Annotated in this window: 50 protein-coding genes and 1 tRNA gene (1 of these 51 running past the window's edge); 16 read left to right on the top strand and 35 right to left on the bottom strand. The window is 72.0% G+C overall.

What is annotated here, in order from left to right; all coding sequences use genetic code 11:
- From ACWENQ_RS39740 to ACWENQ_RS39710, 7 genes are all read right to left on the bottom strand, one after another.
- A protein-coding gene (locus tag ACWENQ_RS39740) for an RNA polymerase subunit sigma-70 (RefSeq protein ID WP_452418874.1) crosses the window boundary here: on the bottom strand, positions 1-65 show its beginning. The gene continues 151 nt to the left of window position 1, outside the view; 65 of the gene's 216 nt are visible here — the first part of the coding sequence; the start codon lies at positions 63-65; its stop codon lies beyond the left edge, outside the window.
- Positions 66-127: 62 nt separating this feature from the next.
- A complete protein-coding gene (locus ACWENQ_RS39735; protein ID WP_452418873.1) occupies positions 128-1303 on the bottom strand; it encodes an amidohydrolase in 1176 nt (391 codons plus the stop codon).
- Positions 1304-1453: 150 nt separating this feature from the next.
- A complete protein-coding gene (locus ACWENQ_RS39730) occupies positions 1454-2290 on the bottom strand; it encodes a metal-dependent hydrolase (RefSeq protein WP_452418872.1) in 837 nt (278 codons plus the stop codon).
- A complete protein-coding gene (locus ACWENQ_RS39725; RefSeq protein WP_452418871.1) occupies positions 2287-3546 on the bottom strand; it encodes a CynX/NimT family MFS transporter in 1260 nt (419 codons plus the stop codon). Before ACWENQ_RS39725 ends, ACWENQ_RS39730 begins: the two co-directional genes overlap by 4 nt.
- 281 nt (positions 3547-3827) lie before the next feature.
- On the bottom strand, positions 3828-4457 hold the full coding sequence (locus ACWENQ_RS39720; protein ID WP_452418869.1) for an SRPBCC family protein: 630 nt from the start codon (positions 4455-4457) through the stop codon (positions 3828-3830).
- A gap of 31 nt (positions 4458-4488) precedes the next feature.
- Positions 4489-4872: a hypothetical protein gene (locus tag ACWENQ_RS39715; protein WP_354916465.1), complete on the bottom strand. Its 384-nt coding sequence runs from the start codon at positions 4870-4872 to the stop codon at positions 4489-4491.
- A gap of 61 nt (positions 4873-4933) precedes the next feature.
- On the bottom strand, positions 4934-5296 hold the full coding sequence (locus ACWENQ_RS39710) for a hypothetical protein (protein ID WP_452418868.1): 363 nt from the start codon (positions 5294-5296) through the stop codon (positions 4934-4936).
- Between the two features lie 120 nt (positions 5297-5416).
- On the opposite strand from ACWENQ_RS39710, the gene ACWENQ_RS39705 reads away from it, so the two are divergent.
- A complete protein-coding gene (locus ACWENQ_RS39705) occupies positions 5417-5578 on the top strand; it encodes a DUF6069 family protein (protein ID WP_449931205.1) in 162 nt (53 codons plus the stop codon).
- A 4-nt stretch (positions 5579-5582) separates the two neighbouring features.
- Positions 5583-6077: a DUF523 domain-containing protein gene (locus ACWENQ_RS39700; protein WP_452418867.1), complete on the top strand. Its 495-nt coding sequence runs from the start codon at positions 5583-5585 to the stop codon at positions 6075-6077.
- Here ACWENQ_RS39700 and ACWENQ_RS39695 read toward each other — a convergent pair.
- Entirely contained in the window at positions 6053-6433 is a 381-nt protein-coding gene (locus tag ACWENQ_RS39695) for a hypothetical protein (RefSeq protein WP_452418866.1), read from the bottom strand. The two genes, ACWENQ_RS39700 and ACWENQ_RS39695, sit on opposite strands and share 25 nt — an antisense overlap.
- A 185-nt stretch (positions 6434-6618) precedes the next feature.
- Here ACWENQ_RS39695 and ACWENQ_RS39690 point away from each other — a divergent pair, with 185 nt between their 5' ends.
- The 6 genes from ACWENQ_RS39690 (at position 6619) to ACWENQ_RS39665 (ending at position 13094) form a co-directional block, all read left to right on the top strand.
- Positions 6619-7608: a serine hydrolase domain-containing protein gene (locus tag ACWENQ_RS39690; protein ID WP_452418865.1), complete on the top strand. Its 990-nt coding sequence runs from the start codon at positions 6619-6621 to the stop codon at positions 7606-7608.
- A 56-nt stretch (positions 7609-7664) separates the two neighbouring features.
- Entirely contained in the window at positions 7665-8900 is a 1236-nt protein-coding gene (locus ACWENQ_RS39685; RefSeq protein ID WP_354916445.1) for an alpha/beta family hydrolase, read from the top strand.
- Between the two features lie 106 nt (positions 8901-9006).
- Positions 9007-10377, top strand: coding sequence for a Dyp-type peroxidase (locus tag ACWENQ_RS39680; protein WP_452418864.1), 1371 nt, complete (start codon positions 9007-9009; stop codon positions 10375-10377).
- Between the two features lie 155 nt (positions 10378-10532).
- Entirely contained in the window at positions 10533-10928 is a 396-nt protein-coding gene (locus ACWENQ_RS39675; RefSeq protein ID WP_452418862.1) for a hypothetical protein, read from the top strand.
- 565 nt (positions 10929-11493) lie between these two features.
- Positions 11494-11664: a hypothetical protein gene (locus ACWENQ_RS39670; protein ID WP_354916437.1), complete on the top strand. Its 171-nt coding sequence runs from the start codon at positions 11494-11496 to the stop codon at positions 11662-11664.
- 137 nt (positions 11665-11801) lie between these two features.
- Positions 11802-13094 carry a nucleobase:cation symporter-2 family protein gene (locus ACWENQ_RS39665; RefSeq protein ID WP_449931218.1) on the top strand — a complete coding sequence of 431 codons (1293 nt, stop codon included), beginning with the start codon at positions 11802-11804 and terminating at the stop codon, positions 13092-13094.
- Here ACWENQ_RS39665 and ACWENQ_RS39660 read toward each other — a convergent pair.
- The gene (locus ACWENQ_RS39660) at positions 13085-13534 is read right to left on the bottom strand and encodes a MarR family winged helix-turn-helix transcriptional regulator (RefSeq protein WP_452418860.1); all 450 of its coding nucleotides are present in this window, start codon (positions 13532-13534) and stop codon (positions 13085-13087) included. The genes ACWENQ_RS39665 and ACWENQ_RS39660 overlap by 10 nt on opposite strands.
- Positions 13535-13606: 72 nt before the next feature.
- Here ACWENQ_RS39660 and ACWENQ_RS39655 point away from each other — a divergent pair, with 72 nt between their 5' ends.
- From ACWENQ_RS39655 to ACWENQ_RS39640, 4 genes are all read left to right on the top strand, one after another.
- Positions 13607-13981, top strand: a complete 375-nt coding sequence (locus ACWENQ_RS39655; protein WP_452418859.1) for a cupin domain-containing protein — start codon at positions 13607-13609, stop codon at positions 13979-13981.
- A complete protein-coding gene (locus ACWENQ_RS39650; protein WP_452418857.1) occupies positions 13981-14358 on the top strand; it encodes a cupin domain-containing protein in 378 nt (125 codons plus the stop codon). Before ACWENQ_RS39655 ends, ACWENQ_RS39650 begins: the two co-directional genes overlap by 1 nt.
- A gap of 333 nt (positions 14359-14691) precedes the next feature.
- Positions 14692-19515: an amino acid adenylation domain-containing protein gene (locus ACWENQ_RS39645; protein ID WP_452418855.1), complete on the top strand. Its 4824-nt coding sequence runs from the start codon at positions 14692-14694 to the stop codon at positions 19513-19515.
- Positions 19512-24770, top strand: coding sequence for a non-ribosomal peptide synthetase/MFS transporter (locus ACWENQ_RS39640; protein ID WP_452418854.1), 5259 nt, complete (start codon positions 19512-19514; stop codon positions 24768-24770). The genes ACWENQ_RS39645 and ACWENQ_RS39640 overlap by 4 nt, the downstream gene beginning before the upstream one ends.
- 144 nt (positions 24771-24914) lie before the next feature.
- Here ACWENQ_RS39640 and ACWENQ_RS39635 read toward each other — a convergent pair whose 3' ends face one another.
- Entirely contained in the window at positions 24915-25442 is a 528-nt protein-coding gene (locus ACWENQ_RS39635) for an anthrone oxygenase family protein (RefSeq protein WP_452418853.1), read from the bottom strand.
- The gene (locus tag ACWENQ_RS39630; protein WP_452418852.1) at positions 25439-26245 is read right to left on the bottom strand and encodes a hypothetical protein; all 807 of its coding nucleotides are present in this window, start codon (positions 26243-26245) and stop codon (positions 25439-25441) included. Before ACWENQ_RS39630 ends, ACWENQ_RS39635 begins: the two co-directional genes overlap by 4 nt.
- A gap of 179 nt (positions 26246-26424) precedes the next feature.
- Between ACWENQ_RS39630 and ACWENQ_RS39625 the strand changes: the two genes are divergently transcribed.
- Complete coding sequence (locus tag ACWENQ_RS39625; RefSeq protein WP_452418850.1) at positions 26425-27570, top strand: sensor histidine kinase; 1146 nt, start codon at positions 26425-26427, stop codon at positions 27568-27570.
- A complete protein-coding gene (locus ACWENQ_RS39620) occupies positions 27545-28195 on the top strand; it encodes a response regulator (RefSeq protein ID WP_452418848.1) in 651 nt (216 codons plus the stop codon). The genes ACWENQ_RS39625 and ACWENQ_RS39620 overlap by 26 nt, the downstream gene beginning before the upstream one ends.
- A gap of 127 nt (positions 28196-28322) precedes the next feature.
- On the opposite strand, the gene ACWENQ_RS39615 is transcribed toward ACWENQ_RS39620, so the two are convergent.
- The 5 genes from ACWENQ_RS39615 to nadD form a co-directional block, all read right to left on the bottom strand.
- The gene (locus tag ACWENQ_RS39615; protein WP_452418847.1) at positions 28323-28988 is read right to left on the bottom strand and encodes a hypothetical protein; all 666 of its coding nucleotides are present in this window, start codon (positions 28986-28988) and stop codon (positions 28323-28325) included.
- 93 nt (positions 28989-29081) lie between these two features.
- Positions 29082-29154 (bottom strand) — tRNA-Ala (locus tag ACWENQ_RS39610).
- Between the two features lie 128 nt (positions 29155-29282).
- Positions 29283-29912, bottom strand: a complete 630-nt coding sequence (locus ACWENQ_RS39605; protein ID WP_354916405.1) for a histidine phosphatase family protein — start codon at positions 29910-29912, stop codon at positions 29283-29285.
- A complete protein-coding gene (rsfS, locus tag ACWENQ_RS39600) occupies positions 29909-30304 on the bottom strand; it encodes a ribosome silencing factor (protein ID WP_449931236.1) in 396 nt (131 codons plus the stop codon). The genes ACWENQ_RS39605 and rsfS overlap by 4 nt, the downstream gene beginning before the upstream one ends.
- A 198-nt stretch (positions 30305-30502) precedes the next feature.
- Positions 30503-31117 carry a nicotinate-nucleotide adenylyltransferase gene (nadD, locus tag ACWENQ_RS39595; protein WP_449931238.1) on the bottom strand — a complete coding sequence of 205 codons (615 nt, stop codon included), beginning with the start codon at positions 31115-31117 and terminating at the stop codon, positions 30503-30505.
- 86 nt (positions 31118-31203) lie between these two features.
- Between nadD and ACWENQ_RS39590 the strand changes: the two genes are divergently transcribed.
- Positions 31204-32226, top strand: a complete 1023-nt coding sequence (locus ACWENQ_RS39590) for a M48 family metallopeptidase (protein WP_449931240.1) — start codon at positions 31204-31206, stop codon at positions 32224-32226.
- 137 nt (positions 32227-32363) lie between these two features.
- Here the strand turns inward: ACWENQ_RS39590 and ACWENQ_RS39585 are convergent, their stop codons facing one another.
- The 19 genes from ACWENQ_RS39585 to ACWENQ_RS39495 form a co-directional block, all read right to left on the bottom strand.
- Positions 32364-34430 (bottom strand): protein kinase domain-containing protein, encoded by a 2067-nt coding sequence (locus tag ACWENQ_RS39585; RefSeq protein ID WP_452418846.1) that lies wholly within the window; start codon positions 34428-34430, stop codon positions 32364-32366.
- Between the two features lie 78 nt (positions 34431-34508).
- Positions 34509-34685, bottom strand: coding sequence for a hypothetical protein (locus ACWENQ_RS39580; RefSeq protein ID WP_354916391.1), 177 nt, complete (start codon positions 34683-34685; stop codon positions 34509-34511).
- Between the two features lie 51 nt (positions 34686-34736).
- The gene (locus tag ACWENQ_RS39575) at positions 34737-36017 is read right to left on the bottom strand and encodes a glutamate-5-semialdehyde dehydrogenase (RefSeq protein WP_449931244.1); all 1281 of its coding nucleotides are present in this window, start codon (positions 36015-36017) and stop codon (positions 34737-34739) included.
- Positions 36018-36035: 18 nt separating this feature from the next.
- Positions 36036-37154: a glutamate 5-kinase gene (gene proB, locus ACWENQ_RS39570; protein WP_449931246.1), complete on the bottom strand. Its 1119-nt coding sequence runs from the start codon at positions 37152-37154 to the stop codon at positions 36036-36038.
- 86 nt (positions 37155-37240) lie between these two features.
- Positions 37241-38593 carry a GTPase ObgE gene (obgE, locus tag ACWENQ_RS39565; protein WP_452418844.1) on the bottom strand — a complete coding sequence of 451 codons (1353 nt, stop codon included), beginning with the start codon at positions 38591-38593 and terminating at the stop codon, positions 37241-37243.
- A gap of 244 nt (positions 38594-38837) precedes the next feature.
- Positions 38838-39095 (bottom strand): 50S ribosomal protein L27, encoded by a 258-nt coding sequence (gene rpmA, locus ACWENQ_RS39560; protein ID WP_012893687.1) that lies wholly within the window; start codon positions 39093-39095, stop codon positions 38838-38840.
- Between the two features lie 15 nt (positions 39096-39110).
- A complete protein-coding gene (gene rplU, locus ACWENQ_RS39555; RefSeq protein ID WP_184973140.1) occupies positions 39111-39413 on the bottom strand; it encodes a 50S ribosomal protein L21 in 303 nt (100 codons plus the stop codon).
- A gap of 274 nt (positions 39414-39687) precedes the next feature.
- On the bottom strand, positions 39688-42564 hold the full coding sequence (locus ACWENQ_RS39550; protein ID WP_452418842.1) for an Rne/Rng family ribonuclease: 2877 nt from the start codon (positions 42562-42564) through the stop codon (positions 39688-39690).
- Between the two features lie 221 nt (positions 42565-42785).
- Positions 42786-43529: a TIGR03936 family radical SAM-associated protein gene (locus ACWENQ_RS39545; RefSeq protein ID WP_449931252.1), complete on the bottom strand. Its 744-nt coding sequence runs from the start codon at positions 43527-43529 to the stop codon at positions 42786-42788.
- A 108-nt stretch (positions 43530-43637) separates the two neighbouring features.
- Positions 43638-45548, bottom strand: a complete 1911-nt coding sequence (locus tag ACWENQ_RS39540) for a TIGR03960 family B12-binding radical SAM protein (protein ID WP_452418841.1) — start codon at positions 45546-45548, stop codon at positions 43638-43640.
- Between the two features lie 45 nt (positions 45549-45593).
- Entirely contained in the window at positions 45594-46757 is a 1164-nt protein-coding gene (gene rodA / locus ACWENQ_RS39535) for a rod shape-determining protein RodA (RefSeq protein WP_449931256.1), read from the bottom strand.
- Positions 46754-48877, bottom strand: a complete 2124-nt coding sequence (gene mrdA, locus ACWENQ_RS39530; protein WP_452418839.1) for a penicillin-binding protein 2 — start codon at positions 48875-48877, stop codon at positions 46754-46756. The genes rodA and mrdA overlap by 4 nt, the downstream gene beginning before the upstream one ends.
- Positions 48874-49338 carry a rod shape-determining protein MreD gene (gene mreD / locus ACWENQ_RS39525; RefSeq protein WP_449931260.1) on the bottom strand — a complete coding sequence of 155 codons (465 nt, stop codon included), beginning with the start codon at positions 49336-49338 and terminating at the stop codon, positions 48874-48876. The genes mrdA and mreD overlap by 4 nt, the downstream gene beginning before the upstream one ends.
- The gene (gene mreC / locus ACWENQ_RS39520) at positions 49335-50213 is read right to left on the bottom strand and encodes a rod shape-determining protein MreC (RefSeq protein ID WP_354916361.1); all 879 of its coding nucleotides are present in this window, start codon (positions 50211-50213) and stop codon (positions 49335-49337) included. Before mreC ends, mreD begins: the two co-directional genes overlap by 4 nt.
- Before the next feature lies 1 nt (position 50214).
- Positions 50215-51246, bottom strand: coding sequence for a rod shape-determining protein (locus ACWENQ_RS39515; RefSeq protein ID WP_354916358.1), 1032 nt, complete (start codon positions 51244-51246; stop codon positions 50215-50217).
- A gap of 789 nt (positions 51247-52035) precedes the next feature.
- A complete protein-coding gene (gene ndk / locus ACWENQ_RS39510) occupies positions 52036-52446 on the bottom strand; it encodes a nucleoside-diphosphate kinase (RefSeq protein WP_354916355.1) in 411 nt (136 codons plus the stop codon).
- A gap of 100 nt (positions 52447-52546) precedes the next feature.
- Complete coding sequence (locus ACWENQ_RS39505; RefSeq protein ID WP_452418838.1) at positions 52547-54934, bottom strand: hypothetical protein; 2388 nt, start codon at positions 54932-54934, stop codon at positions 52547-52549.
- Between the two features lie 11 nt (positions 54935-54945).
- Complete coding sequence (locus ACWENQ_RS39500) at positions 54946-55287, bottom strand: DUF4233 domain-containing protein (protein ID WP_452418836.1); 342 nt, start codon at positions 55285-55287, stop codon at positions 54946-54948.
- Positions 55284-56573 carry a bifunctional folylpolyglutamate synthase/dihydrofolate synthase gene (locus ACWENQ_RS39495; protein ID WP_452418949.1) on the bottom strand — a complete coding sequence of 430 codons (1290 nt, stop codon included), beginning with the start codon at positions 56571-56573 and terminating at the stop codon, positions 55284-55286. Before ACWENQ_RS39495 ends, ACWENQ_RS39500 begins: the two co-directional genes overlap by 4 nt.
- Before the next feature lie 131 nt (positions 56574-56704).
- On the opposite strand from ACWENQ_RS39495, the gene ACWENQ_RS39490 reads away from it, so the two are divergent.
- Positions 56705-57460, top strand: coding sequence for a dioxygenase family protein (locus ACWENQ_RS39490; RefSeq protein WP_449931266.1), 756 nt, complete (start codon positions 56705-56707; stop codon positions 57458-57460).
- The last annotated feature ends 211 nt before the right edge of the window (positions 57461-57671 follow it).

The following is a 57671-nucleotide window of genomic DNA, read 5'->3' as shown; positions in this document are numbered from 1 at the left end:
ACTGCGGCGAGCCCCACGCCGGGGTCCCTGTCGGCGGCCGCCTCGGCGAGCTCGATGACGTTCATGAGTGTCAGCATGTGCTGACAAGCACCCGCTTGTCAACCCAAGCTGACAGAGCGGCCTCGTGTCAGACGAGAGCGCCGTCGCGGGCGACGACCCGGCCCGCCTTCAGCACCAGCGACCTGGCGGGCCGGACGCAGACCGCCTCGGCGGCGTTGCGGGCCTCGATCACGACCAGGTCGGCCACGTCGCCCACGCCGAGGCCGTAGCCGTCCAGCCCGGTGACGCGCGCACCGCCGTAGGTGGCCGCGTCGAGGGCCAGCTCGACGTCCTCGTCGAGCGGACCGGTCTGCTGGGCCTGCAGCAGCGCACGGTCGAGCATGCACCCGGTGCCGAATGGGCTCCACAGGTCGCGCACGCCGTCGTTGCCCAGGGTCATCGGCACGCCCGCCGCCGCCAGCTCCTTCAGCGGCATCGCCCGGCCCGGCGGGGCGATGGAGGCGATGGCGACGCCCGCCTCGGCCAGCCCGTCGAGCAGTTCGGCCCGTACGGCGGGCGAAGCGTCGGAGAGCGCGAACCCGTGACTGACGGTGACCTTGCCGCGCAGGCCGAGAACCTTCGCGCGCTCGATGATGAGGCGGTACTGCCATTCGCCGAGCGAGCCGCGGTCGTGCAGGTGGATGTCGACGCCGACGCCGTGCTTGTCGGCCAGGCCGAACACGATGTCGAGGTGCTTGACCGCGTCACTGTCGAGACCGGCAGGGTCGAGGCCGCCGATGAGGTCGACGCCCTGCTCGAGCGCCTGCTCCAGCAGGCGGTCGGTGCCCGGCGCGATGAGCAGGCCGGCCTGCGGGAAGGCGACGAGCTGGGCGGTGATGCGGCCCTCGTGGCGGGCGAGCGCCTCGCGGACGGCGTGGACGGCGTCCAGGCCCATGAGGGTGTCGACGTCCACGTGCGTGCGGACGTGGGTGGTGCCCAGCGTGATCATGTTGGCCAGGAGGGCGGAGATGTAGTCGGCGCTGGGGATGCCGAGTTCGGGGCGGCGCTCCTGGCCGCCGCGGATCTTGCCCATGAGGCCGGGCGCGGAGCTGTGGGGCGTCCACGGGCCGCCCCACAGCGTCTTGTCGATGTGGGCGTGGCCGTCGATGAGGCCGGGGATGACCAGCTTGCCGCCGAGGTCCTCGACGGCGGCCGCGCCCTGAAGCCCGGGCCCGATCTCGGCGATGCGGCCGTCCCTGATCAGCACGTCGGCGGGGCCCGCGCCCCAGAGGTTGGCGTTGCGCAGCAGCAGCTCGGTCGTCATGGGAGTTAATGGTATACCGCTATGCCCCGCACAGGACGCGGGCAGCGGCCTCGGACCTCAGCCCGCGGGCGCGACTCTCGTGCGCATCCGAGCGTCCGGCACCTCAGCCCGCGGGTGCAGACCGTGGTGCGCATCATGAGAGCCCGGGACTCAGCCCGCGGGCGCGACCGTCGTGCGCATCGTGAGCGCGCTGCCGTCCGGCGACAGCGTGAGCGCCACGCTCACCGCGCCCAGCAGCGAGGTGCGCTTCACGTGCGTGCCGCCGCACGGGATGGAGACCTCCCCCTCGGGCAGCGCGCAGTGCCAGGTACGGCGGGCGGTGAGCCCCTGGTCCGGCACGTCGATCCAGACCGGCGCGTCGGCGCCGATCCACTCCTTGAGCGTGTCGTCGGCCCGCCGGGCGACCTCGTCGAGGTCGAGCCCCTCGGCGGAGAAGCCCTTCTTGCGCAGCGACTTGCCCAGCCGGTACTCGTCCACGCTGCCGTTGGGGATGATCCGCGACGAGGTGATCGCGCTCTGGTCGAAGTCGGGGTGGCCGAGGGCGTCGAGCCTGGCCTCCTTGCGCCAGTGGCCCGCCAGCGCGGCGTTGAGGGCCAGCGCGGCCAGGTGGCAGCCGGTGTGCCCGGCCGACAGCGCCCGGCGGTGGGCGGCGTCGACCTCGAGGTGGACCTCGGTCCCGACCTCGATCGGCGCCTCGGTGACGTGCACGACGAGCCACTGCCAGCCGTCGGTGCCCCGCCGTACGGGGATGTCCTCGCCGAGGAAGACCTCGCCCTCGGCCGACACCGCGCCGGTCACGCAGTCGACGACGGGCAGCCCGCCGATCGTGCCGCGATCGGCGGGCTGGTCCGGCCAGGTGTGGTCGAGCGGGTGGAAGGGAGTGGAAGCGGTGACGAGGCCGTGCCGTACCCCCGCCGGCACGGACCCCACGATCTCCGAGCGGCCGCTGACCTGGCCTTGCGGGAAAGTGACAACAGTGGATCTCACACCGCTATGGTCTCAGCCTTCTCCTTCTCGGCCGGCACGGGGCGGCGGGCGCCCTCGTCCTCGAGGAAGCGGTTGCCCCCGGCGTACCAGCCGGTGAAGAGCTGGACGCCGACGACGGCGAGCATCATCAGGTACGGCACCTGCCACCCGCCGGTGACCTCGTACAGCACGCCGACCAGGAGCGGGCCCGCCCCGGCGATGAGGTAGCCGACGCTCTGCCCGAAGGCAGACAGCGCGGCGGTGGCCTCGGCGGTGCGGGTGCGCAGCGCGAGCATGGTCAGCGCCAGCGGGAACGAGCCCATCCCGATGCCCACGAACAGCACCCACACCCACGCGGTCGACGACGGGGCGAACCACAGGCCGAGGAAGCCGACCACGTAGAAGCCCACGAGCCCCGCCACGACCGGCCGCTGGTCGCGGAAGCGGGTGGCCAGCGACGGCAGCACCAGGGAGACGGGAATGCTCAGCGCGGTGAAGACGCCGAGGATCATCCCGGCCTGGCCGGTGGTGTAGCCGCTGTCGGTGAGGATCTTGGCCAGCCAGCCGAACATGATGTAGGCGATCATCGACTGGGTGCCGAAGTAGACGGCCACCGCCCACGCCAGCTTGCTGCGCACCAGACGACCGCGGCTCGCCTGCGACCTGGTGGTGTCCCGCTCCGGCTCACTGCGCAACAGCGCAAGCCACGGAATGGCGGCGACGACCGCCAGTGCCGCCCACACGCCGAGCGCGACGTGCCAGTTGCCGTCGGCGGCACGCTCGATCGGGACGGTGGCGGAGGCGGCGAGCATGGTGCCCACCGCCAGGGCGGTGGTGTAGACGGTGGTCATGGCCCCCGCGCGGGCGGGGAAGTGGCGCTTGATCAGGGTGGGGATGAGCACGTTGCCGATCGCGCCGCCGGACAGCGCGACCGCGCTGCTCAGCAGGAAGACCGGGGCCGAGTCGACCGACGCCCTGACCACCAGCCCGACGCCGAGCGTGACCAGCGCCAGCAGGAGCAGGCGGTGCTCGCCGATCCTGCGGGCGAGGGACGGCGTGATCGCGCCGACCGTGGCGAAGGCGAGCACGGGCAGGGTGGTGAGGAGTCCCGTTCCGACGCTCGACATGCCGAGGCCTGCGGCCAGCCGGTCGAGCAGGGGGCCGACGCTGGTGACGGCGGTGCGCAGGTTCAGCGCCGCGAGGACGATTCCCAGTACGAGCAGCCAGGCCAACGAGCCGGTTCTGCCGCCTCTGGACTCTTGGGTGAGCACGCTCATGCTGGACCGATTCCTCCAGTCGTTGAATCATGGGATGACTTGATGAGTCACCAGCCTAACAGGACTGAAACAAACGTTTATTCCTGACCCATGAGACGGCGCGGCACGGCGGAGGCCGCGCGCGCACGAAAAAGCCCCCATCCCGGAGGGCGGGATGGGGGCGGGGGATGCGCTTCTCGCCAGGTCACGTACCGGCGGGCTCACGCGGCGACGTCCCGGGGGCCCTTGTGCGACGACGCCCCACGCGCCCGCGTGGTCACGCGACCCCGTACGACAAGCGACTAGAGGATCGGGCCGGGAGCCGGCGGCGGCTCCTCGCCGGGACGGCGACCGGCGGGCGGGACCGGTCCAGGGCCGGGCGGGGGCAGCTGGGGCTCACGGGGGTAGTCGTCACCGCCGACGACGTTCGGCGGTGACGGCTCGCCGTAGCCCGTGCCCGCGCTGGAGCCGCGCTGATGCCTGCCCGGCACGTCACCGCGCCACGCGCCGGTCTCGCCGCCGCGCGACTCGATGAAGTCCTTGAACCGCTCGAGGTCGCCGCGCACGCGGGCGCGCACGATCTGCAGCCAGTCGCCGACGGTCTCGACGAAGCCCTCGGGGTCGTACTCCATCTGGAGCGTGACCCTGGTGGTCGTGTCGTCGAGCCGGTGGAAGGTCACCACACCGGCCTGGTGCGGCTTGTCGACCGAGCGCCATGCGATCCGCTCGTCCGGGTGCTGTTCGGTGATCTCGGCGTCGAACTCCCTGGTGACCCCGGCGATGTCGACCAGCCAGTGCGTACGCGTGTCGGTCACCTGTTTGACCGACTCCACGCCCTCCATGAATTCGGGGAAGCTCTCGAACTGCGTCCACTGGTTGTAGGCGACGGAGACCGGAACCTTGACGTCAACTGAATGTTCGATGGTGCTCATGGCATCCCGAACTGCCCAGAAGGGCGGCCGGCTAACGCCTGCGCAGCAACCAGTAGAGGCCGACGAGCGGCAGCACGAGCGGAATGAACAGGTAGCCCCTGCCGTAGGCGGACCAGACCGTGTCGTGCGGGAAGGCCGACGGCGCCAGCAGGCTGGCCGTCCCGATGACCAGGACGCCCGCCAGCTCGATGCCGAGCGCCCACAGGGCCAGGCGGCGCGCGCCGCGGGCGAGGGCGACGGTCAGCAGAACGTAGACGGCGGCGGCGAAGGCCGACAGCGAGTACGCCAGGGGCGCCTCGCCGAACTTGGTCAGGATCTGCACGGCCGCCCGCGACCCGGCGGCCAGCGCGAACAGTCCGTAGAGGGCCAGCAGCGCCCGCCCCGGGCCGGTGCCGATGCCGGTGGGCCCGCTCACGCGCCGCCCCGCCCCGCCGTGCCCGCCCGGCGGCCCGGGCGGGAGCGCGGTCCGCTCGCCGTCATGCCACGCCCTGCCAGATCTGCAGCAGCCGTCCGGTCATCACCGCGATCGCGAACCCGGTGACGACCAGGATCACCGACCCCCACCTGCTCCGCTCGGCCAACGCCAGGAACACGCCCGCGGGCGGGATGAGCACGGTGCCGGCCAGGTAGCCGAACAGTGTGGCCTTGTCCTGCGGGCCCTGCCCGGCGGCGACGGCGGCGATCGCCACGCCCGCCTGGGCCAGCACGGCCACTTCCAGGACGGCGAAACCGATCAGCAGGACCATGCCCATCGCGCGGTTGCGGATCGCGACGATGAGGCTCGTCAGGGCCAGCAGCAGGGAGCCGACGATGACGCAGGTCGCCAGGGTGGTGTTCATCGCGGGACAGGCTACCGCGCGCCCCTGCCGGTCTCGATACCGTCCGGCACCCGGCGCACGCGTGCGCGGAGTGCCGGCCGCGACGCCCGCCGCCCGAGCCGGTCAGCGCTGCGCGGGCTGGTGTCCTTCCTGCCGATCGTCGCGGCGGAGGCGTCGGGCGGCACCAAGGGCGCGCTCGCGCTCATGCACCTGGCCGTGGCCGCCGTCCTCATCCCCGGGCTGCGGAGCGCGGGGGTCGCGAGGGCCGCCGGGCGATCCCCTGAGCGCGGCGCCTACGATTGATGGAGTGGAACGAATCCTGGTCAGCGCCTGCCTGATGGGCCGCCGTGTGCGCTACGACGGAGGCGCCAAGACCAGCACCGACGCCCTGCTCGCCGAGTGGCGCGAGCAGGGCAGGCTGGTGCCCTTCTGCCCCGAGGTCGAGGGCGGGCTGCCGACGCCCCGGCCGGCTGCCGAGATCGAGGGCGGCGCGGGGGGCGCGGCCGTGCTGGCGGGCGCCGCCCGCGTGCTCGACACCGAGGGCAGCGACGTCACCGGCGCCTTCCTGGCCGGCGCCCAGGGCGCTCTCGCAGCCGCGAGCTCCTTCGGCATCAAGATGGCCGTCCTGAAGGAGGGCAGCCCGTCCTGCGGCGCGCTGACCATCTACGACGGCACCTTCCGCGGCCGCAGGACCCCTGGCCAGGGGGTCACCACCAGCCTGCTGGAGCTGCACGGCATCAAGGTGTTCACCGAGGACCACATCGCCGAGGCGGGCGACTACCTGCGCGCCCTCGAGGCGTAGAGGGATCCCGCCAGACCCAGCACGAGCAGGGTGGCGATGATCCGGTGGTACCAGTCGTTGAGCGGCGTCGACTGGCCCGCGCCGAGGGTGCGGGCGACGACGCCGAGCAGGACGCCGCCCAGCGCGACGGCGTGGCCGAGCCGCAGGCCCGTCCAGGCCCATGGCCTGGCCGCGAGCGCGCCGTACGCGCCGGTGACCAGCGCGGTGCCGCAGAGGGTCTCGACGATGACGGCGGGCACGATGACCGGCTCGGCGACCGGGCCGATGGCCACGCCGGCGTGCAGCAGCGCGCCGAGGTAGAAGCTGAGGGCGTAGCCGGCGGCGAGCGCGCCGAGGATCTTCCTGAGGCTGTTCACGCTTCCACGCTCGCAAGCACGGCCGCCGCCGCAATCCGCCCGTCGTGGGCATCGCCGCTACGCCCGGGGGCGTACCAGCACTCCCAGGCGCCGGTGCGGTCCGGCGCCGACCCCACCCTTCCCTTCTCCGCGCGGGCTTGACCCTGACACCATGTCAGCCCATAGGTCCTGGCACCATGAAGCCGATGAAACACATCAGCCCCGGCGAGGCGGGGTTCGCACCGGACCTGGAGGAGCGGCTCGCGGCCAGGTTCGGCGAGTTGCACGGGCTCGTGGTGCTCAAGGACGGCGCGCTGCTGTTCGAGCGGTACGGCGAGGGCGAGGACCACTCGTGGAACGTCTCCCTCGGCGTGGTGACCTTCGGCCCCGACACGCTGCACGACATCAGATCGGTCACCAAGAGCGTCGTCGGCCTCCTGTACGGCATCGCGCTGGCCGACGGCCTGGTGCCCGATCCTGAGCAGCCGCTGCTCGCGCACTTCCCCGAGTACTCCGACCTGGCCGCCGACCCGCGAAGGGCGGCGCTGAAGGTCGAGCACGCGCTGACCATGACGCTGGGCCTGGAATGGCGGGAGGACCTGCCGTACACGACGCCGGAGAACAGCGAGATCGCGATGGAGCTCGCGCCCGACCGGCACCGCTTCGTCCTGGAGCGGCCGATCGTCGAGGAGCCGGGACGGCGCTGGCACTACTGCGGCGGCGCGTCGGCGCTCCTGGCCCGGCTCATCGTCAAGGGCTCCGGCCTGCCGCTGCCCGAGTTCGCGCGCAGGCGGCTGTTCGAGCCGCTCGGCATCGGGGCCTTCGAGTGGCTGGCGGGCGACGACGGGGTGCACTCGGCCGCCTCGGGCCTGCGGCTGGCGCCACGCGACCTGGCTCGGATCGGTCAGGCCGTGCTGGACGACGGCGCGGGCGTCGTGCCCGCCTCGTGGCTCGGCAGGGCGCTGCGCCCGAAGGTGGAGGTCGACGAGGGCACCGCCTACGGCTACCAGTGGTGGCTGGGCACGGGCAGCCCGCCGTTCGTGGCGGGTAACGGCAACGGCGGCCAGCGCCTGGTCGTCCACCGCGATCTCGGCCTGGTCGTGGTCACCACCGCGGGCGGTTACGACTCTCCCGAGGTGTGGGAGACGACCCAGGCCGTCCTGGACGGGCTGCTGGCGGCGCGCGTCACGAGTTGACCCCGCTTCACCAGGGCGTCCGGTGTCAAACCCGGACGGCGGGGAAGCTCCATGGCATGTTCATCGATCGGGCGGACGCTGGGCGGCGGCTCGCCGCCCAGCTGCGGCATCTGGCGAAGGAGGATCCCGTCGTCCTGGGGCTGCCGCGCGGCGGGGTGGCCGTCGCCTTCGAGATCGCCAGGGCGCTCGACGCGCCGCTGGACGTGGCGCTGGTGCGCAAGCTGGGTGTGCCGGGCCGGCCGGAACTGGGGTTCGGCGCCCTCGGCGAGGACGGCGTGCGCGTCGAGAACGAGTCGCTGATGCGGGCGGCGGGCGTGACACCCGAGGACGCCGCGCGGGTGGCCGAGCGGGAGCGCGCTGTCATCGAGCAGCGGGCCGAGCGGCTGCGGGCGGGACGGGCGAGGGTCCCGCTGGCGGGCCGTACCGTGATCGTGGTCGACGACGGCATCGCGACGGGTGCGACGGCGCGGGCGGCGTGCGCGGTGGCCAGGGCGCACAGGGCGGCGAAGGTGGTCGTGGCCGTGCCGGTGCGGGCGCCCGGCACGGTGCTGCCCGAGGCCGACGAGGTGGTGTGCCTGAGCGAGCCGCAGGGGCTGCGGGCGATCTCGCAGTGGTACGAGAACTTCGACCAGGTCAGCGAGGACGAGGTGATCGAGCTGCTCGACCGGGCGTCCTCGGGCGTGCCGCACGAGACGCTGTCGGACGCCGACGTCTTCGTGGGCGAGGTCGAGCTGACCGTGCCGCAGGGGGCGGGCGGGATCGTGGTGTTCGCGCACGGCAGCGGCAGCGGCCGGCACAGCCCCCGCAACCAGCAGGTCGCCGCCACGCTCAACCACGCGCGGCTGGGCACCCTGCTGTTCGACCTGACCCGTCAGGACGAGGACGTCTTCGACATCCCGCTGCTGGCCGAGCGGCTGCTCAGGGCCACGGCCTGGGTGCGCCGGCGGATGCCCGCGGCGCGGATCGGCTTCTTCGGCGCCAGCACGGGCGCGGCGGCGGCGCTGTGGGCGGCTGCCGAGCTGCGCGACGAGATCGCCGCCGTCGTCTCCCGCGGCGGCCGCCCCGACCTGGCGGGCGCCCGGCTGCGCGAGGTGACCGCGCCGACGCTGCTCGTCGTGGGCGAGCGTGACCACACGGTGCTGTCGCTGAACCGCGCGGCGCAGCAGCAGCTCCACTGCCCCAACAAGCTGGAGATCGTGCCCGGCGCGACGCACCTGTTCGAGGAGCCGGGAACGCTCCAGGTGGTGGCCGAGCTGGCGAGCGCGTGGTTCGCGCGGCATCTCAACCGTTGAGCACCTCGGCAGGATGATCTAAACCTTTTGCCGATTTCCCGAGTCAAACAGTGACACCGGACATGGGGGCCCGGCGACACATCGCTACGGGGAAGGAAATCGGCACATGCCTGTCGACCTCACCAACGCACGACCTCTGGCCTGGGATTCGGCCACGCTCGACGCGGACACCAAGGAGATGCTCGACAATCTCCAGCCGAACATTCTGCGCGCTCATGTTCGCGAGCACCTTTCTCTCCTTTTCATCAGATTCAACGACATTTCAGATGGCAAGCGCTTTTTACGGACAATTGCCAGGCATCTCAAGTCCGCCCGCAAGCACCTTGAAGAGGTGCGGGCCTTCGGCAAGGACGGGCGGCCCGGCACGCCGTACGTCGGGATCGGCATCAGCAAGGCCGGCTACCGCGACCTCGGCCACAGCGTCGAGGACCTGCGCAGGTTCGGCGACCGCGCCTTCCGCGACGGCATGAAGCGCAGGATCACCGAGGTCAACGACCCTGCCGTGACCGAGTGGGAGGCGGCCTACCAGCGCGAGATCCACATCGTCGTGCTCATCGGCGACGCCCGGCCCGAGCCCGTCGCCAAGGTCAGGAAGGAGATCCTCGGCCAGCTGCCCGGCACCGCCCGGGTGCTCGGCGAGGAGACCGGCGCCGGCATGCGCAACCCGGCGGGCGACGGCATCGAGCACTTCGGCTACGTCGACGGCCGCAGCCAGCCGCTGTTCGTCGCCGACGAGGTCGCCAAGGAGCCGCGCAAGCACTGGAACCCGGCCTTCCCGCTGGGCAACGTGCTGGTCGCCGACCCGTTCGCGCCCGACGCGAACCGGCACTTCGGCAGCTACTTCGTCTTCCGCAAGCTGGAGCAGGACGTCAGGGCCTTCAAGGAGATCGAGCGGGACCTGGCCGACGCCCTCGGCCTGACCGGCGCCGACCGCGACCGGGCCGGCGCGATGCTGGTCGGCCGCTTCAAGGACGGCACCCCGATCACGGAGAAGGCCAGAGCGGGCGGCGGCCCGGTCGGCAACGACTTCACCTTCGACGCCGACACCGGCGACAAGTGCCCGTTCAGCGGCCACATCCGCAAGACCAACCCCCGGTTCGACAGCATCAGGAACGTGCTGATGGCCCGGCGCGGCCAGACCTACGGCGAGCGCGCCGACCGGCCGTGTGACGACGCCCCGCCGGAGACCAGGCCGAGCGGCGGCGTGGGGCTGCTGTTCATGGCGTTCAACTCGAGCCTGGAGAACCAGTTCGAGTTCACCCAGCGCGACTGGGCCGACAACGCCGACTTCCTCAACCCGGGCACCGGGCACGACCCGGTGATCGGGCAGGGCGTCCGCGACATCAAGGTCGCCTTCCCCAAGGTCTGGGGCAGGCCGGAGCAGTCGGCGCCGCAGGCACAGGTCGCTCAGACGGTCACGATGCGGGGCGGGGAGTACTTCTTCATGCCCTCCCTGGCCTACCTGCGCGCCCTCTGACCCTCCCGGCTCGGGGTACGGCCGGCCGTACCCCGGGCTATCCCCCGCTCGTCCGTCCGCGGGTCGTCCCTCGCCCGGCTGCCCCGGGCGGTACGGGATCCACGGCCTGCGGGGGCCTGTGCGGATCATGCCTGATGCCGTAGCATCCACGGCTTATGAGCATCGGCAACGCCTTCATGGGGCTCCTGTTCATCATCCCGTCGCTGATCCTCTCCGTCGTCGGCATCGTGCTGACCGCCCGCGCCAGGGGCGAGCACGGCAGGGCGGCCACGTTCGGCCTGACCGGCTGCGTCTTGCTGCTGCTGGGCGCCATCCTGCAAGGGGTATGGCAGGTCCTGCTCCCCGCGGTCGTCGAGTCGGCCGGCTACGAGATGTTCGCGCTGGTGAACGCCGTGGCCGGGTTCGTGTTCATGTTGGTCGGCGTGATCGGCACCGGTCTGCTGATCGCCGGCGTGGTCGCCCGCCGCACCCCGCCGCAGCGCGAGCCGTACCAGCAGCAGGCGCCGGGCTGGCAGCAGCCGCCCCCGCCCGGTCAGTGGCCCACCCGCTAGTCCCCTCCCCCGCACGGCCGGGTCCGCCGTGCCCGCCCTCCGCTCCTGTCACGAGAATTCGTGGCATGCGAGCAATGCCGGATCGGTATCGCGATGTGGGACCGCTGGCTATATTCAGCGGGAGAGATCGTCGAGGTTCGCGGGGGGATGCATGACGTCAGAGGGCGATCCCGACCACACGGTCCGCATCCGGCGTCCGCAGCCGGGTCAGCCGAGCCAGCCGCTGCCGGTCCAGCCTCCGGCGAGACCGCCCGCCCCGCCACCCACAGGACCACACGCCGGGCCACCCACGGGACCGCACGCCGGCCCGCATCCCGGGCCCTATGCCGCGCCGCCGTCCACCGGCCCTCATGTCGGCCCGCCCACGGGGCCGCACGCCGGGCCTCATACCGGGCCTCATACCGGGCCTCATGCCGGGCCCCATGCCGGGCCGCCGTCCACCGGGCCTCATCCCGGGCCGCCCGCGGGGCCGCGTCCGGGCTCGCCTGCCGGGCCGCCGGGGCAGTCGGCCTTCGAGGGGCCGGGGACGGTCCGCCTGCCGTACACGCCGGACGAGCTCCCGCCGGTGGTCTACGGCCCGCCGCCGAAACCGCGCCGGCACCTGGTGGTGATCGGGGTGATCCTGTTCCTGCTCCTCGTCGGCGCTTTGGTGTTCGGGGCGCTCCGGCTGACCGCGGCGGCCGCCGACACCGGCCGCCCGCACGGCACCGCCCAGGGCCTGGCCGGTCCCCGGTAGGAACGCGCTGGAGGATCCTCCAAAACCGCCACGGTTCACGGGCCCGAGTTTCGTGAGCGGGGGACGCGCGCGGGAGACACGCGGTTGATGTACTGGCCGCATCCCCCCGACCTCCGGAGCGCCACATGACACACCCGGTGGACCAACGCTTACCCCTCCCCCAGACCGCCGCCCTCGGCCTGCAGCACGTGCTCGCGATGTACGCGGGAGCGGTCGCGGTGCCCCTCATCGTCGGCGGCGCGATGAAGCTCCCGCCCGCGGACCTCGCCTACCTCATCAACGCCGACCTGCTCGTCTCCGGCATCGCCACGCTGATCCAGTGCGTGGGTGTGTGGCGCTTCGGCGTCCGCCTGCCGATCATGCAGGGCTGCACCTTCGCCGCCGTCACGCCCATGGTGCTCATCGGCACGACCGGCGGCGGGCTGCCCGCGATCTACGGAGCCGTGATCGTCTCAGGACTGCTGGTGGTGGCGATCGCGCCGTTCTTCAGCAGGCTGCTGCGCTTCTTCCCGCCGCTGGTGACCGGCACGGTCATCACGATCATCGGGATCTCGCTGCTGCCGGTGGCCGCCACGTGGGCGGCGGGAGGCGCGGGCGCTCCGACGTACGGCGAGCCGCGCAACATCGCGCTCGCCGCGGGCGTCCTGGCGCTCGTCATCGCCCTCCACCGGTTCGCCCCGCCCGCGCTGGCGCGCATCGCCGTGCTGCTGGGGATCGTGATCGGCACGCTGGCCGCCATCCCGTTCGGGTTCACCGACTTCTCCCATGTCGGGCAGGCCGGCCTGCTCGGCGTCAGCACGCCGTTCCACTTCGGGATGCCCACCTTCGAGGCGGCCGCCATCGTCTCGATGACCATCGTGATGCTGGTGTCGATGACGGAGACGACGGGCGACTTTATCGCGGTGGCCGAGATCACCGAGTCGGAGCTGCGGCCGGGACGGCTGGCCGACGGCCTGCGCGCCGACGGCCTGTCGACGGCGCTCGGCGGCGTCTTCAACACCTTCCCCTACACCGCCTTCGCGCAGAACGTCGGCCTGGTCGGCCTGACGGGCGTCCGTAGCCGCTGGGTGGTCGCGGCGGCCGGCGGCATCCTGGTGCTGCTCGGGTTGTTCCCGATGCTCGGCGCCATCGTGGCCGCGGTGCCGTCCGCGGTGCTCGGCGGGGCGGGGCTGGCGATGTTCGGCACGGTCGCCGCCACGGGCATCCGCACGCTGTCGAGGGTGAGCTTCGCCGGCAACTCCAACCTGCTCGTCGTGGCGGTGTCGATCGGCATCGCGCTGGTGCCGCTGGGCGCCGAGGGGATCTACGACAGGTTCCCCCACTGGTTCCAGATCATCATGCACAGCGGCATCAGCGCCGGTTGTGTCGCGGTCATCCTGCTCAACCTGCTCTTCAACCACACCGGCAGGAAGGTGGCCCCTCAGAGCTGACGCAGCGTGCGGGCCAGGCCGTCGGGTGAGTCGCTGCGCGCCACCACCGCGCCGAGCACCTCGCGCAGCGTCGCCACCTCGGCCTCGCCCAGCTCGGCGGCCATCCGCCGCTCGAAGTTCACGTGGAAGTCGTGCGCGGTCGCCATCAGCGCGCGGGCGGCGCCGGTGAGGTGCAGCATCTTCACCCGCCCGTCGGCGGGGTCGGCGACCCGTTCGACGTATCCGGCGGCCACCATCTCCTCGACCGTCTTGGCGGCGCCCTGCGGGGTGATCTGCAGCTTGGCGGCGAGCCCGCTGGTCGTGGTGGGCTCCACCGCCAGCACCTTGAACGCGTAACCGAACGTGGGCCGCAGGTCGGTGAACCCGTGTTCGGCCAGGTGCTCGTGGAGCTCGGCGACGAACTGGTTGAAGGCGAGCCCGAGCAGCACACCGAAATCCATTGACAACCCCTCCTCGGATATACAACCATGGTTGAACACCTTGGTTGTAGATCTGCGGAAAGGATACCACCCATGCCTATCGTGAGCGGAGCGGACGCTCCCGTTTACACCATCGGCACCACCCGCTTCACCGGCCTGGCGGCGCCGAGCCGGGGCGCGTCAGAGACCTGCGTCTGGCGCACCACGGTCGCGCCGGGCACCGAACCGAACGAGCACTCCTTCGACCGCGAGGAAGTCCTGGTCGTCATCGCGGGCAGCGGCGTGGCGCACCTCGACGGGACCGAGCACACCATCACCTCGGGCGACGCGATCGCGGTGCCGGCGGGCGTCCGGTTCGGCCTGGGCAACCCGCACGCCGAACCGATGGAGCTGATCGTCGCACTGCCCGTCGGCGCCCTGGCCACGCTGGCCGACGGCACCACCCTCGTCCCGCCGGCGGCGGTGTGATGACCGTCGTCCGCGGCGCAGACGCGCCCACCTTCACCGTCCCCCACGTCACCGCCACCGGCCTGGCGGCGCCCAGCAGGGGCGCGCGAGAGACCTGCGCCTGGCGCTTCACGATCGCCTCGGGCGCACCCGACGACAACGTCCACATGGTCGACAGGGAGGAGATCTTCGTCGTGCTGTCCGGCGGCGTGCGCGCGACCGTGGCGGATGAGGCGCATGCGCTCACCGCCGGCGATGCGCTGATCGTGCCGCCGCACACGCCGTTCGCCCTGGGCAACCCGTACGGCGAGCCCGCCGAACTCGTCGCAGTGCTGCCCGTCGGCGGCCGGGCCATCATGCCGGGAATGGAGCCTTTCATCCCACCATGGGCGCAGTGAATAGCCCCTGACTCTCGGAAACCGAGCCCGTACGGTTCGGCGTCGAGAACGGACGAGCCATGACCGGAACTCACCCCGGGGCCACAAAACGGCCTCCGACATCGGCGAACACGCCGCCACACCGCCGCCCCGGCCGGTCGCGAATACAGCGCGACATGGAGGGATGACCATCCGTAGGTAAAGTTTTTACCTCACCCAGTCAGAGGAAACTTTCTTAACTTCTGACAAGATCATCGTTCTGGTAACGAAACGTGTCATATAGCCCGAACCCTCCCGCACGGTGCAAATGTGTGCCCCGGAAAAACAGGCACTCTTGCTGGGGGAGATCCCTTGGTGATCGAACGAGTTCACGAGGCATTCGCCGCGCAGGTGCGACGCACTCCTGAGCGCACCGCGGTGGTGGCGGGCACCACCCGCCTCACCTATGCCGAACTGGACGAACGGGCCGAACTGGTCGCTGCCGAACTGCGCCGACGGGGAACGGGGCGCGGAGATTCGGTGGGCGTGTGCCTCGACAGGGACGAAGGACTGCTCGCCGCCGTCCTCGGGGTGTGGAAGGCGGGGGCGATCTATGTCCCGCTCGACCCCGCCTACCCCGCCGACCGGCTGGAGTTCATCGCCGCCGACGCAGAGATGGCACAGCTGATCACCTCGACACCCGTCGCCCGCAGGCAGGAGGCGGTGCTGCGCTCGTCGGGCGCCGCCCCGCTCCTGCTCGACACGCTCACCGCCGTCGAGGGCGCGGCCGTCGAGGGCACGACCGGTGAGGGCGCGGCCTTACCCGGCCCGGCGGAGACCGGCGACGGCTCGGACGTCGCCTACGTGATCTACACCTCGGGCTCGACCGGCCGGCCCAAGGGCGTGGTCATCGAGCACCGCAACGCGATGGCCCTGCTCACGTGGGAGACCGGCGTCTACGCCGACGAACTCCACGGCATGCTCTTCGCCACCTCCGTCTGCTTCGACCCGAGCATCACCCAGATGTTCATGCCGCTCATCGCCGGCGGCACGGTGATCGTCGCCGACACCGTGCTGTCGCTGCCGTCGCTGCCGGCCCGTGACGAGGTGCGCGCCCTGTACGGCGCGCCGTCCGCCCTCACCGCCCTGCTCAACGAGCCGCTCCCGCCGAACGTCCGCACGGTCATCGCCGGTGGCGAGGCGCTCACCAGGGCGCTGGTCGACCGCTTCTACGCCAACCCCGGCGTGCGCCGCGTCGTCAACGTGTACGGCCCGACGGAGTGCACCGTCACCTGCACCTCGGCCGAGATCACCCGCGACGACACGGCCGAGCCGACCATCGGCGGCCCCTACGCGGGCTCGATCCTGTCGGTCCGCGACGAGCGGGGCGAGCCGCTGGGCGACGGCGAGCCCGGCGAGCTGTGGGTGGCCGGGCCGCTGGTCGGGCGGGGATACCTGAACCGCCCCGACCTGACCGCCGAACGCTTCGTCGTGGACGCCGAGGGCGTGCGCCACTACCGGACCGGCGACCTCGTCCGGCGCGAGCCCGGTCGAAGCAGCCAGGACGAGCAGGCCGGGCCGGACGGGCAGGGTGCGCGCTACGTGTACCTGGGACGCAACGACGACCAGGTGAAGGTGGCCGGCTTCAGGATCGAGCTCGGCGAGGTACAGGCGGCGCTGGTCCGCCACCCGTCGGTCAACCACGCGGCCGTCCTCACCCAGACCGACCGCAACGACGTCCGCCGCCTGGTCGCCTACGTCGAGCCGGCGCCCGGCGCGGCACCAGGATCTCTCACCGAGGTCGAGCTCCGGCAGTGGCTGCGCGACCGCCTGCCCGACTACATGGTGCCCACCCGTATCACGGTCATGGACCGTCTCCCCCTCGGCCCCACCGGCAAGATCGACAGGGCCGCGCTCCCGGCCGCCGACCTCACCGCCGCCCGCGGTGAGTACACCGCCCCCTCCACCGAAACCGAGCGCCGCCTGGCCGACATCATCGGCACGGTCCTCGGCGTCGAGCGGGTGGGCGTCCACGACCACTTCACCGACCTGGGCGGCCACTCCCTCGCCGCCGCCCGCGTCTGCGCGATGATCGAGCGCGACCTCGGCGCCCGCGTGGTCCTGACCGCCTTCCTCGGCCGTCCCACGATCGCCGAACTGGCCCCGCTCGTCGAGGTGGCCGAGCGGTCGACCGGCGCGGCCGCCCTGGTGCGCCACCACGGCGCGACCCGCTACCCGCTGACCGCGGCCCAGCACGGCATGTGGCTCCTGCGCGAGGTGAGCCACACCCGCAACGCCACCACGCTCGCCTTCCGGCTGCGCCTGGCCGGGCTCACCGACGCCGCGCCCGTGAGGGCGGCCCTCGACGGGCTGGTGCGCGATCACGAGGTCCTGCGCAGCGTGATCGTCATGGGTGAGGACGGCGAGCCGGTCGCCGAGGTCCGCCCGCCGGCGCCCGTCCCGTTCGAGGAGGACGGCGAGCCCGACATCACCCACGGCTTCGACCTGTCGGCCGAGGTCCCGCTGCTGCGCGCCTGGCTGCAGTGGCAGGACGACTCCACGGCCGAGCTCGTCGTCGTCACCGACCACATCGCCTACGACGGCTGGTCGAACGCCACGCTCCTGGCCGCCCTCACCGGCGCGGCCGGGCAGCCGCCCGTCCAGGTGGGTGATGTGGCCCTCATGGAGAAGGAGGTCGACCTCGAGCCGCTGCGCGCGTTCTGGGCCGAGGAGCTGGCGGGGGCGGCGCCGCCGTACGAGCTGGCCGGGCGCGCCGGCGGCGGGCCGAGCAGGTTCCGCGGCACGCGGCTGACCCGTCCCGTCGCCGCGCGGACCGTGGCGGCCGTGCACGACCTGGCCGCCGCGACGGGCACCACGCCGTTCGCGGTGTACTTCACCGCGCTCGGCCTGCTCGTCGCCGCCCAGACCGACCGGCCCGACGTGCTGCTCGGCGCGGCCGTCGCCGACCGCGCCCATCCCGACCTGGAGTCGCTGGTCGGCCCCCTGGTGGACGTGCTGCCCGTGCGCGTCAGGCTCGACCCCGACCTCCCCGTACGGCAGGCCGTCGCGCGCACCGCCGCCGCGACCGCCCGCTCGCTGGACCACCTGGGCCTGTCCCCGCAGGAGCGCCTGGCCGTCTCCGGCATCGAGCGCCCGCGCGGCTCCCTGCTCACCCCTGTCGTCCTGTCGCTCCAGCCGCCGAACGTGCCGGTCACCGCCACCGGCGGCGGCCTGACCGTCGAGCTGCTCGGCGAGTTGAGCGGCGGCGGCGCGCAGGCGCCGCTCACCGTGTTCGTCAACACCACGGTGGACGGCGTGGAGGTGCAGCTCGAGTACGACCTCGACCTGGTCGGGCGGGCGGCAGCCGAGGCGTTCGCCGACCGGCTGATGCGGCTGCTCGACACCCTCCTGGACGGCCCCGACCTGCCGCTGTCGGCTTTCGAGCTGGTCACCGCCGAGGAGCGACAGCTGCTGAGGCAGTGGGGCACGGGGGCGCCGCTGCCCGAGGACGTGCCGCCGACCGTGGCGCATGCCGTCCTCGAGCAGGCCGCCCGGCAGCCCCACGCCGCCGCCGTGGTGGACGACGAGGGGACGCTCACCTACGGCGAGCTGGCCGCGCTGTCCGGCCGGATCGCCGGCGCGCTGGGCGAGGCGGCGGGCGCCACCGTGGGCGTGTGCCTGCCGCGCGACCGCTTCCTGCCCGCCGCGCTGCTCGGCGTGGCCCGCGCGGGCGCCGCCTACGTGCCCGTCGAACCCGACCAGCCCGCCGAGCGGCTGCGCTACCAGCTGGACGACGCGGGTGTCACGACGATCGTGTCGGCGGGCGAGGCGCTGGCCGTGGCCCGCGAGGTGGCGGGTGAGGCGCGCGTGCTCGACCTGGCCGGCCTTGCCGAGGACGCCGGCCACGCGGGCCTGCCGGGCCCCGACGACCTGGCCTACGTCCTCTACACCTCGGGCTCGACCGGCCGGCCCAAGGGCGTGGAGGTCACGCACGCGAACCTGGCCGCGTTCGTCGCGGCCATGCGGGTCACCCCCGGCGTCCGGCCGGACGACGTCATGCTCGGCCTGACACCGTTCTCCTTCGACGTCTTCGGCTTCGACCTGTGGGCCGGGCTGGCCTGCGGCCTGCGGATCGAGCTGCTCGGCAGGGACGACGCCGTCGACGGCCACGCGATCGCCCGCAGGATCGACGAGTCGGGGGTCACGCTGTTCACCGCGACGCCGACCACGCTGCGCATGCTGGTGGCCGCGGGCTGGAAGGGCGGGCCGCGCGTCCGCGCGATCAGCATCGGCGAGGTGCTCGACCCGGTGCTCGCCGGTGACCTGCTGGCCAGGGTCGGCGAGATGTGGAACTCCTACGGCCCCACCGAGACCACGATCTACTCCACGATGACGCTGCTGACCGCGCCGGTCGGCGACAGCGTGTCCATCGGCGGCCCGCTGCCCGGCGAGGACGTCCAGGTCCTCGACCAGGCCGGCCGCCTGGTGCCGCCGGGCATGCAGGGCGAGCTGTGGATCGGCGGCGCCGGCGTGGCGCGCGGCTACCGCGGCCTGCGCTCCCCCGCCTTCACCGGCGGCCGCTACCGCACCGGCGACCTGGTGCGCTGGCGGCCGGACGGCACGCTCGACTTCCTCGGCCGCCGCGACCAGCAGGTGAAGGTCCGCGGCCACCGCATCGAGCTGGGCGAGATCGAGACGGCGCTGCGCGAGCTCGTGCCCGACGCGGCCGTGACGGTCCACGACGACCGGCTCGTCGGCTACCTCGTCGACGGCGGCGACATACCCACCGACGCCGAGCTGCGGGAGTCGTTGCGGGCGCGCCTGCCGGACTACATGGTGCCCCGCCAGTGGATCCGCGTGGCGGCCCTGCCCACCACCTCCTCCGGCAAGCTCGACCGGGCGGCGCTGCCCAAACCCGATCACGACGCCGGAAGGGAGTACGTCGCGCCGGCCTCGCAGGCGGAGCTCCTGGTCGCCGACGTCTGGCAGGCGGTGCTGAACCTCGGCGCCGTCAGCGCCGACGACGACTTCTTCGCCCTCGGCGGTCACTCGGTGGCCGCGACGCTGGTCACCGGCAGGCTCATGGAGGCTCTCGCGCTCCAGGTGCCCGTCCGGCTGCTGTTCGAGCACCCGACGCTGGCCGGCTTCGCCGCCGCCGTGGAGGAGTTGCTCATCGCGGACATGGAGGCGGGACAGTGACCGAGCTCCAGGACCGCCTCGCGGAGCGCCTGGCCGCCGCCCGCCGTACGGTGGCGCGGGCCGAGCCGGGGATCCCCGCCAGGACCGGCGAGGGGCCCGCCCCGCTGTCGCCCGCCCAGGCGCGGCTGTGGTTCCTGTCGCAGCTGGACGAGCGGGCCGCCTACAACGTGCCCACCGCGGTACGGCTGCGCGGCCCGCTCGACACGAGCGCCCTGCTCGACGCGGTCAGGGACCTGGTGGAACGGCACGAGGTGCTGCGCACCCTGGTCGGCAAGGACGGCACCACGGTCGTCCCCGCCGACCGGGTGCCCATCGTGCTCGCCGGCGAGCACGCCGACCTGGAGACGGCATTGGACACGGCATTGGAGACGGAGGCCTACCTGCCCTTCCGGCTCGAATCCGAACCGCCGACCAGGGCCACGCTGTTCGCCGGCGGCGAGGACGAGCACGTGCTGCTGCTGACCGTCCACCACGTCGCCTTCGACGCCTGGTCGCGCGACCTGGCGATCAGCGAGCTGGCCGCCCTCTACACCGCGCGGCTCGGCCTGGCCGGGCCGCCCGAGCCGCCGCGGGTCAGGTACGCCGACTACGCTGAGTGGCTGGCCGGACGGCCGGAGCCGGACGCGACCTGGTGGGTGGAGCGCCTGGCGGGTCTCGAACCGGTGCTCGACCTGCCCACCGACCGGCCGCGTCCGTCGGTGGCCGACTGGTCGGCGGGCGAGATCCCGTTGCGCGTCGACGCGGCGGTGATCAGGCGGGTGGCCGCCGAGACCGGATGCACGCCGTTCATGGTGCTGCTGGCGGTCTGGCAGGAACTGCTCGGCCGGGTCTCGGCCACCGACGACGTGCCCGTCGGCGTGCTGGAGGCGGGCCGGCTGCACCCCGACACCGAGCGGATGCTGGGCTGCTTCGTCAACACGCTGGTCATGCGCGTCGACAGGTCCGGCGGCCCGACGGGACGGGAGTTGCTGGCCCGTACCCGCGACGTGGCGCTCGAGGCGTTCGCGCACCGGGAGACGCCGTTCGAGCGGGTGGTCGAGCAGGTCAACCCCGACCGCAACCTGGCCACCACGCCGATCTTCCAGGCGGTGCTCAACGTGGTGGACTCCCCCGCCACCCCGCCGCGCTTCCCCGGCCTGGAAGCGGAGGTGTTCGAGCCGCCGCTGCGCACCGCCAAGTATGACCTCAACCTGGCGCTGAACAACGCGGGCGACTCCTACGTCGGATCGCTGACCTTCCGCCGCGACCTGTTCGACGAGGACACCGCCCGCAGGATGGCGGGATGGTACGTCACGCTCCTGGACGGCATGCTCGCCGACCTCGACGCGCCGGCGGGCGCCGTACCGCTCGAACCGGTCACCGGGCCGCTGGCCGCCGGGCCGAAGCGCGACTACGACCTGTCACGGCCGCTCCACCGGCTGTTCGAGGAGCACGTGGCCCGCACCCCCGACGCCGTCGCGGTGGGCCGGCTGACCTACGCCGAGGTTGACCGGCAGGCCAACAGGATCGCCCACCGGCTGATCGCCGAGGGCGTCGGCCGCGACGACGTGGTCGGGCTGCTCCTCGACCGGCGCGCCCCCCTCATCCCCGCCATCCTCGGCGTGCTGAAGGCGGGAGCGGCCTACCTGCCGCTCGAACCCGCCTCTCCCGACGAGCGGCTGGCCTACATGGTCTCCAGCGGCGAGACCCGCCTGGTGCTCGCCGACCGGGACCTGGCCCCCAGGATCGCGGGCGCGCTGGTGCTGGAGGACGTCCTCGCGCAGGACCTGCCGGACACCCCGCCCGAGGTGACCGTCTCGCCCGAGGACCTCGCCTACGTGCTGTTCACCTCGGGCTCCACCGGACGTCCCAAGGGCACGGCCGTCGAGCACCGGGCCATCGTCCACTTCCTGCTCGCGGTGGCCGAGCGCCTGACCGGCGAGTACCGCTCCTACGGCGTCGTCTCGACCTTCGCCGCCGACCTGGTCCTGACCTGCCTGCTCGGCGGGATCGTCGCAGGGGCCACCGTCCACCTGGTCGACCAGGACACCGCCACCGACCCCGAGGCCTACAGCGCCTACCTGGCGGCGCATCCCATCGACGTCATCAAGATGGTGCCGAGCCATCTGGAGCTCCTGGCGGCGCACGGCGACCTGGCCGCGATGCTTCCGGAGAAGGTGCTGATCCTCGCCGGCGAGGCGACCTCCTGGGAGCTGGCCGAGCGCATCAGGGCCGCCAAGCCGGGCCTGGAGCTACAGATCCACTGCGGCCCCACCGAGACGACGGTGTCCGTGCTGGCCTGCGTGGCACCGGACACGCCGACGGGCTCGGCCGTCGTCCCCCTGGGCACACCCCTGGCCGACGTCACCTGCTACGTGGTCGACCCCGCGGGACGGCCGCTGCCCCGTGGCGTGCCCGGTGAGCTCTGGATCGGCGGGCCCAGCCTGGCGCGCGGCTACCTGGGCCGTCCCGAGCTGACGGCCGACAGGTTCGTCCAGCACGCGGGCGAGCGCGTCTACCGCACCGGCGACCGGGTCAGGCTCGACGCCGGCGGCATGATGGAGTTCCTCGGCCGCGTCGACGACCAGGTCAAGATCCGCGGCTTCCGGGTCGAGCTGGGCGAGGTCAAGGCCGCGCTCCAGGACCAGCCGGGGGTGGCGGAGGCGGTCGTGCTGCCGATCGGCGAGGCCCACAACCGGCGGCTGGCCGCCTGGGTGGCGCCCGCCACCGCCGACCCGGCCGCGATCAGGGCGGGCCTGCGCGAGCGGCTGCCGGAGTACATGGTGCCGCCCGCCATCGTGGTCCTCGACAGCCTCCCGCTCACGCCGATCGGCAAGGTCAACAGGGCCGCGCTGCCGATGCCGGAGGTGGCCGCGGCTGGCGAGCGGATCCCGCCGAGCACGCCGGCCGAGCTGAGAGTGGCCGCCTCGTGGGCGCAGGTCCTCGGCACCGACGACTTCGGCGTCGACGACGACTTCTTCGCCCTCGGCGGCGACTCCTTCAAGGCGGTCCGCGCCGTCAGGGACATCGACCCCTCGCTGCGCGTCATCGACCTGTTCACCAGGCCCACGATCAGGGAGCTGGCCGCCTACCTGTCCGCCGACGCGGGTGAGGCGGGGATCCTGCACCGGCTCGCCGGGCCCGCCACGGCCCGCCGTACCGTGCTCTGCATCCCCTACGGCGGCGGCTCGGCCGCCGCCTACGGGCCCCTGGCGACCGCGCTGGCCGAACGGGACGCCGGCACCGCCGTCCTGGCGGTCGAGCTGCCGGGACACGACCCCGCCCGGCCAGACGAGCCCATGCTGCCGCTGCCCGAGCTGGTCGACGCCATCCTGGCGGAGCTGCCGCGCAGCGAGCAGGTCGTCGTGTACGGCCACTGCGTCGGCTCGGCCCCCGCCACGGAGGTCGCGTTACGGCTGGAGGAGGCGGGCGTGCCCGTCGCCGGGCTGTTCCTCGGCGGCAGCTTCCCCGACGCCCGGCTTCCCGGCAGGCTGTCGGCGTGGTGGAACCGCCGCTTCCCCTCCTCGCGGTGGAGCTCCGACCGCTCGCAGCGCGACTTCCTGCGCACGCTCGGGCTGGAGGAGGACGCGGCCGACGTCGACCTCATGATCCGCGCCCTGCGGCACGACGTGGAGGAGGCCACCGCCTGGTTCACCGGGGAACTGGCCGCGCCACGCAGGCTGCAGGCGCCCGTGCTGTGCCTGATCGGCGAGCGCGACCGGGCCACCGAGCTCTACCAGGAGCGCTACCGGGAGTGGGGCGCCTTCGCCGACCGGGTCGCGCTGGCGGTCATCCCCAAGGCGGGCCACTACTTCCTCAAGCACCAGGCCGACCAGGTCGCCGCCCACATCGACCGCCACCTGTCGGCCTGGTCGTCCGGCGACCTGCCCGCGCCCGCCGACGACACCGGGGTCACCGGTGCCGACGCGCGCCGGGACCTGCGCCGCTTCTACACCGTCGCCGCCGGGCAGACGGCCTCGCTGCTGGGCAGCGCGCTCACCTCGTTCGCACTGGGCGTGTGGGCCTACCAGAGCAGCGGGCGCGTCGCCGACTACGCGCTGGTGACGATGCTGGCCGTACTGCCCGCCCTGCTGGCCGCCCCGCTGGGCGGCGCGGTCGCCGACCGGATCGACCGCAGGCTGGTCATGCTGGCGTGCGACGCGGTCTCGGCCGTGGCGACCACCGCGCTGGTGCTGCTGCTGTGGCTCGGCGACCTGCGGATCTGGCAGGTCGGCGTCATATCGGGGACGCTGTCCCTGGTCACCGCCTTCCACCGGCCCGCCTACCTGGCGGCGGTCGCCCAGCTGGTGCCCAAGCCGTACCTGATGCAGGCCAACGCCCTCGCCAACCTCGGCACCGGGCTCGGCATGCTGCTGGCGCCCATGGCGGGCGCGGCGCTGGTCACGCTGTTCGGCCTGCACGGCGTGGTGGCGATCGACATCGTCACGTTCCTGATCGGCCTGGCGACGCTGCTGGCCGTCCGCTTCCCCGACCGGCTCTTCCGCCGGCTCGAGGAGAGCTTCGCCCAGTCGATCGTGGGCGGCTGGCGCTTCCTCGTACGGCGCCGCCCGCTCATGATCATGATCGCGTTCTTCACCGTCGAGAACTACCTCGGCATGCTGGCGCTGGCGGTCACCGTCCCCACGTTGCTGTCGTTCGGCGACGTGACCGCGGTCGGCACCGTCACCGCCGCCCAGGGCCTCGGCGCCGTGCTCGGCGGCGTGGTGATGGTGTTCTGGGGCGGCACCTCCCGCAGGGCGATCGGCATGGTCGGCTTCGTCAGCGGCTTCGGCCTCGGCGTGCTGCTGATCGGGCTGCGGCCCTCCGTCGTGCTGGCGGCGATCGGTGGCCTGGTGTCGTGGGTGTGCCTCAGCATCCTGAACACCCACTGGATGGCGCTCATCCAGATGAAGGTGGGCCTGGAGCTCCAGGGACGCGTGCTGGCCACCAACCAGATGCTGGCCGTGTCGATGACGCCGCTGGCCTTCCTGACGGCGCCGCCGCTGACCGCGTTCTTCGCCCCGCTGCTGGAGCCGGGTGGAGCGCTCGCCGACACCGTCGTCGGCACGATCGCCGGCGTGGGACCCGGCCGTGGCATCGGGCTCCTGCTGGCGGCCACCGGTGCGCTGCTGGTGCTGTGGGGGGCGCTCGGGCTCTGGTACCGCCCGCTGCGCCGGATGGAGGACGATCTGCCCGACGCGGTGGCCGGTGCCGAGATCGCCGACTCGCTCGACGCCGTCCAGGCCGAGGCCGACCGCTCCATGCGCGCGGCCTGACCGACCCGCCCGGAATCCCAACCGCCGGACTTCTACCCCTCCCGGACCCGATCCTCGGTTCTCAACCCCCTCCCGGACCCTAGCCCTCGGCCTCAACCCCCTCTCGGACCCCGGCTCGCCGTCACCGGCGACCGGGGTCCTCTGTCAACCGGCCCTCCTCGCGTCAGCATCGTCGGCATCGTCGGCCTCGATCGCCGGGGAAGAGCGCGGGGCGCGGAACCTGGGCGCCCGCGCCGCCGCGAGGCAGCCGAGGGCGATGATGCTCAGCGCCGCCCTGACGACGTGCCAGGTGTTCCATCTGTCGCGGATCTGGGCCCAGTCCGCCGGGATGCGGCCCGGCCATTCATGGATCATCTGCCCGTTGATGGGCACGTTGACCACGAGCGTCGTGGTGATCGCCCCGAGCAGGCACAGCAGCGCCACGGCGGTCGCCGCGACCCGGCGAGGGCGGCGCCTCCACAGCATCGTCAGCAGCGTCGCGGTCGCGGCGATGGCCACCAGCGCGACGGCCGTCATCGGCAGCGCGAAGGTCTGGTGCGTCGGCCGGGCGACCGCGGAGTACACCGCGGCTGGTTGGCCGAGCATGGCCCGAGCGGTGAGCACACCCCCGGCCATGATGCCTGCCATCAGCCCGGTCGCCGTCAGCGCGGCGAACCACACGACGCGCGTCATCGCGCCTCCCAGCTGGACAAGGACGGCCCGGCGGCCCGCCGGTCGGCACGATGGTCGGCACGATGGTCGGCGCGATGGTCGGCACGGTGGTCGGCCCGGTGGTCGGCCTGCCGGTCGGTGCGGCGGTCGGCCCGCTGGTCGGCCCTCCGGTCGGCCCGCCGGTCAGCCCGCTGGTCGGCCTGCCGGTCGGCGCGGTGGTCGCGATCCGCGCGCCCCCGTTGTCTCCGGGCGGCCACGCGGCGTCCCCAGCGGGTCCTCCCCCACGGCTTGTAGATCGACAGGACGGTCGCCGCGGCCAGCAGGGCGAAGGCGGTGAGATTTCCCGCGATGAGCAGGCCCCTGGCGACGTCGGGGCCGTGGCCGCCGGAAGCCACGGCCGGTCCCGCCGCGGCGGCCAGGGCCTGGCCGGTCCAGCCGTGCAGGAAGAAGAAGCCGTTGGCCATCGTCAGCACGACCAGGGCCAGCTTGGCGACCACCCAGTGGTACCTGACGACGCCCCACGTGCTGAGCAGCCCGCCGGCGATGCCGGTGACGAGGCTGAGCAGCCCCGCCGGAATGACGATCACGTCCTCGATGACCGTCATCATCAGGTAGCCGCCCCGGGTGACGGCCGGGTCCTGGGTGTACCGGAGCGTGATCCCCAGGACGATCATGACGACGGCGACGCCCAGCCAGCCGACCGAGGCGCCGACGTGGACGACGAGCACCGCCTTGCGCAACCGTGGCCTGCGCGGCGGCCACCCGGTCGGGCCGCGGCTCGTCGGATGTGCGCGGGAACCATGGGCAACACGTTCATCGGACATGGACGCCAGCGTTCCCCCGCCCGGCCGCCGCTGTCGTCGGCCTGCCGGCGCATCGTGGTCTGCGGGCCGCGCCGTAGGGCCCTGCCACATCCGCCGTAGCCGGGTGACGGCCGGAACGTACGGCGCATACGTCCGGACGTTGATGACGGCCGGGCCGCCCGCTTCCTAGGCTGGCAGGCGTGAGATCATCCCGAGCCCGGCTGTGGGACGGCGCGGTGGCGGCCGTCGCCGTGCCGCTGTTCGTCCTGGGGAGCGTAGAGGCGTCCCGTACCAGGGTGCCGCCCTTCCGCGCGCTCGACGCGCTCGCCTACACGCTGCTGGTCGTGGCCGGCCTGGCGCTGGCGGCCCGGTCGCGCCATCCGGCGGCGGTCCTGGCCGTCACCCTCGCCTGCGGTGCGGGGATGCTCGCGCGGCACCACGCCTACGGGCCGATCTTCCTCGCGCTGTACGTCGCCCTCGCCACCGTCGTGGTCCGCCACGGCCTGCGGCGCGGGCTGCTGGCGGCGGGCGTCTCAGGAACCGTGCTTCTGGTCGCGGACATGATCGGCTGGGGTCGCGCGTGGGTCGTCGAGGACGCCGGCGCCTGGATCGCCTGGAATGCCTCGATGCTGCTTCCCTTCGCGGCCGGCGCGGTGATCCGTCTGGACCGGGACCGGCGGGCCGGGGCGGCGCGGGCCGAGGAGGAGCGGCGGCTGCGGCGCGTCCAGGACGAGCGCCTGGCGATCGCCCGGGAGGTCCACGACGTGCTCGGGCACAGCCTCAGCGTGATCAGCATGCGCGCCAGCGTCGCGCTCCACGTCGCCCGCCGTCGCCCTGACGAGGTGCTGGACGCGCTGGAGGCGATCAGGAAGACCAGCAAGGACGCGCTGGACGAGTTGCGGGCGACGCTCGACCTCGTCAGGGACCGCGGCGCCGCTCCCGGCCCCGAACACGTCGCCGGCCTGGTGGCGTCGATCAGGGCCGCCGGGCAGCCGGTCGAGCTGGCCCTCGCCGGCGATCCGGCCCGCCTCCACCATGCGACGGGGCGGGCCGTCTACCGGGTCGTGCAGGAGGCCCTCACCAACGTGGTACGGCACGCGGGCCCGGCCACGGCGACCGTGACGATCGACTATGGTGCCGACGACGTCAAGGTCTCGGTGACCGACGACGGTGCCGGGCACGCGCGGCACACCCCCGGCAACGGGATCACGGGCATGCGCGAACGGGTGGCGGCGCTGCGCGGCACGCTCACCGCAGGCCCCCGGCCGGAGGGCGGTTTCGCCGTGCGCGCGCGGCTGCCGGTGACGAGAGGGGACGACCGTGATCCGGGTGCTGATCGCCGATGACCAGCCGCTCATCCGGATCGGCCTGCGGGTGCTGATCGAGACCGAGGACGATCTGGAGGTGGCCGGAGAGGCCGCCGACGGGGAGCGGGCTCTGGAACTGACCCGGCGGCTGCGCCCCGACGTGGTGCTCATGGACATCCGGATGCCCGGCGCCGACGGCCTGGCCACGCTCCGGGAGATCCTGTCCGACCCCACGCTGGCCGGGACACATGTGATCATGCTGACCACGTTCGAGATCGACGAGTACATCTTCGCGGCGCTGCGCGAGGGGGCCGGCGGCTTCCTGGTCAAGGACGCCGACCCGGACGAGGTGCTCAGGGCGATCCGGGTGGTGGCCGACGGCGGCTCGCTGCTGTCGCCCTCGGTGACGCGCCGGGTGATCGGCGCGTTCGCCTCCCGCCGGGCGCCGGTGGCGCCGAATCGGCGGCTGGACGAGCTGACCGAGCGCGAGCGCGAGATCGTGGGGCTGGTCGGCGAGGGGCTGTCCAACGACGAGATCGCCGCGCGCCTGGTGGTCAGCCCGGCGACGGTCCGCACCCACGTGGGAAGGGCCATGGCCAAGCTCGACGCCCGCGACCGCGCGCGACTCGTGGTGATCGCCTACCAGTCGGGTCTCGTCCGCTGACCGGCTCACACGCCCGAGGGCAGGAATCGTCATCGCTGAACTCCGTCCAGGCCGCTCACGGCGCACGGCCTGACCCACGGATCGGATCCCGGCCCACCCTCTCCGGCGGGCCGGAACACCACCTCGCCTAGCCGCGCGACGAGCTCTCCAGAGCCTCTCGGAGCCTTGTCGCCGCCTTCTCGGCGGCGGGTCTGGTGAGATCGGGATCGAACCGGCCGTAGAAGCCGCTGTGTTCCAGCGCGATCATGGCGTCGCCGACCTTGATGATCACGATGTCCACGGCCATCACCGGGCCCTGGTCCGTGGCCGGGTTCTCCGCCCAATACCTGATCCCGTACGCGCTGTCGCCGAGCCTGCCGACCGGCAGCTTGGTGATCGTCTTCTTCATGTTCTTGGTGCCGGCTCTGACCTGGCCGCAGTCACGGACCATAACCCTGGCCGCCCGCTCCAGTGTGGAGAGCTGCGCGCGAGTCCCGCTCACGATGAACTCCCTGACCCCCTCGGGGACGCCGTCCCGCATCAGCCAGGTCGCGGCCTTGCTCCGCGAGAACGGAGCCAACCCCTTGATCGCCTTGGCGCACGCCTTCGTATGGGCGGTCTCGGCGTCCAGGAACTCCCTGTTCCGGATCTTGTTGTGGACGAATTCGGCGCCGAGATCCTCCGGCAGGAGCAGGGCGGTCTTGAGTTCAGCCGGGGACACGGGCCCGGTGAGGCCTTCGGCCAGCGCGGGCGGGGACATGAGAAGCAGGCCGCCTAACAGGCCGGCGGCCGCCGTCGAACGCTTGATGATCACCTGGCGCACTCTAGGCGATCGCCGCGAACGAGCACCACGAAAAACGAAACCGCCCCTTACCTGTCGCGTCAGGCAAGGGGCGGTTCTTGGCTGTGGAGCTAAGGAGACTCGAACTCCTGACCCCCTCCATGCCATGGAGGTGCGCTACCAACTGCGCTATAGCCCCTGGTCACCGCTCCGAGTTCTCTCGTTGCGGCGCTCGGAGAGCATATAACCTTCTCTCCCGTTTCGCATAATCGAACGTTCGGGCCGAGTTCACCCGCCGTCAGGGGACGCCCGGGCGCCCCCTGACGGTCACGACGCCGCTTCGGGGATGTCGTCGCTGTTGATCGGCTCGGGCAGGGTGCCCGCGTTGTGCTCGAGCAGGCGCCATCCCTTGCGCCCCTCCTCCAGCACCGACCACGAGCAGTTGCCGAGCCCGCCGAGCGCCGACCACAGCTCCTGGGGCAGCCCCAGCAGGTGGGCGATGCCGAGCCGCAGCGCCGCGCCGTGGGAGGCGACGACCAGCAGCCCGCCGTCGCCGAGCCTGCCCGTCCACCTGCGCAGCGCGGCCCCGACCCGATCGGCCACCTCGGACACGGGCTCGCCGTCAGGCGCTTCCCACGAGGCGTACTCGACCGGCCAACCGGCGGCGATCTCGTCGCGGGTCAGGCCCTCCCACGCGCCGCCGCCGCGCTCGCGGAAGTCCTTGTCGACCGAGACGTCCAGACCGACCAGCCGGCCCAGGGCGAGCGCCGTGTCGTTGGCGCGCCGCAGGTCGGAAGAGACGATCATGGTGGGTCGGAGCGACGCCAGCAGCGAGGCCGCCCTCGCCGCCTGGGCGAGGCCCGTCTCGTCGAGCGGGATGTCGGTGTGCCCCTGGAAGCGGTGCTCCACGTTCCACAGGGTCTGGCCGTGACGCAGGCAGACGATCCGCTTGCTCACGTACGGGCCCTCTGGGCGGCGGTGTTGGTGACGCTCTCCGGCAGCGCGATGGAGGGGCAGTCCTTCCAGAGGCGCTCGAGCGCGTAGAAGGTGCGGTCCTCTTCATGCTGCACGTGGACGACGATGTCGACGAAGTCGAGGAGCACCCAGCGCCCCTCCCGCTCGCCCTCGCGGCGGACCGGCTTGGCATCGCATTCGATGCGGAGTCTGTCCTCGATCTCGTCGACGATGGCGCGCACCTGGCGGTCGTTGGTGGCGGAGCAGAGCACGAAGGCGTCGGTGATGACGAGTTGCTCGCTCACGTCATAGGCGAGGATGTCATCGGCCAGCTTGTCGGCGGCGGCCTCGGCCGCGACCCTGACCAGCTGAACGGATCTTTCGGATGCTGTCACGATGCGGGTCTGTCCTCCTGTGTGACTACGTGTATAGACCACGCTTACCCTGATAGTATCCCCGGCTTTTGCCGGACATAGCTTCTCGCCCGCAGGCCGTACATGTCGGCTCATGTCCCACCGATGCCCGAGCGAGCGGCACACGCCTCTGCTGCCCCGGCCGGGGACGCCCATGCGGGTCCGGCTCTCCTCGTGCGGCTAGGCCGTGTGGTAGAGCCCGCGCTTGCCGATGTACTGCACGATCCCGTCGGGCACGAGGTACCAGATCGGCTCGCCCTTCGAGACCCGGTACCTGCACTCGGAGGAGGAGATCGCCAGCGCGGGGATCTCGACCAGGCTTACCTTCCCCTCCGGCAGCCCCGGGTCGCGCAGCGTGTGGCCCGGCCGGGTGCAGCCGACGAAGTGCGCCAGCTCGAACAGCTCGGAGGCGTCCTGCCAGTCGAGGATCGCGGCCAGCGCGTCGGCGCCGGTGATGAAGAACAGCTCGGAATCGGGGCCGTAGATCCGCTTGATGTCGCGCAGGGTGTCGATGGTGAACGTCGGTCCCGGCCGGTCCACGTCCACCCTGCTGACCGAGAAACGCGGGTTCGACGCCGTCGCGATGACCGTCATCAGGTACCGGTCCTCGGCCGCCGACACCTCCCTCTCCGCCTTCTGGTACGGCCGGCCGGTCGGCACGAAGACGACCTCGTCGAGCTCGAAGTGGTGGGCGACCTCGCTCGCGGCGACCAGGTGACCGTGGTGGATCGGGTCAAAGGTTCCACCCATCACCCCCACGCGTCGCTTTCCCTGGACACTGGGCGCGTTCATCATGGAACGGACCTTACGCGGATGCCATATCCCGCCATTCAGCACCCCCCTTTCCGAGAAACGCGCATCACACCCGCCGCCGACGTAGCATGCCGGACATGACGACCACCCCGGATCGCAACCGCGTGCAACTGCCCGGCATCTCGTCCCGTGCCTACGAACACCCCGCAGACAGGTCCGCTCTGGTCGCTCTGCGCAAGCTCAGTGGGTTCGACACGGTTCTCAAGCAGATGTCCGGGCTGATCAGCGAGCGCCGGCTGCGCCTGATGTACCTCGCCTCCGCCGTACGAGTGAGCGAGACCCAGTTCCGCTCCCTGTACGACATGGGCCGCGACGCGGCCTACATCCTCGACCTGCACCGGGTTCCGGAGATCTACGTCCAGCAGGACCCGCAGGTCCAGGCCAAGGCGATCGGCTTCGACGACCCGTTCATCGTGGTGACGACGGGTCTGCTGAACCTCATGAACGAGGAGGAGCAGCGCTTCGTCATCGGCCACGAGACCGCCCACATCCTGTCGGGCCACGCCGTCTACCGGACGATGCTCGACATCCTCACCCGCCTGGCTACCCGCGTGGCCTGGATCCCGCTCGGCTACATCGGCCTGCGCGCGATCGTGGCGGGCCTCGAGGAGTGGTACCGCAAGTCGGAGCTGTCGGCCGACCGCGGCGGCCTGCTCAGCGGGCAGGACCCCGAGGCGGCCAAGCGGGCGCTGATGAAGCTCGCGGGCGGCGCCTACACCCACGAGATGAACATCGAGGCCTTCCTGGCCCAGTACCAGGAGTACGACACCGCGGGTGACCTGCGCGACGGCTTCCTCAAGGTGCTCAACCTGCTCGGCACCACGCACCCGTTCGCGGTGGTCCGCGTCGCCGAGCTCGACAAGTGGCAGCGCAGCGGCGAGTACGAGCGCATCGTCGGCGGCACGTACCCGCGCCGCGAGGACGACGCCGGCGCCCGTGTCACCGACGAGGTCAAGGCGGCCGCCGAGTCCTACCGCCGCTCCTGGTCGGAGTCCCAGGACCCGTTCATCGGCGTCCTGCGCGACGTCGCCGAGGGCGCGGTCAACGCGGGCGAGCGCATCTTCAACCGCTTCTCCCGCCGCGACAACTGACCCGGCCCACCGGCAAGGTCTGGAAGTGCCGCCTTCCAGACCTTTGTCATGTGCCCGTCAGAGCAGTCATTTCCCCGTCAGAGCGGTCACGTGCCCGTCAGAGCGGTCATGTACCTGTCAGAGCGATCATGTGCCCGTCAGAGCAGGAGGGCGATCGCGCGGACGGCTGCGGCGCACACCGCGACGAAGCCGCCCAGCACCGCCAGCGCGCGCAGGCCCTCCTTGCGCAGCTCGGGCAGGCCGGCACCGGCCCGCTCGACCTCCCTGCCGGTGATCGCCCCGCACAGCACGCCGAACACCACGCCCGCCGCCGTCACCGGCGCCGGCTGCTGCCACCAGTCGGGCCCCAGCTCGCCGCCCGCCACCATCCACAGCACCCCGCCGGCGGCCGCCGCGACGGGCAGCCCCGGCCAGCCCGCCGAGGTGACCAGCGAGAAGACGAGCGCGAACGGGAACAGCAGCACCCGCAGCGACACCCGCACCCGTTTCGAGGTGCGGTTCCTGACCAGCCAGTGGCTGGTCCACACCGTGCGCACCAGCACGACGAACGCCCCGGTGATCGCCACACCGGCGATCGGCCAGATCACGGTCGTCACCACGCAGGGCACCGCCAGCACCGCCAGCAGCAGCAGTGCCGCGTTCCCCGCGGGCAGCGTGGTGGGGGCCGGCTCCGCCTGCGCCGCCGCGGCCCGCCGGACCCGTGCCGCCCTGGCCTGCGCGCGGGCCGCCGCCTTGCCGTCGTCGCTCGCGCGGGCGCGCACCGCCGCCTTGCCGTCGTCGCGCGCCTGGCCCCGTGCCAGGCCCGGCATCCGGCTGCGGACGAGCTTCGGCTCCTCCGCCGCCCGCCCGCGCCCCGCCTTGGGCTCGTCGGCGGCGGCCCTCCCGCGGGCGGCCTTGGCGTCGTCGGTCACGCGCGCCCTGCCCGCCTTGCCCTCCTCGGCGAACCGTGACCGGACGGCCTTGCCGTCCTCGCCGGCCCTCGTCCTGGCCGCCTTGGCCTCGTCCTGGGCCCGTGGCCTGGCCGCCTTGGCGTCGTCCTGGACTCGCGCCCGGACCGGCTTGCCGTCCTCCTGGGCCCGTGACCTGGCCGGCTTGCCGTCCTCCTGAACCCGTGGCCGGACCGGCTTACCGTCCTCCTGGGCCCGTGGCCGGACCGGCTTGGCGTCGTCCTGGGCCCGGGCCCGGACCGGCTTGCCGTCGTCGGGGGCCGGGCGCGGTCTGGCGACCTTGCCGTCCTCGCCGGTCCTGGGCCTGATCCCCTTGGCGTCATCGGCCGCCCGCGGCTTGACGACCTTGGGCTCCTCGGCCTTGCTCCGGGCGGGCTTGACCTCCTCGTCAGCGCGTGCCCGCGCCGTCCTGGCCGCGTCGGCGGCCCTGCCTCTGAGCGCTTTCACGTCCTCGTCGGCGGCGACGGTCGCCCTGGCGAGCCTGGCCAGCCGGTCGGCCAGCAGCGCGGCGGTCGGCCGCTTGCCCGGCTCCCTGTTGAGCGCCGCCCGCACCAGCGGCAGCAGCCCGGCCGGCACCCCCTTGAGGTCGGCCTGCCCGTTGAGCACGGCGTACATCTGCGCCTCGACCGTGCCTCGCCCGAACGTCGGCCGCCCCGTCGCGGCGAAGGCGACCGTCGCCGCCCACGCGTGGACGTCGGCGGGCTCGCCCACGTGCTCGTCGGCGAACAGCTCCGGAGCCGCGTAGCCGGGCGTGCCGAGGAAGGTGCCGGTCATCGTCAGCCTGGTGGCGTCGATCACCTGGGCGATGCCGAAGTCGATCAGCACCGGCCCCTCGGCGCCCATGAGGATGTTGGCGGGCTTGAGGTCGCGGTGGATGACACCCGCGGCGTGCACGATCGCCAGCGCCGCCGCCACGCCCTGCGCCACCTCCACCAGGTCGGCGCCGCGCAGCGGGCCGCTGCGCCGTACCCGGTCGAGCAGGTTGTCGCCCTCGATGTGCTCCATCACCAGGTACGGCCTGGCGCAGTCGAGATCGGCGTCGAGCACCCTGGCGACGTAGGGGCTCTCGACCCTGCGCAACGCGCGTACCTCGCGCTCCAGACGGATACGCGAGGCGGAATCCTCGATCAGGTCGTGCAGCACCTTGAGGGCGACGCGCTCTCCCTTGCGGGTGCTGGCCAGGTACACCTCGCCCATGCCGCCCCGGCCGAGCCGTTCGAGCAAGGTGTATGGCCCGACCTTGCCGAGCTTGCTCACGCTCCCTCCCCGCTCGGCGCGCCCATAAGGGACACAACCTTAGCGGTGTGACGCCTGTTTACGATCGCGGCGCGCCGGTCATCGGTGGGAAGTGTCGGACAGCATGGCGTCGAGCCCCGTCGTGGGCTCCTCGGCGAGCTTCTTACGGCCTTTCCTGCGCCAGTTGATGTGTCCGCGGCTCTCCATCCACAGCAGCAACCGGTCGGCGGCGAACAGCACCACAACCGCGAAAATGATCGCTATCACCAAAGCCATGGGGGCCAGTCAAGCCGCCATCGCCGCCGCGTGCCAACTCGGACACGCGGCTCAGCCGCAACTCGGCGGAATGACCGTACCCTTTGACGTGCGAAGATGCCCTTCGCCGGTGTAGACCCATTTGGTCGAGGTCAGCTCAGGAAGACCCATCGGTCCGCGCGCGTGCAGCTTCTGGGTGGAGATCCCGATCTCCGCGCCGAACCCGAACTCGCCCCCGTCGGTGAACCTCGTGGAGGCGTTGACCGCGACGGCGGCGGAGTCGACCAGCTGGACGAACCTGCGGGCGGCGCGCTGCGAGCGCGTGACGATCGCGTCGGTGTGGCCCGAGCCGTACTTCCTGATGTGGGCGACCGCCGCCTCCAGAGAGTCGACGACGGCGGCGGCGATGTCGAGCGACAGGTACTCGGTGAGGTAGTCGTCCTCGGTCGCCGGGACCACCTCGCCGAAGGCGGCCACGCGCGCGTCGCCGTGGACGGTGACGCCCGCCTCGGCCAGCGCCGCCAGCGCCTTGGGCAGGAAGCGGTCGGCCGCGTCGGCGTGGACGAGGAGGGTCTCGGCCGCGTTGCACACCGACGGACGCTGCGCCTTGGCGTTGACCAGGATCTCCACGGCCAGATCGAGGTCGGCGTCGGCGTCGACGTAGACATGGCAGTTGCCCACGCCGGTCTCGATCACCGGAACCGTCGACTCCTCGACCACGGAGTTGATCAGCGAGGCGCCGCCCCGCGGGATCAGCACGTCGACCAGGCCACGGGCCCTCATCAGTTCCTTGACCGAGTCGCGGGTCAGCCCGGGCACGAGCTGGACGGCTCCGGCGGGCACCTCGGTCGCCTCCAGCGCCGCCTGCATGACCTTCACCAGCGCGGTGTTGGAGGAGTAGGCGCTGGACGAGCCGCGCAGCAGGACCGCGTTGCCGCTCTTGAGGCACAGCGCCGCGCCGTCGACGGTGACGTTGGGACGGCCCTCGTAGATGATGCCGATCACGCCCAGCGGCACCCTGAGCTGGCGCAGCTCCAGGCCGTTGGGCAGGGTGCCGCCCCGCACGACCTCACCCACCGGGTCGGGCAGCTCGGCGATGTCGCGGACGGCCTGCGCGATGGCCTCGACCCTGGCCTCGTCGAGCCGGAGCCGGTCGATCATCGCCTCGGAGGTGCCGGCCTCCCTGGCCTTGGCCACGTCGGCGGCGTTGGCCTCGATGATCTCCGCATGGTGCTCGACCAGGGCGTCGGCGATGGCGCGCAGGGCCCTGTCCTTGGCCGCCCGCGGCAGCGGGGCCAGCTCGGCGGCGGCCTCTCGCGCCGCGTGGGCAACCTTCAGGAACTCCTCGGACATCGCGCCCTACCTCTCGAGCTAGCTGTGAGCTTCCAGTATGACGATGTCGTCTCGGTGGATGAGCTCGCGTTCATATTCCGGACCGAGCCGGCTGGCCAGCTCCTTCGTCGAGCGCCCGAGCAGCCCGGGGATCTCCCCGGCGTCGAAGTTGACCAGCCCGCGCGCCACCACCCGGCCGCGCGGACCGCACAGGTCGACGGGGTCGCCCGCGGCGAAGTCGCCCTCCACCGACACGACGCCCGCGGGCAGCAGCGACTTGCGCCGGGTGACGACCGCCTCGACCGCGCCTTCGTCGAGCGTCAGCCGCCCGCGTCCGGTGGTCGCGTGGGCCAGCCACAGCAGCCGGGTGCCGGGGTGGCGCCCGCCGGGGTGGAAGAAGGTGCCGACATCGGCTCCGGCCAGCGCCTGCGCGGCGTGCGCCGCGGCGGTGAGCACCACGGGCACGCCCGCGCCGGTCGCGATGCGCGCGGCCTGCACCTTGGTCACCATGCCGCCGGTGCCGACGGCCGCGCCGTTCTTGCCCAGTTCGACGCCGACCAGGTCCTCAGGGCCGCGCACCTCGGCCAGCCGGGTGGAACCGGGCCGCGAGGGCGGCCCGTCGTAGAGCGCGTCGACGTCCGACAGCAGCACCAGCGCGTCGGCGCGGATGAGGTGCGCCACCAGCGCCGCCAGCCGGTCGTTGTCGCCGAAGCGGATCTCGTCGGTGGCCACCGTGTCGTTCTCGTTGACGACCGGCATGATGCCGAGCTCCAGCAGCCGGTTGAGCGTGCGCTGGGCGTTGGCGTGGTGCGAGCGGCGCATCATGTCGTCGGCCGTCAGCAGCACCTGGCCGACGCGCAGGCCGTACCGGGCGAAGGAGGAGGTGTAGCGGGCGACCAGCACGCCCTGGCCGACGGAGGCGGCGGCCTGCTGGGTGGCCAGGTCGCGCGGTCGCGCGGACAGCCCCAGCGGGCCGAGGCCCGCCGCGATCGCGCCGGAGGAGACCAGCACGATCTGCGTGCCGGCACGGCGGCGCGCCGACAGCACGTCGACCAGCGCGTCGACCCGGTCGACGTCGATCACGCCCTGAGGGGTGGTGAGCGAGGAGGATCCGACCTTGACGACGACCCTCGACGCTGAGCTGATCTGTTCCCGCACGTCCCGCACCCTATCCGAGGCCCGCTGCCGCGCCCGGGACTCCCCCGGGCCGTGCGGACACCTTACCGATCTACGCGATCATCTCGTCAGCCGAGCCTGTTGTCGGTGCCCCGGGGCCCCACGTGGACGGACTCGGCGTTGAGCGTCGGCTGCCAGTCGAAGATGTAGCCGTCCTCCATGGACCCGATGACGACCTCGGCGCCCGCGACCGCCCCGGCCTTGACCAGCTGCTCCTCGACGCCCAGCCGTTCCAGGCGGTCGGCCAGGTAGCCCACGGCCTCGTCGTTGGTGAAGTCGGTCTGCCGGATCCACCGCTCCGGCTTCTCGCCGGTGACCTGGAAGAGGTTGTCGTTGACCTTGCGGACGGCGAAGCCCGCCACGCCGAGCTGCCTGGGCCGCAGCACCAGCCGCGTCGGCTCCTCGACCGGCTTGTTGGCGCGGGCCGCGGCCACCCACTCGCCCATCGCGAAGGTGAACTCGCGCAGCCCCTCGTGCGTGGCCGCCGAGACCGTGAACACCTTCAGGCCGCGCGCCTCCAGGTCGGCGCGCACGATGTCGGCCAGCTCACGGGCGTCGGGCACGTCCGCCTTGTTCAGCACGACCATCCTGGGCCGGTCCTCGAGCTGGCCGTAGGCGTGCAGCTCGGCCTCGATCACCTCGTAGTCGGTGATCGGGTCGCGACCCGGCTCCATGGTGGCGCAGTCGATCACGTGCACGAGCATGTCGCACCGCTCGACGTGGCGCAGGAACTCGTGGCCGAGCCCCTTGCCCTGCGAAGCGCCGGGGATGAGCCCCGGCACGTCGGCCACCGTGAACACGGTGTCCCCCGCCGTGACCACGCCGAGGTTGGGGATCAGGGTCGTGAACGGGTAGTCGGCGATCTTCGGCCGGGCCGCGCTCAGCGCCGCGATCAGCGACGACTTGCCGGCGCTGGGAAAGCCCACCAGCGCCACGTCGGCGACGCTCTTGAGCTCCAGCACCACGTCGAGCGCGTCACCTGGCTCGCCGAGCAGCGCGAACCCCGGCGCCTTGCGCCTGGCCGTCGCCAGGGCGGCGTTCCCGAGGCCGCCGTGCCCGCCCTGGGCGATCACGTAGCGGGTGCCGACGCCCACCAGGTCCACCAGCACCTCGCCGGTCCTGGCGTCCTTGACCACGGTCCCGTTGGGCACCGGCAGGACGACGTCGCCGCCGTTGGCGCCCTCCCTGTTGCTGCCCTGCCCCTGCTTGCCGTTGTCGGCCTTGCGGTGCGGGCGGCGGTGGTAGTCGAGCAGCGTGGCGGTGTTGGGGTCGACCTCGAGAACGACGTCGCCGCCCCGCCCGCCGTTGCCGCCGTCGGGCCCGCCGAGCGGCTTGAACTTCTCCCGGTGGATGGAGGCGCAGCCGTTCCCGCCGTCGCCGGCCTTGATGTGCAGGACCACCTGGTCCACGAAGTCCGCCACTACCCGTCTCTCCATCCTCTACGTTTCATCTGGTACGGCAAGCCGGCCCAAGCCCACCCTCGGCGCGGGGCCGGCGTCCCTCCAGGGAGACGCTCCTCCAGCGCGCGGGGCCGGCCGTCGCGACGCGGCCCGCCCGGCCCGGCCCGCTCGCCTGCCGTACCGGAGACCCTCAGGGCTCCGAGAACGCGAACAAGGGGTGGACCATGACGATCCACCCCTTGCTACAACGTTCGTCGGCGGCGGATTACTCCGCGACCGGGACGATGCTCACGGCGCGACGGCCGCGCTTGACGCCGAACTGCACGTGGCCGGCGGCCAGCGCGAACAGCGTGTCGTCGCCACCACGGCCGACGTTGTCGCCGGGGTGGAAGTGGGTGCCGCGCTGGCGGACGATGATCTCGCCCGCGTTGACCAGCTGGCCACCGAAGCGCTTGACGCCCAGGCGCTGGGCGTTGGAGTCACGGCCGTTCCGGGTGGACGACGCGCCCTTCTTGTGTGCCATCTCTCAAACTCCCGATCAGGCCTGGTTGATACCGGTGATCTTCACCTGGGTGTACCGCTGGCGGTGACCCTGGCGCTTCTTGTAACCGGTCTTGTTCTTGTACTTGAGGATGCGGATCTTGGGGCCCTTGGTCTCGCCGAGGATCTCGGCGCTGACCGTGAACTTGCCCGCCTCCGTGGTCACGTCGCCATCGTTGACGACGAGCACCGTCGGCAGCGAAACCGAAGAACCGACCTCGCCGGCGACCTTGTCCACCTCGAGGACGTCACCGACGGAGACCTTCTGCTGCCTGCCGCCGCAACGAACGATCGCGTACACCGCGGAACCCTTCTGCTGACTCTCTGAATGCTGCGCCCGGCATTCGATCACTGTCTGGAACCGACGAACCGAGTGGGCGCGCGAACAGGGCGCGTCACTGGACGCACCGATTGACTAGGTTACCGGATTACCGGCCCCCGGTCGAACCGGCTGGGTCGTCGGACAAACCGGCCATGCCCGCTGGCGTTCCGCCCGCCGAATGGGACGCTCACGCCGTGGTGGGAGGCCGGCTCGGTTGGCGCCCCGCCGAAGCGGGGCGCCGCCGTAGCCGGCGCTACTCGGCCGACTTGGCTCGGCGGGAGCGTCGCCGCCCCCTGCCGGAAGTCTGGTTCGCCTGGTCGTCCTCCGTGGCGGGGACGTCATCAAGCGCACCGGTCACGGTATCACGGTTGGCGGAGTCATTGGCCGCCGAGACCTTCTCCGCCACCGCCTTTTCGATGGCCATCTTGCCCTGGGTGCCCCGCGGCTCCGGCTTGCCCTCGACCGGCTCGGTCGAGACGATCAGGCCACGCCCGTTGCAGCAGTCGCACGGCGTCGAGAAGGCCTCCAGCAGGCCCTGACCGACCCGCTTACGGGTCATCTGGACCAGACCGAGGGAGGTGACCTCGGCGACCTGGTGCTTGGTCCTGTCGCGGGCCAGGCACTCCAGCAGCCGCCGCAGCACCAGGTCGCGGTTGGACTCCAGGACCATGTCGATGAAGTCGATGACGATGATGCCGCCGATGTCACGCAGCCTGAGCTGGCGGACGATCTCCTCGGCCGCCTCCAGGTTGTTGCGGGTGACGGTCTCCTCGAGATTGCCGCCCTGCCCGGTGAACTTGCCGGTGTTGACGTCGACGACGGTCATCGCCTCGGTGCGGTCGATCACCAGCGAGCCGCCCGACGGCAGCCACACCTTGCGCTCCAGCGCCTTGGCCAGCTGCTCGTCGATCCGGTAGGACTCGAAGACGTCGCCTTCCTCGTCCCAGCGCGTGAGCCGGTCGGCCAGGTGCGGCGCGACGTACTTCACGTACTCGTCGACGGTCTCCCACGCCTCCTCGCCCTGCACGACCAGCGAGGAGAAGTCCTCGTTGAAGACGTCGCGGACCACGCGGATGGTCAGGTCGGGCTCGGACGACAGCAGCTCCGGCGGGCTGGCGGACTTGGCCTTCTTCTGGATGGCCTCCCACTGCGCCGACAGCCTGGCCACGTCGCGCCCGAGCTCCTCCTCGGAGGCGCCCTCGGCGGCCGTGCGCACGATGACGCCGGCGTTCTCGGGCATGACCTTCTTCAGGATGCTCTTCAGCCGCGTGCGCTCCTTGTCGGGCAGCTTGCGGCTGATGCCGGTCATCGACCCGTCGGGCACGTAGACGAGGTAGCGGCCGGGCAGCGAGATCTGGCTGGTGAGCCGGGCGCCCTTGTGGCCGAGCGGGTCCTTGGTGACCTGCACCAGCACCGACTGGCCCGACTTGAGGGCGGCCTCGATGCGCTTGGGCTGGCCCTCCAGGCCGGCGGTGTCGAAGTTGACCTCACCGGCGTACAGGACGGCGTTGCGGCCCTTGCCGATGTCGACGAACGCCGCCTCCATCGACGGCAGCACGTTCTGCACCTTACCGAGGTAGACGTTGCCCACGTAGGACTGGCTGGCCTCGCGGTTGACGTAGTGCTCGACGAGGATGCCGTCCTCGAGCACCGCGATCTGGGTGCGGTCGCCCTGCCGGCGCACCACCATCATCCTGTCGACGGACTCGCGCCGCGCCAGGAACTCCGACTCGGTGATGATCGGCGGCCTGCGGCGGCCCAGCTCGCGCCCCTCACGGCGGCGCTGCTTCTTGGCCTCCAGCCGGGTGGAGCCGCGCACGCTCTGCACGCCGTCGGCGGAGGTGTCGAGCGAGCTCGACCGGCCGGTGCGCGGGGCGCGGATGCGCACCACGGTGTTGGGCGGGTCGTCGCTGGCGGGCTCGGCGACCTCGTCGCCGCCCCTGCGCCGCCTGCGCCTGCGGCGGCGCGACGTCGACTGCTCCTCCTCGTCGGCCGACGACTCCTCCGCCTCCTCGCCGCCGTCGGCGGCCTCCTCGTCCTCGTCGGACTCGTCGGCGTCGGCACTGTCCTCGTCGCGCTCGCGCGACTTGCCGCGGCCCCTGCCGCCCCTGCGCCGGCGCCTGCGCCTGCCGCCGGCGTCCTCCTGATCGTCGCCGTCGGTCTCGTCCTCGACCTCGTCGAGCTCCTCGGCCTGCTCCTCGCCGAACAGCTCCTCGGCCTCGTCGGCCGTCGGCTTCACCGGCTGCGGCGGCTCGACCCTGGCGGGCTGGGCCTGGCTCGGGTCGGGCGCCTGGAAGAGCGGCGTGAAGATCGCGGCCGGACGCTGGAAGGTCGTGTCGGGCTCCTGGACCGCCCTGGCCGACAGGCCGAACGGGTCGGCGAACAGCGCGGGCCTGGCGGCCGGCTCCTCGTCGAGGTCCTCGCCCGCGGGCTCGTCGTCGAGCGGCTCGCTCTCCGGCAGCGTCTCGATCAGCTCGGCGGCCACCGCGGCCTCGACGGGCGAGGCCGTCTCGACGGACGGCTCAACCTCGGCGGTCGGCTCGGGCTCCGGCTCGGCCTTCTTGCGGGTGCGGCGCCGCTTCGGGGCCTCTTCCGCCACCTGCTCGGCGGCGGTGTCAGCGCCGTCGGGCTCCGCGGCGGCCTGCTCGGCCGCCGGCGCCTCCTCGGCTGCCTTCCTCGTCGTACGGCGGCGCGTGGTCGTGGCGGTCGACCGGGACCGGGTGGCCCGCTTCGGCGCGGGCGCCTCCTCCGCGCCGGTCTGCTCCGCCGCGGCCTGCTCGGCGGCCTGCCCCACGGCGGCCCGCGCGGCCTGAACCGCGCCCTCGAGCACGCCGGCCGGCCCCTCGGCACCGGCGACCTCGGAGGAAGCCGGACCCTCGAGGGCCTCGTCAGCGGCGGCCGTGCCGTTGGCCTGCGCCGCGCTCGCCGGCGCGGAGGCCGGAAAACCGGTTGACGCCGCACCCGACGGACCGGAAGCCTGCGTGGTGACGACTACCGTCGGAACGTCGTCGATCTCCGGCGGCGGCCCCGCGGGCCTGCTCGCCGAGCGCCGGCGCTTCGGCGCGGCAGTCTGTTCTGTTGTTTCCCCGTCAGGGCCATGGGCCCCGGTGCCGGGCTCGTTGTCGAGCATGCGGGCGCTCTCCCGTCAGCCCCCGGGCGCGTCGCCGCGCCGCGCAGGAGCCCTCGTGTCTCGTTGTCCGTCCGCGCCTGCGACAGGCGCGGACGCCAAGTCCTGTCAGCGGTCGAGCCCTCCGGGCCCCGCCACCGTGCGGGGCTCGCAAAGCTCTCCCTTGCGGTGTGAGACGCGCAGCCGCCATGTCACGTTCGTGCCAGTGCGGCAGCTCACATCTCTCACCAGCCGTCGACGTGCGTGCCTGCCGGTCCCGCTGCGCCGCCGCGCGTCATGTCGCGGTCAAGGTCGAACGGGTCGGCGGGCTCACCGGTTACGGCGTCGAGCGGCCCCTGCGCCAGCCTGGTCACCTCGGGGGGGACCGGCGGCGCGAAGTCGGCCACCAGGCGCAGGCCCGTGAGCACGTCGTCGGGTCGAACGGCAGGAGTCACGTGCCGAACAACCATGCGCAGTATGACACACGACTGTCCTGGCACCTGAGCTGCAGTTCTTTCTGAAGCCAGTGTCAGCACCGCCTCGCGGGCGTCGAAGCGCCGCATCCCCTTCTTGGTGAGGCGTTCGACCTCGACGGTGCCCGCCGCGAGGAACTTCTCCACCGCCGCGCGCGCCAGCTCACTGTCGGCGCCCGGCAGCCGCAGCTCCCACGTCGAACCCTCCAGGCGGTCGGCGAGCGCTCCAGTGCGCGCCTCGACGACGTCGATCACGTCGAGACCTGGAGGCAGCGAGGCGTCGAGATCCGCGCGGATCCTGCCGGGATCGCACGGCTCGGTCAGGCCGAGCTCGAGGTATTCGGCCTCGCTGGCGACGCCCGTCGGCGCCGCACCCGCGTAGGAGATCTTCGGATGGGGAGAGAATCCCGCGCTGAAGGCCACCGGAATGCCGGCACGGCGGACCGCCCTCTCGACGGCCCGCGAGATGTCGCGGTGACTGGTGAAGCGCAGGCGTCCGCGCTTGGCGTAGCGCACGCGTAGGCGCTGCACCGTGGGCGCGGGCGCGGGCCCCTCGGGAACAGGCTTCAGAACGTCGTCTTCCTTCCCGTGTCAGAGTTTCTTCGTTTCAGGATAAGGCCGTCTCTATACCACAGTGAGCGGCAGCAGCTTGCGGCCCGTCGGGCCGATCTGGATCTCGGTGCCCATGGTCGGGCAGACACCGCAGTCGTAGCACGGCGTCCACCGGCAGTCCTCGACCTCCGCCTCGTTGACGGCGTCCTGCCAGTCCTGCCAGAGCCACTCCCGGTCGAGGCCGGCGTCGAGGTGGTCCCATGGCAGGACCTCGTTCTCCTCGCGCTCGCGCGTGGTGTACCAGTCGACGTCGACGCCCGCCTTCGCCGCGGCGGTCATCCAGCGGTCGTAGGAGAAGTGCTCGCTCCAGCCGTCGAAGCGGCCGCCGTCCTCCCAGACGGCCCTGATGACCGCGCCGACCCTGCGGTCGCCGCGCGAGAGCAGCCCCTCCACGATCGAGGGCTTGCCGTCGTGGTAACGGTAGCCGATCGCCCTGCCGTACTCCCTGTCGCCACGCAGCGCCTCGCGCAGGGCCTTGAGCCGCCGGTCGACGGTCTCGTGGTCGGCCTGCCCGGCCCACTGGAACGGGGTGTGCGGCTTGGGCACGAACCCGCCGATGGAGACCGTGCAGCGGATGTCGCGCGAGCCGGTGGCCTCGCGGCCCGCCTTGATGACCTTCTTGGCCAGGTCGGCGATGCCGAGCACGTCCTCGTCCTGCTCGGTGGGTAGGCCGCACATGAAGTAGAGCTTCACCTGCCGCCAGCCCTGGCTGTAGGCCGTGCTGACGGTGCGGATCAGGTCTTCCTCGGTGACCATCTTGTTGATCACCTTGCGCATGCGCTCGGAACCGCCTTCGGGCGCGAAGGTCAGGCCCGAGCGGCGGCCGTTGCGCGAGAACTCGTTGGCCAGGTCGATGTTGAAGGCGTCGACCCTGGTCGAGGGCAGCGACAGCGAGGTGTTGGTGCCCTCGTAACGGTCGGCCAGCCCCTTGGCGATGTCGGCGATCTCGGAGTGGTCGGCCGACGACAGCGACAGCAGGCCCACCTCGTTGAAGCCGGACTCGTTGATGCCGTTCTCGACCATGGCGCCGACCGTGGTGATCGACCGCTCGCGGACCGGGCGCGTGATCATGCCGGCCTGGCAGAACCTGCAGCCCCTGGTGCAGCCGCGGAAGATCTCCACGCTGAACCGCTCGTGCACCGTCTCGGCCAGCGGGACGAGCGGCTTCTTCGGATACGGCCACTCGTCGAGGTCCATGACGGTGTGCTTGTGCACCCGCCACGGCACGCTGCTCCGGTTGGGAGCCACGCGCTTGATACGGCCGCCGGGGTGGTACTCGACGTCGTAGAACTTCGGAACGTAGACACCGCCCGACTCGGCCAGCCGCATGAGCAGCTCGTCACGGCCGCCGGGCCGCCCCTCCGCCTTCCACTCGCGCACGACCTCGCTGACGGCGATGGCGATCTGCTCGCCGTCGCCCAGCACGGCCGCGTCGAGGAAGTCGGCGATCGGCTCGGGGTTGAAGGCGGCGTGACCGCCCGCCAGCACGATCGGGTCGTCGTCGCCGCGGTCGACCGACAGCAGCGGGATGCCGGCCAGGTCGAGCGCGGTCAGCATGTTGGTGTAGCCCAACTCCGTGGCGAAGGACACGCCCAGCACATCGAAGGCGCGCACGGGGCGGTGACCGTCCACGGTGAACTGCGGGACGCCCTGCGCGCGCATGAGCGCCTCGAGGTCCGGCCACACCGAGTAGGTGCGCTCGGCCAGCGTGTCGGGCAGCTCGTTGAGGATCTCGTAGAGGATGGCCACGCCCTGGTTGGGCAGGCCCACCTCGTAGGCGTCGGGATACATCAGGGCCCAGCGCACCGAGGCCTCGTCCCAGTCCTTCACCGTCGAGTTGAGCTCACCCCCGACGTACTGGATCGGCTTCTGCACCTTGGGCAGCAGCGCTTCCAGGCGTGGGAACAATGACTCGACAGACATAGCACCAAGGGTAATGGAGCGACAACACCACTGGGTCGGCCGCCGTCAGTACGCTCTCTCCCTGATCCTGATCGCCTGCAGCATCCCCACCGCGATCAGGTTGGCGAAGGTCGCGGTGCCACCGTAGGAGACGAACGGCAGCGGCAACCCGGTGATCGGCATGATGCCGATGGTCATCCCGATGTTGACGAACGTCTGGAACCCGATCCAGCACACGATCGTGCCCGCCACCAGCGTGCCGAAGCGGTCGTCGCACTGCTTGGCGATGTGCAGGCCGCGCAGCAGCACCACCCCGAGCAGCGCGACGACCGTGACCGAGCCGAGGAAGCCGAACTCCTCGCCGGCGACCGTGAAGATGAAGTCGGTGTGCTGTTCGGGCACGAACCTGCCGTTCGTCTGCCCGCCCATGAACAGGCCCTTGCCGAAGAACTCGCCGGAGCCGATCGCGATCATCGACTGGGTGCTGTTGTAGCCGACGCCCCGGGGATCCACGCTCGGGTCGAGGAAGGCGGTGAAACGCGCCACCTGGTACGGCTCCAGCAGCTCGAAGAGCCACACGCACGCCCCACCGGCCACGCCGCACAATGTCAGCAGAACCAGCCACCGCTTCCTGATGCCCGCGATGACCAGCACCGACGCGGTGATGACGGCCAGCACGAGCGTCGTGCCGAGGTCGGGCTGCAGCATCACCAGGCCCATCGTGCCCACCGCCAGCGCCAGCGAGAACGCCACGTCGAGCCCGCGCGGCCGATCGGTGCCCTCCGCTGGCTGGGCCAGCAGCATGGCCAGCATCAGCAGCAGCCCGACCTTGGCGAACTCCGAGGGCTGGATCGCGAACCCGCCGCCGAGCATGATCCACGAGTGCGAGCCGTTGACCGTCGTGCCCACCGGGGTGGCCACCAGCACCAGCCCGATCACCGTCACCAGGTAGGCCATCGGCGCGTAGGCCCGCAGCAGCCGGTGGTCGACCATCGACACGACCCCGCACATCACCGCCCCGAGCAGCAGGTTGAGCACGTGTTTCTTGACCAGCCCCGTCGCGCCCGGCGCCCACGTGCGGGTCGACGACCAGACCAGCAGGGTGCCGATCACGCCCAGCGCGGCCACCGCGACGAGCATGACCCAGTCGAGTCGCCACAGCGCCGACTGCGCGCCCACGGCGGCCAGCGCGAAGTGCCGGCGCGGCCTCAGCTGCGTGCGGGCCGTCATCGCGCCACCGTGCCGTCACTCTTGATCTTCGGCAGCACCCCGGTCGGCAGCTCGGGCCGCCCTCCCTTGGACCGGTCCTTGTCCTTCGCCGCTTCCTTCGCCGGGTCCGTCACCGCGTCCGTCACCGCGTCCTTCTTCTCGCCGTCCGCCGCCGACGGGAAGCCGTAGATCCCCTCGTAGATCTCCCGTACGGCGGGCGCCGCGGTCGAGCCGCCCATGCCGCCCTGCGACACCATGACCACGACCACGAACCGGGGATTGGCGGTCGGCGCGAAGGAGGCGAACCACGAGGTGTCGGCCTTGCCCCAGACCTCGGCCGTACCGGTCTTGCCGCCGACCCGCACCTTGTCCATCGGGAACCCGGTGAAGGCGCCCGCCGCGGTGCCGTCGGAGGCGACCTGGCTGAGCGCGTTCTTGATGTAGGCGCGCTCCTTGGGGCTCAACGGCAGCTCGCCCCTGACCGGCACCTCGATCTTCTTCACCAGCGTGCCGTCGGGCCGTACCAGCGCCCAGCCGATCCTCGGGCTGCGCAGCTTGCCGTCGCTGACCAGCGCCGCGTAGGCGGTGGCCAGCTGCAGCGGCGTGACGAGCACGTCGCCCTGCCCGATGGAGAAGTTGGCGGCGTCGCCGGGCCTCAGCAGGTAGCCCTCCAGGCAGTTCTCGTAGGCCAGGCGCTTGAGGAAGGCGGCCCTGGCCCTGTCGGCCACCTCGGGGTAGCCGGTGCGGGCGCGGCGGCAGTTGACGGCGCTGGTGGCCGCCCACATCTCCTTCTTCCAGGTCCGGTCGGGAATGCGGCCTGACGACTCGCCCGGCAGGTCGACACCCGTGGGCCGGCCGAACCCGAACGATCGGGCCATCGCCGCGAACCGCTCCTTCGGCGGCTTCTTGGGCCGCAGCCCGCCGTCCTTGAGCCACTGCTCGTAGGCGGACTTGTAGAAGATCGTGTCGCACGAGCGCACCAGCGCGGTGTGCAGGGTCAGCGTGCCGAGCCCGATCCCGCGGAAGTTGTTGAACGCCCTGCTGCCGACCATGTACGAGCCTGGGCAGGAGTACTGGCCGTGCAACGGGTAGCCGGCGCGCAGCATCGCCGACACCGACGACACCTTGAACGTCGAGCCAGGCGCGAACTGGCCGTTGATCGCCCGCGACACCAGCGGCTTGCCCTCCTTGTCCGACAGCAACCGCTGGTACTCCTTCTCGGAGATCCCGCCCGTCCAGATGGCGGGGTCGTATCCGGGCGCGCTGGCCAGCGCGACCACCCTGCCGGAACGCGCGTCGAGCACCACCCCCGCCGCCCCGTCGGCCTGGGGCGCCTTCTTGATCGCCCCGTCGATGGCCTTCTCCACGATGCCCTGGATCCGCGCGTCGATGCTGGTGATGAGGGTGTCGCCGGGAACGGGCGCCACCCGCTGCCGCACCCCGAGCGACTTGCCCATCCTGTCGACCTGGACCTTGCGCAGCCCGCTCTTGCCGCGCAGCGCCTCGTCGTAGACGTACTCCAGGCCGTCGCGGCCGACCACGTCGACGCCCGAGAACTCCGCCTTCAGCCCCTCGCGCTTCTCCAGCTCGTCCTCGGTGGCCGGCTGCAGGTAGCCGAGCATCTGCGCGCCCGCCTTCCCGCCCGGGTACTCCCTGACGGCCTGCACCTCCGCCGTCACACCGGGGAACTCCTCCTGCCGCTCCAGGATCTGCAACGCCTCGCGGGTGGTGGCCTTCTGGTCGATCGGGATCGGGCTGTACGGCGAGCCGGTCCAGCAGGGCCTGGTCACCTTGGGCCCGCACGGCTGGATGCGCTTCTCCAGCAGCCTGGCCGGCGTGCCGAGCACCTCCGACAGCCGTTGGAGCACCTTCGCACCGCCGTCCTTCATCCTGGTCAGCGCCGTCCTGTCCACCGAGATGACCAGCGCCGTCCGGTTGCGGACCAGCGGGTGGCCCCACGCGTCGAGGATCTGCCCGCGGACGGCGGGCACCACGACGTTCCTGTTCCTGGTCTCGTCAGCCGCGCTGACGAACTCCGCGCCGCGCATCATCTGGACCTGCCACAGCCGTACGGACAGCACCGCCAGCAGCGTGACGACGAGCACGTGGAGCACGAACAGCCTGGTGCGCATCCTGGTCATGACGCGTACCTCTCCGACCGGCCGGCGATGATCAGCCGGATGACCAGGGGCGCGAGGAGCAGCGAGTACAGCACGGTGACCGGCACCACCGAGGTGACCGAGGCGGCCGTGACCCGCGGGTCGCCGATCAGCCAGCCCACGGCGGCCGCCAGCAGCGGCGCCGCCAGCACGCACAGCATGACGGTCACCAGCGTGCCGCCCGGCCGGCGGCCCGCCACGTAGCCGACCAGCGCGTAGACGAAGGCGTACTGGCCGAGCACGTGGGCGGTCGGCGGCATCACGTCGATGAGGATCCCCGCGCAGAAACCGATGACCGCGCCCGTCACCGGCCCTCTGGCCAGCGCCAGCCCGATCACGACGAGCAGCACCAGATCAGGCCCGCCACCGGGCGGCAGCGGGAACCTGTTGACGACCGTGACCTGCACCAGCAGCGCCACGACGACCACCAGGATCGCGATCACCGCTCGCCCGCCAGCCTGGGCAGGACCACATCGCGCGGGTCACGCCGGGGCGCGGCCACCACCACCCCCACCGCGTCGAGCCCGCTGAGGTTGGCGAAGGGCCGCGCGTAGGCGATGCGGGTCAGCTCGCCGGGCGTCGCCTCCACCCGCTCGATCACCCCGATCGGCACCCCCGGCACGTACGGCACGCCGCGCTGCGAGCCGAAGCTGACGATCCTGGTGCCCGGCGTGAGGCGGGCGGTCGAGTCGAGCAGCCGGAACTGCACCAGCCTGCCGTACTCGCCGACGCCGTGGATGACGCCGATCTCGTTGTCGCCCTCCAGCCTGGCGCCCACCGACGAGGCGGGATCGCTCAGCAGCATGACGGTCGCGTTGTCCGCCGTGGCCCGCACCACCCGGCCCACCAGGCCGTCGCCGTTGATCACGGTCATCTCGGGCCGCACCCCGTCGCTGGTGCCGGCGTCGATCTCGACGGCGTCCTCGAAACCCGGGTGCCCCCTGCGGGCGACCACGGTGGCGGGGACGACCGTGTAGCCGCCCCGCTGCGCGGTGCCGAGCAGCCTGCGCAGCTCCGCCGAACGGGCCTTGTCGAGAGCGGCCGCCACCAGGCCGGCGCGAAGCTCGGCGTTCTGCGCCTCCAGCTCCTTGATCCGCCGACGGGCTCCCGGAGCGCCGGCCAGCGCGCCCACGAACTCACTGACCGGTGTCACGACCCCGGCCACGAGCCGCTCCGCCCCGCCGAACAGCGACGAGCCGACTCCACGCAGCAGGGCGAACGGCGAGCTGCCGCCCGCGCGGTGGTCGACGGTCAGCACGACCAGCGCCACGGTCAGCAGCAGCCCGAGGATGAGCCGGGCACGGCGCGTGTCCCTCATCTCAGTGACGTGGTTCCGGGACCAGCACCGAGTGAAGCGCCTCGAACTCCTCCACGCACTTGCCCGAACCGAGCGCGACGGAGTCGAGGGGGTTCTCCACCATGTGGACGGGCATGCCGGTCTCGTCCCTCAGCCGCTCGTCCAGGCCCTTGAGCAGGGCGCCGCCGCCGGTGAGCGCGATGCCGCGGTCCATCAGGTCGCCCGACAGCTCGGGCGGGCACTTGTCGAGCGTGGTCTTGACCGCGTCGATGATGGTGTTGACCTGCTCCCTGATCGCCCTCCTGATCTCCTCGGCCGAGACCACGATCGTCTTGGGCAGCCCGCTCACCAGGTCGCGGCCCCTGATCTCGGCGTTGAACTCGTCGTCGGAGGCGCAGGCCGAGCCGATGGCCATCTTGATCTCCTCGGCGGTGCGCTCGCCGAGCATCAGGGAGTACTCCTTCTTCGCGAAGGTGATCACCGCCTGGTCGAGCTCGTCGCCGCCGACCCTGATCGACTGGCTGGTCACCACGCCGCCCATCGAGATGATGGCCACCTCGGTGGTGCCGCCGCCGATGTCGACGACCATGTTGCCGGTCGGCTCGTGGACGGGCAGCCCGGCGCCGATCGCGGCGGCCATGGGCTCCTCGACGATGTAGACCTTGCGCGCGCCCGCCTGGTAGCCGGCCTCCTTGACCGCCCGCTGCTCCACCCCGGTGATGCCGCTGGGCACCGCGATGATGATGCGCGGCTTGGCGAAGTGGCGGCGCTTGTGGACGCGCTGGATGAAGTAGCGCAGCATCCGCTCCGTCACGTCGAAGTCGGCGATCACACCGTCCTTGAGGGGGCGCACGGCCACGATGTTGCCGGGGGTGCGGCCGATCATGCGCTTGGCCTCGATGCCCACGGCGACGATCTTGCCGGTCGTGGTATTGATGGCGACGACGGACGGCTCGTTGAGCACGATGCCGCGGCCACGCACGTAGACCAACGTGTTGGCGGTACCGAGATCGACCGCCATGTCACGGCCGAGAAAGGCGAGCCTGCTGCTCATGGGGAGCCCCGTAACGTCGTCGCGAATAATTACGGATCGCATTTGAATCGTAACGTGACGTACCCGCATGTGAGCGCAATGAGCCCGGGTGGCCCTCAAAAATCTTCTCGCCTCCCCCTCACCACCCGTTTGCCCGCAAACCTGCACCACGTCAGACCCGGTGTTCACGGATCCTCGGGGCAGGCGCGTCGAGATCATCGAGCGCGGCACCCGACGTGCGGATTGACCTGATTTGTCAGGTTTTCCCGGTGGGGTGATTTGCCCCCTTTCGTCACAGACTGGAGGGCAAAGGAAAGGCAAAGCCGGGAGCCACGGAGATCGTCTCGGGGGTCCGTGACGGCGGCCCGCCGGCGGCTCCCGAGAAGCGTCCCCTGGACGGGCGCCGGCCGGTGAACACGGAGGCGCTTGGGGCGGCTTGCCGTACGGGATGGGACCCGATGAAGCCGCCCCTCACCCCACGGAACGGCGCCTCCATGCAGGAGCGGCGCGAGACGCCCCGCCCGGCCCACCCACGGACAGCGCCTCCGCGCACGACCGGCGCGAGACGCCGCCCGAGACGATCGGCGGCCGGCAGAGCGGACGGGAAACGGCACCGCCGCCCCGTGAAGGAGGCGACGTTCTTCAAGAGACCGTCAACACCTTCAAGGAGCCGTCAAACCCGCAGGCCACCGGACGTTCAGCAGCCGTCGATGACCGTTCGAGGCTCATGGAGCGTCGAACACCCAACGGGGCGTCAAACGCCGGACGCCGGCCCCGCGGTGGTGCGGGGCCGGCGTCCGGGACGGAACCTCAGAAGCGGTCCGGGAAGAAGATCTTGATCTCGCGCGCGGCCGACTCGGGCGAGTCGGAGCCGTGGACGACGTTCTCGCCGATCTCCAGCGCGTGGTCGCCACGGATGGTGCCGGGGGCCGACTTGACCGGGTCGGTCAGACCGGCCAGCGAGCGGAAGGCCTCGATCGCGCGGGGGCCCTCGACCACCAGCGCGACCAGCGGCGCGGAGGTGATGAACTCCACCAGCTCGCCGAAGAACGGCCGCTCGGCGTGCTCGGCGTAGTGGGCCTTGGCGGTCTCGGCGTCGAGCTGGCGCAGCTCCATGGCCACGATCTTGAGGCCCTTGCGCTCGATGCGAGCGATCACGTCACCGATGAGGCCGCGCTTCACCCCGTCGGGCTTGATCAGGACAAGAGTGCGCTCGGACACTGGTGGTTCTCCTTTGAACTGGATGTCTTGGTCGCGAAATGCGGCGAACGCGCGAAGCTTACCGCCCTCTCACGAATTCCCCGTGCTCGACGACACTCACCTAGTCGTCGGCGGCGTCTTCCGGGGACTGCGCGGGCGGCGGGACGACCGGCATCGGCCCCGTCCCCTCGCCCGGCCCTTCCGCTGAAGCACCCCTGCCGGCGGGAACCTCGCCCGACGGCCGCCGGTCGCGCGCGTCACCCGCGGACAGCCCGTCGGTCACCCCGCTCCCGGGCGCGCCGCCATCTCCCGCCACCCGGCCACGCGCACCGCCGTCGCCGACCGCTCGACCACCAGCCCCGCCGTCGCCGGCCGCTCGGCCTGCAGGGCCGCCCTCGCCGGTCGTCCGGCCTGCAGCCTCGCCCTCGGCGGTCGATCGGCCAGCCGCACCGCCGGCGCCGGGCGATCTACCTGCAGCGCCGCCGTCGCCGGTCGACGGGGTGGGAGCGCCCCGTGACGTGCCGGGCGCGGGCGGCCCCGGCGACGCCGACGATCCAGGCGAGCCGTCCGTGCGCCGGCCCGCGGTGCTCTCATCGGAGACGGCCCCGGCCCGTGAAGCCATCCTCCGGTCCTGCGCGGCGGTCACCCCGGGAACCTCACCTGTCGGCGTGTCCTCGTCCGCCGCCCTCTCGCCACGCTCCGCCGACAACCACGCCCTGCCGCCGCGTTCGGCGGACGACTCTCGTACCGCCTCCAAGCCGGCCGGCGACTCTCGCACCGCCTCCAAGCCGGCCGGCGCCTCTCGCGTCGTCTCGAAGCCGTCCGACGTGTCCCGGCCCGGCCGGGACCCGCCCGACGCCTCCCAGCCTGTTTCGCGCTCGATCGGCGTCTGCCGGCTCGCCCATGTGGCCGACGTCCCGGCGGGTTCCTCCGGCGCGATGCCGTCGCCCGCCACCGGGAACTCCGCGGCCCGCTCCCGTGCCGTCCTCGCCCCCCGCAGGTCCGGCGAGGACCCCGAGAGGCCGTCGGCGGCGGCAGCCGTACCCACGAGGTCTCCAGGAGCCCCGCAGGGGGTCTCCTCGTCATCTCCGGCGGCAGCGGCGGCACGGGCGGCCGAGCGCCGCCCGAGCAGCGCCGCGAGCACGATGACCGCGACCACCAGGAACCCGCCGATCAACGCCCACAGGTGCAGCGCCTCCACGAACCTGTCCACCAGCTGCTGCGCCGACTGCGGCCTGCCGAGCAGCACCATCTGCACGCCGGTGCCGAGCAGGTATCCGGCCAGCACCCCGGGGAAGCACAGCGACAGCCCGTAGAGCGCCGCCCCCGGCCCCGACATGCGCAGCGCCGCGGTCAGCGCCACGGCCGCGCCCAGGGCCAGCAGCGCGAACGGCACGACCAGCAGGAATCCGTCGCTGGCCGGCACCATGAGCCGCACCGCGCACAGCCCCACCACGATCGTGACCAGGCCCGCCCTCGACAGCCACGGCATCGCCGCCCTGTCGAGCACGCCGACGGCCAGCGCCACGCCCGCGCCCAGGACCGCGCAGATGACGAAGGGCAGCCACAGGCCGCTCAGCCCGGGCCCGCCGACCCCGCCCAGCTCCATGTAGGTGACCTGGGCGGCCGTCGGCAGCACCACGACGCCCACCGCGAACATCGCGTAGGCCAGAGCGCGCCCGGCCGGACCTTCGAACGTGCCGATCGAGGCCAGCGTCAGCAACGCCGCGATCGAGAACAGCGCCGCCAGGATGACCAGCCCCGCCGGCCAGCCGAAGGTGGTGCCGACCGCCAGCACCGCCAGCCCCGCCGCGGGCACGGCCGTCAGCGTCAGCCTGCTGCGTTCGGCCGCGCGCGGCCCTGGGGTGCCCGTGGCGCCCATGACCACGCCGAGAGCGAGGTAGACGGCCGCCAGGCCGAGCGCGATGCCGGTCAGCAGCGGGTACGGCTGCAGCGTGACCCGCCAGTGGCGCGCGGCGTCGAGCGGCCAGAGCGCCAGCGCCTGGGCGGCGAGGAGGCTGACGGCGAGCATGCCCGTCCAGAGCGCCCGCAGCAGCGGCGCCCGCTCCCAGGCGGCCATCAGCAGGGCGGGGACCAGCAAACCCGCGCCGATGCCGTGGACCACCCGCAGCAGCCCCACGAGGAGCGCCGAGCCGGCGAAACCGCCGGCCGCGTCGGCCAGGGCCAGCACCGCCAGCCCCGTGAGCAGGATCGGCGCGGCCTTCATCCGCTGCACCAGCACCGATGCCAGCGGCACGGTCAGCATCATCGCCGGCAGCGCCAGCCCGTGCGCCCTGATCAGCTCGAGCCTGTCGAACTCCGGCGGCAGCAGTGCCGCGACGAGGGAGACGGTGTTGGGGATCGCGAGGATCGCCAGGGGCAGCGCGGCGACGATCAGTAGCCCGAGTGTCACGTCGAGCAGCCAGGAGAACCTGGCGCCTGCGGCGGGTCCCTCGAGGCCGACGGCCTGGGACCGCTCGATGGGGGGATCGATGGGGGGGACGGCCATGTTGGCCGACTTTAGCGGGAAGTCACGCCCTCGACACGGCGAGCGACGAATATCGCTGTGATCCACAGTGCCGCGAAGATCGCCCCGAGGAAGAACATCATGGGCACGAGGAACCCGGTGGCGATCGCCAGCACCTGCACGAGGCTGCCGATGACGTAGCCGACAGGCCGTTTGAGCAGGCCTGCCGCCACCACGCACAGGACGGCCAGGCCGATGCCGACCGTCACCGCCACCGCCACCGGGATCTGCTGGATCTTGATGGCCACGGGCGTGATGAGCGCGACCACGATCGCCTGCATGCCGAGCACGCTCGCGCCGAGGCGGCGCATGCCGGGTGTCACCTCGAAGTTCATGGCTGGTCCACCTTCAGCAGCAGGCGCGCGTCGCCCGCGGTCACGACGGAGCCGGTGATCAGGACACCCGTGCCGCTGAACTCGCCCTCGGCGTCGGCGATGGCGAGCCCCCTGTCGATGGCGTCGTCGAGCCGCCCGACGACGTGCACGCGGTCCTCGCCGAACAGCCCGGCGGCCAGCTCGCCCAGCTCGTCGGCGGGCATCGAGCGCGGCGAGGAGTTACGGGTGACGACGATCTGGTCGAGCACCGGCTCCAGCAGCTCGAGCAGGCCGCTGACGTCCTTGTCCGCCATGACGGCCACCACGCCGATCACCTTGGCGAAGTCGAAGGCCTCGTGCAGCCCGTCGAGCGTGGCCGTCATGCCGCCGGTGTTGTGGGCGGCGTCGAGGACGACCGTGGGGCTTCTGCGCACGACCTCCAGGCGGCCCGGAGAGGCGGCCTGGGCGAAGCCCTGCCGGACGAGTTCGATGTCGAGCGGGTCGTCGCCGCCGGTCATCGCCTCGACGGCGGCCAGCGCGCAGGCGGCGTTGCTCGCCTGATGCGCGCCGTACAGCGGGAGGTAGACGTCCTCGTAGACGCCCTTGAGGCCGCGCAGGGTGAGCAGCTGGCCGCCCATCGCGACCTCGCGGCTCAGCACGCCGAACTCGAGCCCCTCACGCGCGACCACCGCGCCCACCTCGACGGCCTTGTGCATGAGCACCTCGGCCGCCTCCAGCTCCTGCTGGGCGAGGATCGTGGTGGCGCCCGCCTTGATGATGCCCGCCTTCTCGGCGGCGATGGACGGGATGTCGGGGCCCAGCCGGTCGGTGTGGTCGAGCGAGATCGGCGTGATCACGGACACGACGGGGTCCATGACGTTCGTCGCGTCCCACGTGCCGCCCATCCCCGTCTCGATCACCGCCACGTCGACGGGCGTGTCGGCGAATGCCGCGAACGCCATCGCCGTGAGCAGCTCGAAGAACTGGATGCGCCGGCCCCTGGTGTCGTTCAGCTCGACGTAGGGCGCGATCTCCTCGTAGACGGCCGCGAACCGCTCCTCGCTGAGCGGCTCGCCGTCCACGACGATCCGCTCCCGCATGGAGATCAGATGCGGGCTCGTGAAACGTCCGACGCGCAGGTTGCGCTCCCGCAGCAGGGCCTCGGTCAGCCGGGCCGTGCTCGTCTTGCCGTTCGTCCCGGCGATGTGCACGACGGGGAAGGCCCGCTGCGGTGAGCCGAGAAGGTCCAGAAGGGCCACGATTCTGTCGAGCGTCGGCTCGAAGTCCCATTCGACGCCGCGTTCCATGATGGCCCGCTCAACCGCACGATAATCCACCCCACAACCCTATCCGCTCGTACGGCAGGCCCTTCCATAACGTCGGTCGTATGCACGTTTGGAGGGTAGGCCGCCCTACCCGGCGTTGCGATTCTTGGGCCATGGAAGGCGAAGGAATCACCCGCAAAACCGTGTTGAAGGCGGCGCTGCTGGCCGCCCCGCTCCCCTTGGTGGTCAACCAGGCCCATGCCATGGCCGGGTCGCCCCCGGCTCTCACCCCGTCCTGCGACGACGGCGACGACCCGACGCCCCCGCAGACCGAAGGCCCCTACTTCAAGCCGAACTCCCCGCGCCGCTCGGTCTTACCGGGTTCGGGCACCGCCCTGACCGTCAGCGGCTACGTCTTCGGCCTCAGCTGCCAGCCCCTGGCCAACGTACTCATGGACTTCTGGCAGGCCGACGCCCAGGGCGCCTACGACAACGTCGGGTACAACCTGCGCGGTCACCAGTTCACCGACGCCCAGGGGGCGTTCAGGCTGACGACCATCGTCCCCGGCCTCTATCCCGGCAGGACCAGGCACCTGCACGTCAAGCTGCAGGCACCGAACCGTCCCGTCCTTACCACCCAGCTCTACTTCCCTGGCGAGCCGCGCAACAACACCGACACCATCTTCAACCCCGCCCTGCTCATGAACGTGCCGCAGCCGGGCACCGCCACGTTCGACTTCGTCCTGAACGTGCCGGGCACCCCGCCGACGTCACCGCCGCCCGGAAGCGGCACCTGGCGCGCCGGCACCACCTACCCCGCCGGAGCCCAGGTCCAGTACGGCGGGCGTACGTATCGCTGTCTCCAGCCGCACACCGCGCAGGTCGGTTGGGAACCGCCCAACACGCCGGCCCTCTGGCAACCCGTGTGACCCTTTGCCGATAAGGCGTCGATTTACCTGGGAAAGCGCATACCAGAGAAGTCCGACAGGCGTTCCGGAACACCTCACAGCATCGCTGGGCGGTGTTCCGGCACGCCCTCGAAACAGCCCGGAAAAGCAGAAAGGGCCACCCCAACCGGGATGGCCCTTTCTGTAAAGATTGCGCGGCGGCGACCTACTCTCCCACACCCCTTCGAGTGCA

It is taken from the genome of Nonomuraea sp. NPDC004354 (assembly GCF_053602555.1).
Note: the sequence above shows the minus strand (reverse complement) of the source record. Positions and strands in the feature narration are given on the sequence as shown.

Excerpts from the sequence above, each read along its gene's own strand:
- ACWENQ_RS39735 (WP_452418873.1), bottom strand. The coding sequence starts at position 1,303 with ATGACGACCGAGCTGCTGCTGCGCAACGCCAACCTCTGGGGCGCGGGC.
- ACWENQ_RS39725 (WP_452418871.1), bottom strand. The coding sequence starts at position 3,546 with ATGAGCGTGCTCACCCAAGAGTCCAGAGGCGGCAGAACCGGCTCGTTG.
- ACWENQ_RS39720 (WP_452418869.1), bottom strand. The coding sequence starts at position 4,457 with ATGAGCACCATCGAACATTCAGTTGACGTCAAGGTTCCGGTCTCCGTC.
- ACWENQ_RS39710 (WP_452418868.1), bottom strand. The coding sequence starts at position 5,296 with ATGAACACCACCCTGGCGACCTGCGTCATCGTCGGCTCCCTGCTGCTG.
- ACWENQ_RS39690 (WP_452418865.1), top strand. The coding sequence starts at position 6,619 with ATGAAACACATCAGCCCCGGCGAGGCGGGGTTCGCACCGGACCTGGAG.
- ACWENQ_RS39685 (WP_354916445.1), top strand. The coding sequence starts at position 7,665 with ATGTTCATCGATCGGGCGGACGCTGGGCGGCGGCTCGCCGCCCAGCTG.
- ACWENQ_RS39680 (WP_452418864.1), top strand. The coding sequence starts at position 9,007 with ATGCCTGTCGACCTCACCAACGCACGACCTCTGGCCTGGGATTCGGCC.
- ACWENQ_RS39675 (WP_452418862.1), top strand. The coding sequence starts at position 10,533 with ATGAGCATCGGCAACGCCTTCATGGGGCTCCTGTTCATCATCCCGTCG.
- ACWENQ_RS39660 (WP_452418860.1), bottom strand. The coding sequence starts at position 13,534 with ATGGATTTCGGTGTGCTGCTCGGGCTCGCCTTCAACCAGTTCGTCGCC.
- ACWENQ_RS39655 (WP_452418859.1), top strand. The coding sequence starts at position 13,607 with ATGCCTATCGTGAGCGGAGCGGACGCTCCCGTTTACACCATCGGCACC.
- ACWENQ_RS39650 (WP_452418857.1), top strand. The coding sequence starts at position 13,981 with ATGACCGTCGTCCGCGGCGCAGACGCGCCCACCTTCACCGTCCCCCAC.
- ACWENQ_RS39635 (WP_452418853.1), bottom strand. The coding sequence starts at position 25,442 with ATGACGCGCGTCGTGTGGTTCGCCGCGCTGACGGCGACCGGGCTGATG.
- ACWENQ_RS39630 (WP_452418852.1), bottom strand. The coding sequence starts at position 26,245 with ATGTCCGATGAACGTGTTGCCCATGGTTCCCGCGCACATCCGACGAGC.
- nadD (WP_449931238.1), bottom strand. The coding sequence starts at position 31,117 with ATGATGAACGCGCCCAGTGTCCAGGGAAAGCGACGCGTGGGGGTGATG.
- ACWENQ_RS39590 (WP_449931240.1), top strand. The coding sequence starts at position 31,204 with ATGCCGGACATGACGACCACCCCGGATCGCAACCGCGTGCAACTGCCC.
- ACWENQ_RS39580 (WP_354916391.1), bottom strand. The coding sequence starts at position 34,685 with ATGGCTTTGGTGATAGCGATCATTTTCGCGGTTGTGGTGCTGTTCGCC.
- ACWENQ_RS39575 (WP_449931244.1), bottom strand. The coding sequence starts at position 36,017 with ATGTCCGAGGAGTTCCTGAAGGTTGCCCACGCGGCGCGAGAGGCCGCC.
- rpmA (WP_012893687.1), bottom strand. The coding sequence starts at position 39,095 with ATGGCACACAAGAAGGGCGCGTCGTCCACCCGGAACGGCCGTGACTCC.
- ACWENQ_RS39550 (WP_452418842.1), bottom strand. The coding sequence starts at position 42,564 with ATGCTCGACAACGAGCCCGGCACCGGGGCCCATGGCCCTGACGGGGAA.
- ACWENQ_RS39540 (WP_452418841.1), bottom strand. The coding sequence starts at position 45,548 with ATGTCTGTCGAGTCATTGTTCCCACGCCTGGAAGCGCTGCTGCCCAAG.
- rodA (WP_449931256.1), bottom strand. The coding sequence starts at position 46,757 with ATGACGGCCCGCACGCAGCTGAGGCCGCGCCGGCACTTCGCGCTGGCC.
- mrdA (WP_452418839.1), bottom strand. The coding sequence starts at position 48,877 with ATGACCAGGATGCGCACCAGGCTGTTCGTGCTCCACGTGCTCGTCGTC.
- mreC (WP_354916361.1), bottom strand. The coding sequence starts at position 50,213 with ATGAGGGACACGCGCCGTGCCCGGCTCATCCTCGGGCTGCTGCTGACC.
- ACWENQ_RS39515 (WP_354916358.1), bottom strand. The coding sequence starts at position 51,246 with ATGAGCAGCAGGCTCGCCTTTCTCGGCCGTGACATGGCGGTCGATCTC.
- ACWENQ_RS39505 (WP_452418838.1), bottom strand. The coding sequence starts at position 54,934 with ATGGCCGTCCCCCCCATCGATCCCCCCATCGAGCGGTCCCAGGCCGTC.
- ACWENQ_RS39500 (WP_452418836.1), bottom strand. The coding sequence starts at position 55,287 with ATGAACTTCGAGGTGACACCCGGCATGCGCCGCCTCGGCGCGAGCGTG.
- ACWENQ_RS39495 (WP_452418949.1), bottom strand. The coding sequence starts at position 56,573 with ATGGAACGCGGCGTCGAATGGGACTTCGAGCCGACGCTCGACAGAATC.
- ACWENQ_RS39490 (WP_449931266.1), top strand. The coding sequence starts at position 56,705 with ATGGAAGGCGAAGGAATCACCCGCAAAACCGTGTTGAAGGCGGCGCTG.